This is a genomic window from Chryseobacterium viscerum (assembly GCF_025949665.1).
Taxonomy (GTDB): domain Bacteria; phylum Bacteroidota; class Bacteroidia; order Flavobacteriales; family Weeksellaceae; genus Chryseobacterium; species Chryseobacterium viscerum_A.
Genome location: NZ_JAPDFT010000001.1, coordinates 692,059 through 749,729, shown reverse-complemented (window position 1 = coordinate 749,729; position 57,671 = coordinate 692,059). Strand labels below are relative to the sequence as shown.

At 35.9% G+C, this 57,671-nt stretch carries 46 protein-coding genes and 2 tRNA genes (2 of these 48 only partly in view); 26 read left to right on the top strand and 22 right to left on the bottom strand.

Going from position 1 to position 57,671, the window contains the following annotated elements:
* Positions 1-650, bottom strand: the 5' portion of a protein-coding gene (locus OL225_RS03475) for an AAA family ATPase (RefSeq protein WP_047378533.1). It extends 355 nt beyond the left edge of the window; only the first 650 of its 1,005 coding nucleotides appear in the window; it begins with the start codon at positions 648-650; the stop codon falls past the left edge of the window.
* A gap of 288 nt (positions 651-938) precedes the next feature.
* Complete coding sequence (locus tag OL225_RS03470) at positions 939-2,246, bottom strand: hypothetical protein (protein WP_264517282.1); 1,308 nt, start codon at positions 2,244-2,246, stop codon at positions 939-941.
* A 236-nt stretch (positions 2,247-2,482) separates the two neighbouring features.
* On the opposite strand from OL225_RS03470, the gene OL225_RS03465 reads away from it, so the two are divergent.
* The 10 genes from OL225_RS03465 to OL225_RS03420 all read left to right on the top strand — a co-directional run bounded on the left by OL225_RS03465 (position 2,483) and on the right by OL225_RS03420 (position 12,579).
* Positions 2,483-3,817, top strand: a complete 1,335-nt coding sequence (locus OL225_RS03465; protein WP_264517281.1) for a peptide-N-glycosidase F-related protein — start codon at positions 2,483-2,485, stop codon at positions 3,815-3,817.
* Between the two features lie 264 nt (positions 3,818-4,081).
* Positions 4,082-4,552 carry a DinB family protein gene (locus tag OL225_RS03460; protein ID WP_264517280.1) on the top strand — a complete coding sequence of 157 codons (471 nt, stop codon included), beginning with the start codon at positions 4,082-4,084 and terminating at the stop codon, positions 4,550-4,552.
* Positions 4,553-4,611: 59 nt separating this feature from the next.
* Positions 4,612-5,004: a four helix bundle protein gene (locus OL225_RS03455; protein ID WP_047378539.1), complete on the top strand. Its 393-nt coding sequence runs from the start codon at positions 4,612-4,614 to the stop codon at positions 5,002-5,004.
* Between the two features lie 71 nt (positions 5,005-5,075).
* Entirely contained in the window at positions 5,076-5,825 is a 750-nt protein-coding gene (gene rlmB / locus OL225_RS03450; RefSeq protein WP_047378541.1) for a 23S rRNA (guanosine(2251)-2'-O)-methyltransferase RlmB, read from the top strand.
* Between the two features lie 2 nt (positions 5,826-5,827).
* Positions 5,828-6,949 (top strand): serine hydrolase domain-containing protein, encoded by a 1,122-nt coding sequence (locus OL225_RS03445; protein WP_264517279.1) that lies wholly within the window; start codon positions 5,828-5,830, stop codon positions 6,947-6,949.
* 12 nt (positions 6,950-6,961) lie between these two features.
* Positions 6,962-8,011 (top strand): DUF6263 family protein, encoded by a 1,050-nt coding sequence (locus OL225_RS03440; RefSeq protein ID WP_047378544.1) that lies wholly within the window; start codon positions 6,962-6,964, stop codon positions 8,009-8,011.
* A 64-nt stretch (positions 8,012-8,075) separates the two neighbouring features.
* A complete protein-coding gene (locus OL225_RS03435) occupies positions 8,076-8,306 on the top strand; it encodes a hypothetical protein (protein WP_264517278.1) in 231 nt (76 codons plus the stop codon).
* A 31-nt stretch (positions 8,307-8,337) separates the two neighbouring features.
* Positions 8,338-10,878, top strand: a complete 2,541-nt coding sequence (locus OL225_RS03430) for a YfhO family protein (RefSeq protein ID WP_264517277.1) — start codon at positions 8,338-8,340, stop codon at positions 10,876-10,878.
* A gap of 56 nt (positions 10,879-10,934) precedes the next feature.
* Positions 10,935-11,243, top strand: coding sequence for a GIY-YIG nuclease family protein (locus OL225_RS03425; protein WP_047378549.1), 309 nt, complete (start codon positions 10,935-10,937; stop codon positions 11,241-11,243).
* A gap of 49 nt (positions 11,244-11,292) precedes the next feature.
* Complete coding sequence (locus OL225_RS03420) at positions 11,293-12,579, top strand: glycosyl transferase family 1 (protein ID WP_264517276.1); 1,287 nt, start codon at positions 11,293-11,295, stop codon at positions 12,577-12,579.
* A 68-nt stretch (positions 12,580-12,647) separates the two neighbouring features.
* Here OL225_RS03420 and OL225_RS03415 read toward each other — a convergent pair whose 3' ends face one another.
* Positions 12,648-13,289, bottom strand: coding sequence for a hypothetical protein (locus tag OL225_RS03415; protein WP_264517275.1), 642 nt, complete (start codon positions 13,287-13,289; stop codon positions 12,648-12,650).
* Positions 13,290-13,420: 131 nt separating this feature from the next.
* On the opposite strand from OL225_RS03415, the gene OL225_RS03410 reads away from it, so the two are divergent.
* Positions 13,421-14,386, top strand: coding sequence for a YpdA family putative bacillithiol disulfide reductase (locus OL225_RS03410; RefSeq protein WP_264517274.1), 966 nt, complete (start codon positions 13,421-13,423; stop codon positions 14,384-14,386).
* Between the two features lie 94 nt (positions 14,387-14,480).
* Here OL225_RS03410 and OL225_RS03405 read toward each other — a convergent pair whose 3' ends face one another.
* A complete protein-coding gene (locus tag OL225_RS03405) occupies positions 14,481-15,662 on the bottom strand; it encodes an MFS transporter (RefSeq protein ID WP_264518683.1) in 1,182 nt (393 codons plus the stop codon).
* A 300-nt stretch (positions 15,663-15,962) separates the two neighbouring features.
* On the opposite strand from OL225_RS03405, the gene OL225_RS03400 reads away from it, so the two are divergent.
* Together OL225_RS03400 and OL225_RS03395 are read left to right on the top strand one after the other, a co-directional pair.
* Positions 15,963-16,841, top strand: a complete 879-nt coding sequence (locus tag OL225_RS03400; protein ID WP_264517273.1) for an AraC family transcriptional regulator — start codon at positions 15,963-15,965, stop codon at positions 16,839-16,841.
* A gap of 89 nt (positions 16,842-16,930) precedes the next feature.
* Entirely contained in the window at positions 16,931-18,871 is a 1,941-nt protein-coding gene (locus tag OL225_RS03395; RefSeq protein ID WP_264517272.1) for an oleate hydratase, read from the top strand.
* A gap of 138 nt (positions 18,872-19,009) precedes the next feature.
* On the opposite strand, the gene OL225_RS03390 is transcribed toward OL225_RS03395, so the two are convergent.
* Positions 19,010-20,683: a glutamine--tRNA ligase/YqeY domain fusion protein gene (locus OL225_RS03390; RefSeq protein WP_047378562.1), complete on the bottom strand. Its 1,674-nt coding sequence runs from the start codon at positions 20,681-20,683 to the stop codon at positions 19,010-19,012.
* A gap of 153 nt (positions 20,684-20,836) precedes the next feature.
* Here OL225_RS03390 and OL225_RS03385 point away from each other — a divergent pair, with 153 nt between their 5' ends.
* Both OL225_RS03385 and OL225_RS03380 read left to right on the top strand, forming a co-directional pair.
* Positions 20,837-21,967, top strand: a complete 1,131-nt coding sequence (locus OL225_RS03385; protein WP_047378565.1) for an alpha/beta hydrolase — start codon at positions 20,837-20,839, stop codon at positions 21,965-21,967.
* 429 nt (positions 21,968-22,396) lie between these two features.
* Positions 22,397-22,564 carry a bacteriocin-like protein gene (locus OL225_RS03380; RefSeq protein ID WP_156118473.1) on the top strand — a complete coding sequence of 56 codons (168 nt, stop codon included), beginning with the start codon at positions 22,397-22,399 and terminating at the stop codon, positions 22,562-22,564.
* Here the strand turns inward: OL225_RS03380 and OL225_RS03375 are convergent, their stop codons facing one another.
* On the bottom strand, positions 22,565-23,584 hold the full coding sequence (locus OL225_RS03375; protein ID WP_264517271.1) for an o-succinylbenzoate synthase: 1,020 nt from the start codon (positions 23,582-23,584) through the stop codon (positions 22,565-22,567).
* Positions 23,585-24,601 (bottom strand): class 1 fructose-bisphosphatase, encoded by a 1,017-nt coding sequence (fbp, locus tag OL225_RS03370; protein ID WP_047378567.1) that lies wholly within the window; start codon positions 24,599-24,601, stop codon positions 23,585-23,587.
* 324 nt (positions 24,602-24,925) lie between these two features.
* On the opposite strand from fbp, the gene OL225_RS03365 reads away from it, so the two are divergent.
* From OL225_RS03365 to OL225_RS03350, 4 genes are all read left to right on the top strand, one after another.
* Positions 24,926-26,164: an aspartate kinase gene (locus OL225_RS03365; protein ID WP_047378568.1), complete on the top strand. Its 1,239-nt coding sequence runs from the start codon at positions 24,926-24,928 to the stop codon at positions 26,162-26,164.
* A 22-nt stretch (positions 26,165-26,186) separates the two neighbouring features.
* Positions 26,187-28,028 (top strand): lysophospholipid acyltransferase family protein, encoded by a 1,842-nt coding sequence (locus OL225_RS03360; protein ID WP_047378569.1) that lies wholly within the window; start codon positions 26,187-26,189, stop codon positions 28,026-28,028.
* Between the two features lie 108 nt (positions 28,029-28,136).
* Positions 28,137-28,209: transfer RNA gene (locus OL225_RS03355), tRNA-Phe, on the top strand.
* 429 nt (positions 28,210-28,638) lie between these two features.
* Positions 28,639-29,988 (top strand): DUF3472 domain-containing protein, encoded by a 1,350-nt coding sequence (locus OL225_RS03350; RefSeq protein WP_264517270.1) that lies wholly within the window; start codon positions 28,639-28,641, stop codon positions 29,986-29,988.
* Positions 29,989-30,079: 91 nt separating this feature from the next.
* Here OL225_RS03350 and OL225_RS03345 read toward each other — a convergent pair whose 3' ends face one another.
* Genes OL225_RS03345 through OL225_RS03330 form a run of 4 tightly spaced genes read right to left on the bottom strand, consistent with a single transcriptional unit; the run spans position 30,080 to position 36,653 of the window.
* The gene (locus OL225_RS03345; protein WP_264517269.1) at positions 30,080-31,324 is read right to left on the bottom strand and encodes a hypothetical protein; all 1,245 of its coding nucleotides are present in this window, start codon (positions 31,322-31,324) and stop codon (positions 30,080-30,082) included.
* Between the two features lie 15 nt (positions 31,325-31,339).
* Complete coding sequence (locus OL225_RS03340) at positions 31,340-35,572, bottom strand: hypothetical protein (RefSeq protein ID WP_264517268.1); 4,233 nt, start codon at positions 35,570-35,572, stop codon at positions 31,340-31,342.
* 18 nt (positions 35,573-35,590) lie between these two features.
* Positions 35,591-36,385 carry a hypothetical protein gene (locus tag OL225_RS03335; RefSeq protein WP_047378573.1) on the bottom strand — a complete coding sequence of 265 codons (795 nt, stop codon included), beginning with the start codon at positions 36,383-36,385 and terminating at the stop codon, positions 35,591-35,593.
* Positions 36,386-36,410: 25 nt separating this feature from the next.
* Complete coding sequence (locus tag OL225_RS03330) at positions 36,411-36,653, bottom strand: hypothetical protein (RefSeq protein ID WP_264517267.1); 243 nt, start codon at positions 36,651-36,653, stop codon at positions 36,411-36,413.
* Positions 36,654-36,741: 88 nt separating this feature from the next.
* On the opposite strand from OL225_RS03330, the gene OL225_RS03325 reads away from it, so the two are divergent.
* Positions 36,742-36,921, top strand: a complete 180-nt coding sequence (locus OL225_RS03325) for a hypothetical protein (protein WP_047378575.1) — start codon at positions 36,742-36,744, stop codon at positions 36,919-36,921.
* 482 nt (positions 36,922-37,403) lie between these two features.
* Here the strand turns inward: OL225_RS03325 and OL225_RS03320 are convergent, their stop codons facing one another.
* The 3 genes from OL225_RS03320 to tssD form a co-directional block, all read right to left on the bottom strand.
* Complete coding sequence (locus tag OL225_RS03320; protein WP_047378577.1) at positions 37,404-38,747, bottom strand: hypothetical protein; 1,344 nt, start codon at positions 38,745-38,747, stop codon at positions 37,404-37,406.
* Position 38,748: 1 nt separating this feature from the next.
* On the bottom strand, positions 38,749-40,629 hold the full coding sequence (locus OL225_RS03315) for a type VI secretion system Vgr family protein (protein WP_047378578.1): 1,881 nt from the start codon (positions 40,627-40,629) through the stop codon (positions 38,749-38,751).
* Between the two features lie 126 nt (positions 40,630-40,755).
* Positions 40,756-41,160 (bottom strand): type VI secretion system tube protein TssD, encoded by a 405-nt coding sequence (tssD, locus tag OL225_RS03310; RefSeq protein WP_047378579.1) that lies wholly within the window; start codon positions 41,158-41,160, stop codon positions 40,756-40,758.
* A 542-nt stretch (positions 41,161-41,702) separates the two neighbouring features.
* Between tssD and OL225_RS03305 the strand changes: the two genes are divergently transcribed.
* Positions 41,703-41,775: transfer RNA gene (locus OL225_RS03305), tRNA-Phe, on the top strand.
* Positions 41,776-42,069: 294 nt separating this feature from the next.
* On the opposite strand, the gene OL225_RS03300 is transcribed toward OL225_RS03305, so the two are convergent.
* The 7 genes from OL225_RS03300 to OL225_RS03270 all read right to left on the bottom strand — a co-directional run bounded on the left by OL225_RS03300 (position 42,070) and on the right by OL225_RS03270 (position 53,618).
* The gene (locus tag OL225_RS03300) at positions 42,070-42,831 is read right to left on the bottom strand and encodes a LytR/AlgR family response regulator transcription factor (protein WP_264517266.1); all 762 of its coding nucleotides are present in this window, start codon (positions 42,829-42,831) and stop codon (positions 42,070-42,072) included.
* Positions 42,832-42,910: 79 nt separating this feature from the next.
* Positions 42,911-44,230 (bottom strand): RagB/SusD family nutrient uptake outer membrane protein, encoded by a 1,320-nt coding sequence (locus OL225_RS03295; RefSeq protein ID WP_264517265.1) that lies wholly within the window; start codon positions 44,228-44,230, stop codon positions 42,911-42,913.
* 11 nt (positions 44,231-44,241) lie between these two features.
* Positions 44,242-47,574 (bottom strand): SusC/RagA family TonB-linked outer membrane protein, encoded by a 3,333-nt coding sequence (locus OL225_RS03290; RefSeq protein WP_264517264.1) that lies wholly within the window; start codon positions 47,572-47,574, stop codon positions 44,242-44,244.
* 6 nt (positions 47,575-47,580) lie between these two features.
* Positions 47,581-50,154: a zinc-dependent metalloprotease gene (locus OL225_RS03285; protein WP_264517263.1), complete on the bottom strand. Its 2,574-nt coding sequence runs from the start codon at positions 50,152-50,154 to the stop codon at positions 47,581-47,583.
* Between the two features lie 130 nt (positions 50,155-50,284).
* On the bottom strand, positions 50,285-51,868 hold the full coding sequence (locus OL225_RS03280; RefSeq protein ID WP_264517262.1) for a histidine kinase: 1,584 nt from the start codon (positions 51,866-51,868) through the stop codon (positions 50,285-50,287).
* Between the two features lie 217 nt (positions 51,869-52,085).
* A complete protein-coding gene (locus OL225_RS03275) occupies positions 52,086-52,652 on the bottom strand; it encodes a cysteine hydrolase family protein (protein WP_264517261.1) in 567 nt (188 codons plus the stop codon).
* A 21-nt stretch (positions 52,653-52,673) separates the two neighbouring features.
* Positions 52,674-53,618, bottom strand: coding sequence for an alpha/beta hydrolase (locus tag OL225_RS03270; protein ID WP_264517260.1), 945 nt, complete (start codon positions 53,616-53,618; stop codon positions 52,674-52,676).
* A gap of 142 nt (positions 53,619-53,760) precedes the next feature.
* Here OL225_RS03270 and OL225_RS03265 point away from each other — a divergent pair, with 142 nt between their 5' ends.
* The 4 genes from OL225_RS03265 (at position 53,761) to OL225_RS03250 (ending at position 56,336) form a co-directional block, all read left to right on the top strand.
* Positions 53,761-54,120 carry a winged helix-turn-helix transcriptional regulator gene (locus OL225_RS03265; protein WP_047379494.1) on the top strand — a complete coding sequence of 120 codons (360 nt, stop codon included), beginning with the start codon at positions 53,761-53,763 and terminating at the stop codon, positions 54,118-54,120.
* A gap of 182 nt (positions 54,121-54,302) precedes the next feature.
* The gene (locus OL225_RS03260; RefSeq protein WP_264517259.1) at positions 54,303-55,478 is read left to right on the top strand and encodes a thioredoxin family protein; all 1,176 of its coding nucleotides are present in this window, start codon (positions 54,303-54,305) and stop codon (positions 55,476-55,478) included.
* 14 nt (positions 55,479-55,492) lie between these two features.
* Entirely contained in the window at positions 55,493-56,125 is a 633-nt protein-coding gene (locus OL225_RS03255) for a DUF3575 domain-containing protein (protein ID WP_264517258.1), read from the top strand.
* A gap of 4 nt (positions 56,126-56,129) precedes the next feature.
* Positions 56,130-56,336: a hypothetical protein gene (locus OL225_RS03250; protein ID WP_264517257.1), complete on the top strand. Its 207-nt coding sequence runs from the start codon at positions 56,130-56,132 to the stop codon at positions 56,334-56,336.
* Here OL225_RS03250 and OL225_RS03245 read toward each other — a convergent pair whose 3' ends face one another.
* Positions 56,337-57,533, bottom strand: a complete 1,197-nt coding sequence (locus OL225_RS03245) for a DUF1343 domain-containing protein (RefSeq protein ID WP_264517256.1) — start codon at positions 57,531-57,533, stop codon at positions 56,337-56,339. It lies immediately after the preceding gene.
* Between the two features lie 4 nt (positions 57,534-57,537).
* On the opposite strand from OL225_RS03245, the gene OL225_RS03240 reads away from it, so the two are divergent.
* Positions 57,538-57,671, top strand: partial view of an ABC transporter permease gene (locus tag OL225_RS03240; RefSeq protein WP_047378595.1) — the start only. 1,096 nt of this gene lie beyond the right edge of the window; the window shows 134 of its 1,230 coding nt (coding positions 1-134); it begins with the start codon at positions 57,538-57,540; the stop codon falls past the right edge of the window.

Below are 57,671 nucleotides of genomic sequence, written 5' to 3'. Positions count from 1 at the left end.
AGGGAAATCACAGGTTTCACAGCCGGCTGATGCGAAGTTGAAACCATTCTCATTACCTGTCTTTCATCTTCAAAAGAAGGATAATCTATGGTACATTTCAACATAAAACGGTCACTCTGTGCTTCAGGCAGCAAATAGGTACCTTCCTGATCAATCGGGTTTTGGGTTGCCAATACAAGGAACGGCTTTGGAAGCTTCATCGTTTCATCACCAATTGTCACCTGTTTTTCCTGCATGACCTCCAAAAGAGCCGACTGTACTTTTGCCGGCGCACGGTTGATCTCATCCGCCAATACGAAATTCGCGAATACAGGACCCTTTTTTATAGAAAAATCATTGTCTTTGATATTATAAATCATAGTTCCTACTACATCTGCAGGAAGCAAATCCGGAGTAAACTGAATCCTTGAAAACTCACCATGAACAGCATCTGCCAACGTTTTTATGGCAAGGGTTTTGGCCAATCCCGGTACTCCTTCAAGAAGAACGTGACCATTTCCCAAAAGCCCAACCAAAAGACGGTCTACCATGTAATCCTGTCCAATAATAACTTTGTTGATTTCCTGTCTCAGAAGAGAAAATAAGTAATTTTTTTCTTTTACTTTTTCCGTCAATTGGCGGATATCTTCAGCTTGATATATCTCTGACATAGCTTGATTTAAAATAAGTGGTAAATTTCTGATAAATACTTGCATTAATCAACACAATAAATGCCATTTTTGAGTTAAAGTTTGTTAAATATTCCGGGATTACCGTGATATTTAAGGCTATAATGCTGAATTTTCTGTCTATAAACAAATCCATATATCCTAGTTATTTTCATAGATTTACCAGGCCTTTTTTGTCATTATTCATATAAAAAAGTGCTGCAAAATTACTTTCACAACACTTTTGATTTATCATCTCAATTTTTGTTCAAAATCTAAGTATCAAACACTTTAAAGTTTGGTTACTGTGATCGTAAATGTATTTTCAGGAGCATCTGTTGTATCATCATAAGCTCCAACATTTATAAAATAATCAGTCCCTGATACAGTAGTAATTGTAAGGGTTTCTGCGGTACCACCTCCACCGTTATCTACTGTACCTGTACATGCCAGATTGCTGCAGCTTCCGCTATACACTCCAATTTGAGGGTCAAAACTGCTTCCGGAAGGCATTGCTACTTTAATCGTATACTGACTTCCATCTCCAACCAGCTTGAACCATGTTCCATCATTCATTCCCGTATCACCATTACTGGTACATACACTTATATTTCCTGAATTATTAGTGGCAGACACAGCATCATCCTGAGTATAGCTGTAAGGAAATACGGATGCAATCAAAGCTCCCGAGCATGCATCATTAGCGGGTACTGCAGGAACCGTTTTAAAAACAAATTCTGAACATCCGGAGGATTCAACATTAGCAGAAACAGCCGTTATCTTCAAATAGTAAGTTGTTCCTGTAGCAAGAGCTGCCGAAGGTGAAAAGGCTGTTCCGGATACCACCTGCTGATTAACAATATTAGCACTTCCCGGACTTGTCCCTATTGAAACTTTATAAGAATCTGCTCCCGAAACAGGAAACCAGGTGATGTTAGGAGACAAGGAAACATTTTGAGTGTTATTGGCAGGATACATAATAAAAGGACAGGCAGGACCAGCACTTGACGTGAGCCCTGAAATAGTGACTGCTGATTTATAATCTGCTCTTATTCCACCCGGAGGAGCAGAAATATCTACTACATTACGATCTCCTTTATAGTAGAGAGTTGAATTGGGAATATGAGTATAGACATGGAAAGCTTCATCGAAATTATTAATATCGACATTCGGAGAATTTTCTTTTGCAGCAATAATCAGATTATCAATATTATTATAAGCAAAAGGCGTCGTGAAAATCACCTGAACTTTATTATTATTCTTAACTACAGTTCCTGTAAATACCTGTGTTAGTTGTGAAGCAGGAATCCAGTCTGTACCAGAAGAAAATGATGTTTTCGATGTATGACCAAGGTAAACAGTCCAGTTTGAAGATTCTGTAATAGTTGACGATGGATCTACATAAAATGTAAGACCTGTAATATTACCTGCAGCATTGGCATTTATTTCCTGTTTAGGATAGATCTGCTGCACATAGGAATAAGAGAAAAAACTACTTACAGGTGCTGTCCCTACATTCGGAGCTCCAATATTGATATTGATCTGAGCATCCACTCCCACCACTACAAAAAACAAAATTAAAAGTAAAATTCTTTTCATTATTAATAACATTAATCTCAATTGCCATGCTAATTTAATAATAAATACTATGAATACAACAATAAAAAAATATTTTAAATCATATGATTTAATACAAATAAATTAATTAAACAAAAACATATTTAAAAATTAAAAAAAGTCAATATTTATCAATAAAACATCACTAATCATAAAAACAAAAGAAATTAAAAGTAATTTTAATACTTAATTAATATATTTACACTAAACATCAATCTATGTATAAAAGGCTATTTTTTTCAGGTATTTTTATAGCAAATCTGGCTTTATCACAAACAACGATGACCAATGTGATTTCAGATGCTGTTTATTACGATGGTTATGCAGCTACGGTATCCAACCCCGTTCCAAGCGGCCTGACCAGATTAAATAATGCCAGATATACAAGAAAACTTACAGATGCCGAACTAGACTCTTTCAAAGCCAAGATAGCTATGCGGGTAACAATAGCTGCATTGTGTGATAATTATGACCGCCTGGGAGAAGTCTTTTTAGCGATGGTTCCTAAAAATCAGTCTACTTACACCATTAACGATACGAATGTCAGAAGAATTGAGATAGGAAGGTATATTACCCCGTTCATGAATAAAAATAAAACCCCTTCAGAAGTTCCATATACTTATGATGTCAGTAATCTTTACAGTGTTTTTCATGATACAGCATTACGTAACGCCTATGATCTCTATGTGGAACTTGATGTTTTCGGGGTTCCTTATGCTGCTCAAACCCAGGTTTCAGGCTGCTCAAATAGAATTGATGTTTTTTCAGGAACTCTTACTTTTTTCTCAACGGATACAGGAGCAACCCCTACAGATACCAACAGTCTCGTACCTATATTAAGCTATAATAAACTCAACAACTATAACGGTACCGATGTTACCGGAGAAACTGTTAGAATTGTAACTTTTAATCTGCCTGATCCTGTTACTAATGCCCGATTTTTTGTAATATCTACCCCTCATGGTGCTAACAGTGGTGGTGAAGAATATATCAGAAGACAAAACTACACCTATGTAGACGACGTACAGGTACTCACTTATACTCCGGGAGGGATTTCATGTGAACCGTACCGGGTATATAACACCCAGGGAAACGGAATCTATGGATCTACTCCTAAAACTTTTGCAGACTGGACTTCATGGAATAACTGGTGTCCCGGAAATGCAGTTCCTATCAGAGAATTTACACTTCCTAGCTTAGCTGCAGGCAATCACATTCTGAAACATACAATCCCAACAGCTGTTTTCAACCAGCAACAGGGAGATGTCATGCTATCAGTTTACATGCAGGGTAAAAGCAATGCAGCCTTAAATGTAAAAGATATCAGAACAGTAGATGTAAACATATATCCTAATCCCACTTCTGACTTTGTACACATAAGATCAAAAACAGATGTAACCTCAATAAGCCTCTTCAACGCAGAAGGAAGGAAACTTACAGAAACTTATAAAGAAAATAAGATAAATCTTTCATCATACAGTACAGGAATTTATTTTTTAAATATTGTTCTAAAAGACGGAACCACATTTAAACATAAAATCATCAAAAAATAAAACTGCCTGTAAAATCATATCATAAACAGAACCATTAAAGCCTTCCTGAATCTTTTCACTGGAAGGCTTTATGCTGATATACACCTTGTACGTTTTGTAAAATTAGACTAAAAAACACCATGATTAAGATAAAAATCTTTAGAAAAATAACCTAAATCTATCCTTTTTCTGAATAGTTAAAAAATTTTAACTTCAATCCTTTACTCAAAAAAATTGTCATTTCCAGTTTATTAAACTATTTTTGGTGATTAAAAATTTTGCAAAATGAATTATCATTTTCAAGCGCACAGACAGGTAAGAAAGAACCTTTTAGACCTCCTTCAGAATACATCTCATGAAGATCTGATTCTGATTCCGGATGGTTTCAACAATAATATTTACTGGAATATTGCTCATACTGTTGCTACACAACAGCTTTTGCATTATTACCTAAGCGGAAATCCTTTCCGTATTGATAAGTATTGGATTGAAACATACAAGAAAGGAACTTTACCGAATTTGAATGTTCAGAAATCAGAAGTGGAAGATTTAGAATTTTTACTTACAGAAACTTCAAAGATTTTAATGAAGGATTATGACAGTGATTTTTTCTCAGACTACACTCCTTACACAACAAGTTTCGGGATGGATCTGAAAAGCATCCAGGATGCTATTATCTTCAACAATATGCATGAAAGCCTTCACTATGGATATGTGATGGCACAGAAAAGAGCAATTTTAGGAGAGAAGTATTAGATTTAAGGTTTAAGGTTTAAGGTTTAAGGTTTAAGGTTTAAGGTTTAAGGTTTAAAGTTATGGGAACTATTAATAGATTTGAGGATTTAGAGATATGGAAGTTATCCCGACAACTTTGTAATGAAATCTATGACATCATAGCATCTACCAACCTTAAGAATAACTTTAAACTCTGTAATCAAATTGATGGATCTTCAGGCTCAGTAATGGATAATATTGCTGAAGGATTTGAAAGAAACGGTAATAGAGAATTTATACAATTCCTTTCTATTGCGAAAGCGTCCTGTGGAGAAACCAGATCACAATTGTATCGGGTTTTTGATAGAAATTTTATTTCTCAGGAAAAATTTGAAACATTAATTGAGCAGACAGAAACATTAAGTAAAAAGATCAGCTCATTTATAAAATATTTAAATACAACAGATTTAAAAGGAACAAAGTACAAAAATTGAATTTCAAAACTTTAAACATTAAACTTTGAACTTTAAACTTTGAACCTTAAACATAAAATTTTAACAACTCAATGAAAGACGATTTTATTTTCGGGCTGCGTCCCGTGATTGAAGCAATTGAAGCGGGAAAAACGATTGACAAGGTCTTTGTGCAGAATGCACTTCAAGGTCCTATTTATGCTGAACTAAAAGCAATTTTAGCGAAAAATAAAATCCGTCCCAATTATGTTCCGGTTGAAAAACTGAACCGTTTTACAAGAAAAAACCACCAGGGTGTGGTCGCTTTTATTTCGGATGTACCGTTTCATAAAGTGGAGGATATTGTTCCACAGTTATTTGAACAGGGAAAAACTCCTTTTCTTTTGATTCTGGACAGACTTACTGATGTAAGAAACTTTGGAGCAATCTGCAGAACAGCAGAATGTGTGGGTGTTGATGCTATAATCATTCCGGAAAAGGGCGCTGCTCCTATTAATTCTGATGCTATAAAAACCTCTGCAGGTGCTATTTACAATATTAAAATTTGTAAAGAAAATAATCTGGCTCATGCTGTGGATTTCCTTCAGCAAAGTGGAATTTCCGTGTATGCTGCCAGTGAAAAAGCTCAGAAATTAATTTATGATGTGAACCTTACAGAGCCATGTGCTATTGTTATGGGAAATGAAGAAACCGGAATTTCTAAAGAAGTACTGCATCATGCTGACGAAAAAATAAAACTTCCTATTGAAGGAAAAACTCAATCTCTGAATGTTTCTGTAGCATGTGGAGCGATTTTGTATGAAGCGGTAAGACAGAAAATGACTGCTATACCAACTCCTTAAACATGAAAATAAAATTGCTTTTACCATTATTTTTTGCGCCATTTATTTATAATGCACAGACAAAAAATATAGCAACCGACAACTCCCTTACCACTGAACTTGACAAAATGGTTCAGAAGGAAGCTCTTTCTTATATGCAGAATCCTGCACGTGTAGGGCTTTCAATAGGTGTTTTTAAAGATGGTAAAAGTTATTTTTATAATTATGGAACAACCGAAATAGGAAAATCGGAACTTCCGACATCCAAAAGTTTGTACGAGATTGCTTCCATTACCAAGACCTTTACCGGAACACTTCTGGCTCATGCTTTGGTGGATGGTAAAATCAAAATGGATGATGATATCAGGAAATATCTGAATGGAAATTATCCTAATCTTGAATTTGAAATGCATCCGATAACAATTGGCAACCTTACCAATCATTCATCAGGATTGCCTCAGTTTTTACCGGATCAGTCTGAAACATTCAAAAAACCGATGGACTCTGTTGCAGCAGCGTTGTCTGATTTTTATAAAAACTATTCAAAAAAGAAGTTTTATGAAGATCTTCATCAGGCGAAAATTGATTTTGCACCGGGAACAGAATACAGATATTCCAATGTAGGAACACAAATGGCAGGAGATATCCTGGAAAAAGTATATCAGAAAAGCTATGAAAACCTGCTTTCAGAGTATATTACAAAACCTCTGAAAATGAACCAGACCATTATTGGTACGAATTCTGCACACCTATTGACTTGTTACAACGAAAAAGGAAAGGTAATGCCAAGAAATTTCACAACGATTTTTGCTCCGGCAGGTGGAATTATGTCCACTACAGAAGATCTGGTGAAATACATGCAGTATCATCTGGATGAGAGTAATAAGTATGTAAAAGCATCTCATACTCCTCTTGTAAAAAGTGAAGGAGATGCTATTGGATTGTATTGGAGACTGCATACCTATGAAGACGGAACGCAAACGGTTTATCATACAGGAGGGACATTTGGTTTTTCAAGTGTGCTTCAGATCTATCCGTCAAAAAATATAGGAGTCGTTGTACTGTCCAATGAGTCAGATGGAGAATCTCAGGGGAAACTGCATGATATTGCAGACAATATAGTAAGAAACAGTAGTAAAAAATAAAGTTAAAATCAAATGAAGAACATTGCAGCGCTTGCGCTTATATCATCAATAGCTCTTGTATCTTGTAAAAAAGAAACAGCAAAAATAACAAAAGTAGATCCTAAAACCGGAAAAACAGTAACCGTAGAAGTTCCTGCAGATTCTGTAGCAAAAGTTGCAGAAAACCCGGCAATCAAGGATTCAGCAGGAGTTATTACACAGACTTTTAAGCTTGAAAAAGGAAAAACATATCCTCTTACCACTTATCAGAGAGATGTAAAAACAATGACGGATCCTCAGGGAAAATCTATCACAGCAACCAGCGAATCTACAGATGAGATGAATTTTGTAGTTAATGACATTAAAGGGAATGTATATGAAATGACCCTTAATCTTGTAGCGAAAAGAAATTCTCAGTCTGCACAGGGAAAAACTGTAGTAGTAGATACCAAACTTGCTCTTCCTAAAGAAGATGATCTTAAAATGATCTGGAACGTAAACAAGGCACTTACCGGAAACAAACTTGCCATGAAAATGGATACAAAAGGTAATGTAATCTCTATCACAGGATTTGATGCTGTGTACACAAAAGTTTCCAATGCAGTAGGAACTCTTATCAAAGATGCCAATCAAAAAGCAAGTGTTGTAGCAAGCCTTAAAGAATCATTCAACGAAAAGGTATTGAAAGATCAATTCCATAAAAACCTGATGATTATTCCTAAAAAAGGAGTAAAAATTGGTGAGAAATGGTCTACTTCAGAAAATGCAGATGCAAGCGGAGCAGTAAAAGTAACCTCTAATTATGTAATGAAAAGCTTAGGAAACGGAACAGCAGAAATTGCCGTTACCGGAGGTATTCCTAAGAAGACTGAAAAGAAAGCTCAGGGACCTATTACACACAGCCTGAGCAGTGAACTGGCTCAGAACGGAACCATTAAGTTTGATGAAAGCACAGGATGGATCACCAACCAGAATATCAATGTAAAAACGACACAGATAGAAACCATTTCAGATGGAAAACAGTCTCAGTCTATGAAAAGCGTTTCCAATTCTTCGGTAATGGTAAACCCATCTGCTAAATAAAATAACTGAATTAAATGCATTCAGGGTTTAAAGTTTAAACCCTGAACTTTAAATTTTTTAAATTATGAAGTACATTCTTGAGTTAGTACTCACTGCCATTATTATTTTCTTTGTCTGGAATATTCTGAAAAGAATTTTCTTTAAGACATTTTATAGTTACCGTTTTAATAACAATAATCAAAACAACGGACAGCAGGACATACACAACTCGAATAAGAATAACAAACAGAACCTTAACTGGGATGCAGAAACTGTAGACTATGAAGAGGTGAAAGAGAGTAAGGACAAAAGGTAATCATTCCAAGAAATAAAAGATAATAACCAGCATGGCAAAAAATAAAAACTTCATTTATATTGCAGCTTCATTAGTAGTATTTATAGTTTTAGCATTTTTATATTCTACTCCTGTATTTACAGGTAAACAGCTTTTCCAGCACGATATTGTGCAATATAGAGGAGGAGCAAAAGAACTGCTCGACTATAGAGCGAATACCGGAAATGAGACCTACTGGAGTGACTCCATGTTTGGGGGAATGCCGACTTATCAGATGGGAAGCCAGTTCAAAGGTGACATCATCAAAAAAATCGACAGCAATCTGAATTTCCTGCCAAGGCCGGTTAATTATCTCTTCCTGCTGTTTGCAGGTTTTTTCCTTTTGGGAATGGTTGTAGTCAGAAACTGGAAGTATGCGCTTTTAGGGGCTACTTTCTTTGGACTTTCAACCTATTTTTATATCATTATTGCAGCCGGACATAACGGTAAAGTAAATACCATTGAATATTTTGCACCGCTGCTAGCCGGAATTTTACTCGTTTATATTAGAAAACAATACATCTGGGGGTTCATTGTTACTACCCTTTTTATGGGACTGCAGATTGCAGCCAATCACCCACAGATGACGTATTATCTGTTCCTTGCACTAGGATTCTTATTCCTGTCTGAACTCATCAGAGCCATTCAGAAAAAGACACCGATGAAGCATTTTCTTATTTCATCAGGAATTATTGCAGCATCATGTATTATCGGAGTTGGAATGAATTCACAAAGAATCATGGCCAACTCGGAATATGTAAAAGAAACAGTTCGTGGAAAGCAGATCTTAAATAATGACAGCCACACTTCAGGAAAATCCGGAATGGATAAAGAAAGTATGCTGATGTGGAGCTATGGACAACTTGAAACTTTAAACCTATTTATCCCAAGATTGATGGGTGGAGGAAGCCAGGAGCCGGAAGGAAAAGAAATGATGAATAAAGTTCAGGAACTGGTTCAGGAAAATGTAGGTTCACAGGCTGAAATGGACAGAATTTCAAAAGGTTTCAGCGGAATGACGTACTGGGGAGATCAGCCGGGAACTTCAGGACCTGCTTATCAGGGAGCCATTGTGTGTTTCCTTGCTTTATTAGGGTTTTTCTTTGCCAGAAAAAAATACCGTTACTGGATTTTAGGGGCTTCTATCTTGACTATTTTACTGGCTTGGGGAAGTAACTTTATGCCGTTATCTGATTTCTTTATTGATTATGTTCCGTTCTATAATAAATTCAGAGCACCTTCTTCAATCCTGGTGGTTGTAGAATTATTATTCCCTTTAATTGCCATTCTGGGGTTATACAGATTCTTCACAGATGAAGAACTTACTGAAGAATATAAGCAGAAAATTCTTATGTATGTTGGAGGTGGAACTTTAGGATTTTTATTGATCCTCTTGATCTTCGGAAAATCACTGCTAGGTTTTTCAACAGAAAGCGAAAAGACTTATTTTCCTCCTTTCCTGCTTGATTATCTTGTAGATGAAAGATATAAACTATTCAGAATAGACGCTATAAAAGCATTCATTTATGTAGCCATTACTGCGGCAGCATTATTCTTAACTTTAAAGAAAAAGCTTAATCAGAATATTGCTTTGGTAGTAATTGGAGTGGTAAGTTTATTTGATCTTTGGACCGTAAACAAACGTTACTTAAATGATGAAAACTATGTAGATAAAATCTTTGCTGAAAATCCTTTCCAGACAGAAAGTTCAGACCTGCTGGCTGAAAAAGTTCAGGGAAATCCGAATCTGGAATCTATTTTATCCAATGTGAACATCAACAAAACATTGGAAACTATTGCCGACAAAGACAAAACGCACTACAGAATTTACAACCAGACTTTAGGAGTAACAAGTGAGACCAATACCTCTTATTTTAAAGCTTCAATTGGTGGTTACCACGCTGTAAAACTAAGAAGATATGATGATGTTCTGAATGAATACATCAATAGTGTAGACAGTGTAAAAACTCCTAATGTATTAAACTTATTAAATGCCAAATACATGGTTTTCGGAGGACCTGAGCAGCCACAGGTTGTTCCTAATCCAAAAGCCAACGGAAATGCATGGTTTGTAAGTGATTTAAAGTTTGTAGATACTCCTAATCAGGAAATAAAATCCATCGGAACTATCGACAACAAAAAAACAGCAGTTATTGCTTCATCTGATAAATCATATTTTGACAACAAACCAGTTCAGGCAGATCCTACAGCATTTATCAATCTTACAAAATACCAGCCTAACGAACTTGAATTTAAATCTCAGTCGAAAACGCCTCAATTGGCAGTATTCTCTGAAGTATATTATCCTCACGGATGGAAAGTCCTGGTGGATGAGAAAGAAGTTCCTTATATCAAAGCAGATTACTTGCTTCGTGCAGTACATGTTCCGGCAGGAAATCACCATATCAGAATGGTTTTTGAACCTGAAGTAATAGAAAAAGGAAAATGGGTTTCTCTGCTGTCATTCGGATTATTTATTTTATTGTCCGCATTTGGGATTTTCTGGATCAACAAAAACAAGAAAAAAGAAATTGTAGCTGAACAAAAAGCTTAAAACAATTATTGCGGTATGTCATTCTGAATGAAGCATAGCGTAATGAAGAATCTCAAATGAAAACATTAGGTACTCATAATTACTATGTCTATATACTGACTAATAAAACAAAGACAGTATTGTATACAGGAGTCACCAACGATTTGAAAAACAGACTATACTGGCATAAAAATCCAGAGGCTATTGAAAAGAATTTCACCTCAAAATACAAATGTTTTTACTTAATATATTTTGAACATTTTAGTGACATTGAGACAGCAATAAATAGAGAGAAACAAATAAAAGGCTGGACCAGACAAAAGAAAGAAAACTTAATTAAAGAATTCAATCCAGATTGGAAATTTCTCAATGAAGATATAGAGTGAGATTCTTCACTACGCTTCGCTTCATTCAGAATGACATAGAAATTAAAAAATGGAACAGAAGAAAATATTGATTATCACCTATTACTGGCCTCCTGCGGGAGGTCCTGGTGTTCAAAGATGGCTGAAGTTTGCAAAATATCTGCCGGATTTCGGATGGAAACCTATCATTTATACTCCGGAAAACCCAAGTTATCCATTGCTGGATGAAACGCTGATGAAAGATATTCCTGAAAACATTGAGATGGTGAGAACCAAAATCTGGGAACCTTATCAGCTGGCAGAAAAACTGAATAAAAGCAATAAAAAGTTTAAGGCAGGACAATTTGACGTAGGAAAAAATCAAAGCTGGAAATCCAGACTTTCGATCTGGGTAAGGGGAAATTTTTTCATTCCCGATGCCAGAGTTTTTTGGGTAAAACCTTCCATTACATTTTTGGAAAAATATCTGAAGGAAAATAAAATAAATACGATTGTAACTTCGGGTCCTCCACACTCACTTCATCTGATTGGTTTAGGACTTAAAAGTACAATGCCGGATCTGAAATGGATTGCCGATTTTCGCGATCCATGGACAGAAATTTCCTATTATAAACACCTGAAACTAACCAAAAGTTCAGATAAAAAACACCGTCAGCTTGAGAGTGCTGTATTTAAAAATGCAGACATCACTTTGGCTACAAGTTATACCGATGCGGAAAACTTCAGGAAAGCAGGAGCTAATGCCATTTGTATTACGAACGGATTTGATGAAAGTGATTCTGATAAAAGTGTAACAAGGCAAATGAGCAGTGCATTTACTTTAAGTTATATCGGCGTTTTAGAGCAGCTCAGAAATCCTGAGAATCTTTGGAATGCACTTGACGAACTTGTAAAGGAAAATGCTGAATTTGCAACTGATTTTAAATTGAAATTTGTAGGAAGAATAGATGATAAAATCCTGCAGTCTATCGAAAATTCAAGTCTGAAAAATCACATCCTGAACCTTGGATATCTTGCCCACGGAAAAGCTGTGGAGGAAATGCAGAATTCAGATTTGCTTCTAATTACCAATTTCCCGAACGAATCTTCAAAAGGAATTATTCCAGGAAAAATATTTGAATATCTGGCTTCAGGAAAACAGATTCTGTCATTCGGTCCCGATAGAGCTGATGTTGCAAAAATTCTGGAAGAAACCCAGGCAGGAAAGCATTTTAATTATCAGGATACAGAAACTGTCAAGAAATTTATTCTTGAAAAATTCAACCTTTGGAAAGAAGGAAATCTTCTTGAAAACACTCAGCATATAGAGCAGTTTTCAAGAAAAAATTTAACCCGTCAGTTGACTGAAATTTTATAATATAAAGAAAGGAAGTTAGAGGCCGGAAGTTAAAAATATCCGCCTCAACTTCTAACTTCTAACTTCTTCTAAATCGTCCACTGATCATTTACCACAGCGATCAGATAATATTTCCCCTGAAATTCTTCAAATACAAAACGGAGTGTTTTCCAATCCATATCACCATACTTTTCCGTTCCTTTGATATAGTTTTCGGTAAAGTCATGTTTAGGATAAATTTCTTTTAAATTATTCAGGGAATTACCTCCGCCGATGAATTTATTCAGTGAATATTGGGATGCAGTAAAGTCTTTAGAAAAAACCCATTTACCAAGATAATCATTGATTGTTGCCTTATATGGATCTCCAGAGCCATCATGTGCTCCCCAGGTAAACAATGTTTTGGCAGGCTGATATTTCTCAAAATCTGCTTTAGAAAAATGCTTATCACCTTTGATATCCACAAAAGCATACATTGAAAAACGGATTCCTTTTTCAGGGTGGATCAAGGATGCAAAACTGGTATAATCTTTATTTTTCAGAGCTTTCAAAACTTCATCATTGGTCTGCTTCAAAACTGCTTCTTTATTGGCAATATTCCGAACGGTACCCGCACTGTCTGTTTTATTTTGTGCTATAGAATCAATCACATTGGGAACAGGTTTTCCAGCCTCTTTTTTACAGGCTACAACCATAACCAAAACAACCAATGGAATAAGTAATTTTTTCATATTTTAAATTTTGCAGTTGCTAAAAAACACCAAAACTGATGCCAACCGATAAATGATATAAAGTGATAAAGACTATGGGAGTTGATGGGTTATAGCTTCTCATTTTAAAAATTACATCGTACATTTGTTAGATGAAAATGTTGGATATTCTCATTATCGGAGCCGGGCCAATCGGTTTGAACTGTGCCCTTGAAGCTCAAAAAAATAATCTTAGCCATCTCATCATAGAAAAAGGAACCATTGTCAACTCTCTGTACAATTATCCTTTATATATGCGTTTTTTCTCCACTGCGGAAAAACTCGAGATTGATGAAATTCCATTTATTTCAACTGCTCCCAAACCAGGAAGACAGGAAGCATTAGAATATTACCAGGGAATTGCCAGACAAAAAAAGCTTAACATTAATCTGTATGAAAAAGTGCTGAATGTTTCGAAAAATAATGAAATATTTGAGATCAGTACTTCCAAAGCAAACTATCTGGCTAAAAATGTAGTGATTGCTACCGGATTCTATGATATCCCCAACCTCATGAATATTCCCGGTGAAAATCTTCCAAAGGTCAAGCATTACTATACTGAACCTTATCCTTATGCAAAACAGAAAATTGTAGTTGTAGGATCAAGTAATTCTGCGGTAGATGCGGCCCTGGAAACCTATAGAAAAGGTGCTGAAGTAACCATGATTATTCGTCATTCTGAAATTTCCAAAAGTGTAAAATACTGGGTAAAACCGGATATAGAAAACAGAATTGCAGAAGGCAGTATTAAAGCTTATTTTAATGCAGAAATGATCGAAATTAAAGACAATACCATTATTTTCAAAGATGAAAACGAAGAAATTCACGAAATCGACAATGATTTTGTTCTGGCCATGACAGGTTATCTTCCTGATTTTGATTTTCTGAGAAATTCAGGTATTGAACTCAACGGTGACTGCCTGAATCCATTTTATAACCTTGAAACTATGGAAACCAATATTCCCAACCTCTATCTTGCAGGAGTTGTATGCGGCGGAAAAGATACTCACCTCTGGTTCATTGAAAACTCAAGAATTCATGCGAATATGATCATTAGCACAATTCTTTCCAAATCTTAATTGAATTCATACATTCATATAAAAAAGCGGGTAATCCTTAGTGAATTACCCGCTTTTTCAGTTTTTGACTTATCAATCAGAGTTTTTATTTTCTCTATATTAATTCATCTTCAACTTTATTCTTATTCTTAAGCATCCATGGAATGATAAAGTAAAAACCGATAGCAATAGCAACAGCCAGTACTCCTGTTCCAATCCATAATGTGTTAAAGCCTAATTTCTCTGCAATCAGTGTTCCTATGTAAGGTGTAATGATGAATGCAATGGAAAATGACATTCCGTTCAATCCCATATAAGCACCTTTATTGTTCTCTCCTGAACGTAATGCTGTAATGGTTGACATAAAAGGAAGTGTCCATATTTCTCCCACACAAAGTAATGTCATAGACAGAACAAGGGTAACCATACTATAATCGAAAGCCAGCATTGCATAAGAAACTCCACACAGGAAAGTTCCGATAAGCATGGTAAAAGCTAACGTAAAATACTTCTCAGCAATCTGTACCAGTCCCATTTCCAGCAATACAATCAGAAAACCGCTGTATCCAAGAATATAACCGATGTTTTGCTGACTCATATGTGCGGTATCTTTATAAAATATTGTCAGCGTACTGAATAACTGGAAGAAACATATTGAAAACAACATACAGAACACGCAGTACATCAAAAATTTACCGTCCCGGTATGGAGAGCTTTCTTTTTTAATGACAATTGTTTCTTTTACCTTTTTCGCCTGTTGTTTGGCCAATCTTGCGCGGTCTTTAAAGAACCAGATATACATAAGCCCAGCCAGCAAAGCAGCCAGTGCATTACTGAAAAACAGAAATTCATAAGAAATAGCAGATAAAATACCTCCTAATGCAGGCCCGATAGAAAATCCAAGATTTACAGCCATACGGTTCAGTGAAAAAGCCCGGGTAATATTTTCTGGTTTCGCATATTTTGTAATAGCCACCGAGTTTGCCGGACGAAATGTTTCACTTACAATACTCTGAGCTAAAATAATCCCAGCCAAACCAGCTTCGGTTGTAAAAAGCGGAATTAAACAAAATAAAGGAACGCTGAGGAGTAAACTAAGACTCTGTACCCTGTATTCGCCAATTTTATCCGTAATCATTCCTCCCAGCCACGAACCAATGACGGAACCTATTCCAAAAAAGCTCAGAACAATTCCTGAATTTTCAATACTGAAATGTAAATGATTGGTCATATAAACTCCCAAAAACGGAAGTACCATAGAACCAGCCCTGTTGATGAGCATTACCAACGCCAGCATCCAACTCTCCTGCGAGAGTCCTTTGAAAGAACTCGTATATACGTTAATTAGTCTCACAATAATATTTTGGGGTGAATTTGAAAATGCAAAATTAGATAAAATTAACCCAAAAGCCCTTATTTAAACCCTTTTTTTATAAATAACATCCATAAAAACAGACTATCAGCTGTATCCTAAAAAACGTTTTTTTTACTCTATAAAACTCAAAAGCTTTTATAAAAACCGTAAATTGCAGTAACAACAATGGTTTTAGACTAAAATCACTTAAAAACACAATAAAATTTTAATCAATACGTAAGAATGGTAACCTACGAAAATTTACATGATACACTTTCCTTTTACAGTATTGACTGCCGGCAATCCTACTATATTTCCTCCGGAAAACCCATTTTCGAATTTCCCAAAGCTCCTTTCAGAATGGATTATTATGCTCTGTGCATTTGTACTGCAGGAGAAATCAACATTGAGATAGACCGCCAGAAATATAAAGTGGATGCCAACAGTTTTCTCATGGCTGCTCCTTCTACAATTGTAAAGTTTGGAAAGACCAGTAATAACTTCACAATGAAACTGCTGTTCTTCGACAAAAATTTTCTGATTAAAAATATTTCCAATCCCTTTATCATTGAAAAAATGAACCTTTTCTCCAAAGGTTCATACAGTATCGTAAAAACCACTTCAAAAAATTCTTCTTTACTCCAAAATATTTTGGATGATCTTGATAAAAAATCTAAAAAGCAGGGAAAGTTTACAGAAGAGATTATCCGTACCATTATTTTCCATCTGCTGCTGGAAACCGCTGAGATTATGGAACAGGAAAACTCTACAAATCCGGGAAAAGAAGATGGAAAAAAAGATCTTTATCTGAAATTCAGCAAACTGATCAGGGAAAATATTACCCGGGAGCGAACGGTTCAGTTTTATGCGGATCAACTGTATGTTTCCAATAAATATCTTATCGAAATCATTAAAAAAGCAAGTGGAAAAACACCTCACGAGGTTATTGACGAAGCTTTGCTGAAGGAAGCTTATGTGATGCTTGGAAATCCTGACATGACGATTTCTGAGGTTGCATTTGAACTTCAGTTTAATTCCGCATCAGCATTCGGACGTTTTTTCAAAAAACATACTGCGCTTTCTCCTTCGGAATACAGAATTAAAGAAAATATTCAGTCATGAGAATTTGGGGATAATAATTCTGAAGTTGGGGATATATATCGCTTTGTGAATAGAGGTACCTTTATACTGTTAATTAAAAACAATACAAAATGAGTACGATCAATTCAAAATTCGACAAAGTTTTAAATGCCTCTGACCAGTTTGGGAACGTAAACCACGAACCGGATTCAAGTAAAGAAGTTCAGATTAACACTCCTGAAAAAACGATGCCTTTCTCCGACCAGATCGGAAACTATCAACGTAATAAAGGTATCCCTTTGCAGTCTTACGAAAACAGCAAAATTTATATTGTAGGAAGCGGAATTGCAGGTATGTCTGCCGCTTATTATTTTATCCGTGATGGCCGTGTACCAGGCAAAAATATTATTTTCCTTGATCAATTGAATATTGAAGGCGGATCTCTGGACGGAGCAGGTAATGCAAAAGACGGTTATATCATCCGTGGAGGAAGGGAAATGGACATGACTTATGAGAATTTATGGGATATGTTCCAGGATATTCCCGCTTTGGAACTTCCTGCACCATACAGTGTACTGGATGAATACCGCCTCATCAATGACAATGACCCGAATTATTCTAAAGCAAGACTGATCCACAACCAGGGACAGATACAGGACTTCAGTAAATTCGGACTTGAGAAAAAAGATCAGCTGGCCATTGTAAAACTTCTGTTGAAGAAAAAAGAAGAACTTGATGATCTTACAATTGAAGACTATTTTGCAGAATCTTTTCTGAACAGTAACTTCTGGTTCTTCTGGCGTTCTATGTTTGCCTTTGAAAACTGGCACAGTTTACTGGAACTGAAGCTGTATATGCACAGATTCCTTCATGCTATTGACGGAATGAAAGACTTCTCATGTCTTGTTTTCCCAAAATACAACCAGTATGATACCTATGTAACCCCACTGAAAAACTTTCTGATAGAAAAAGGAGTACAGATTCAGTTCAATACTTTGGTAAAAGATCTTGACATTCATATTAACACGGAAGGAAAAACAGTAGAAGGAATCATCACTGAACAGAACGGAGAGGAAGTAAGAATACCAATCGGTAAAAATGACTACGTTATCGTGACTACCGGATCTATGACTGAAAGTACATTCTACGGAGACAACAATACCGTTCCTGAAGTTACCATAGACAACAGCAGTTCCGGACAAAGTGCCGGATGGAAACTGTGGAAAAATCTCGCAGCCAAATCTGAAGTATTTGGGAAACCTGAAAAGTTCTGCAGCCATATTGAAAAATCTTCATGGGAATCTGCAACATTAACTTGCCGCCCTTCCGCATTCACAGAGAAACTGAAAGAGCTGTGTGTGAATGATCCTTATTCAGGCAGAACTGCTACAGGAGGTATTATTACCATTACAGACTCCAATTGGGTAATGAGCTTTACCTGCAACAGACAGCCACACTTCCCTACTCAGCCGGATGATATTCTTGTAGTTTGGGTTTATGCCTTGTTAATGGATAAAGAAGGTAATTACATCAAAAAACCAATGCCTCAGTGTACCGGAAACGAGATACTGGCCGAGCTGTGCTACCACCTTGGAATGACAGATCAGCTGGATAATGTCATAGAAAACACCATTGTACGTACTGCATTCATGCCTTACATCACTTCCATGTTTATGCCAAGAGCGCAGGGAGACCGTCCGAGAGTAGTTCCTGAGGGGTGTACCAACTTAGGACTTGTAGGACAGTTTGTAGAGACCAATAATGATGTTGTATTCACGATGGAAAGTTCTGTCAGAACTGCAAGAATTGCTGTTTACAATCTACTTAACCTAAATAAACAGGTTCCGGATATCAATCCTTTACAGTATGATATCAGACATTTACTGAAAGCTACCCAGGCACTAAATGACTATAAACCTTTCCTAGGAGAAGGAATTTTAAGAAAAATATTAAAAGGAACTTATTTTGAACATATCCTGGTAAACCGTCCTGAAGAAAAAGAAGAACATGAATCTTTTCTGATGGAGCAGGTGGGCAGATTCCAGGAATGGGTCAAAGGCGTGAAGGGATAGGTGAATTTGTTGGAAAATGTAAAGCAGCGAAAACCCAACACAAGATTGCATCACTTTCGGTTCGCAATGACATCATGTATAAATAAAAATCAGGACTCCAAATGAAGTCCTGATTTTTTTATTATCTATTCCCGAAAATTATTCAGGTTTAAAAGAATCTTTCAGTGTTACTGTACGGTTAAATACCAAAGTTTCCTCTGTAGAATCCTGATCTTTTGTAAAGTATCCTATTCTCTGGAACTGAAGAGGTTCACCAACAGCTACATCTTTCAGGCTTGGCTCAGCAAAACCTTTCACAATAGCCATAGACTCAGGGTTAATGAAGTTCAGGAAATCAACATCTTTTTCAGCATCAGGCTGCTCCACAGTAAACAAATGATTATAAGTTCTCACTTCTACAGGAAGAGCATGTTTTGCAGATACCCAGTGTAAAGTTCCTTTTACTTTTCTTAAACTTTCTTCTGTTCCGCTTCCTGATCTGCTTTTCTCATCATAGGTAGCATAGATGGTAGTGATCTCACCATTTTCATCCTTCTCTACTCTTTCAGCTTTGATGATATAAGCAGATTTCAAACGAACTTCTCCACCTAATTTCAGTCTGAAGAATTTATTGTTAGCTTCTTCCTTGAAGTCTTCACGTTCAATATACAGCTCTCTTGAGAAAGGAACTTCTCTTGTTCCCGCATTTTCCTGCTCAGGATTATTTTCAGTCTCCAACCATTCTTCCTGACCTTCAGGATAGTTTTCGATCACTAATTTCACAGGATCTACAACTGCCATTACACGTTTTGCAACCTTATTAAGGTCTTCACGTACACAGAAGTCCAGCAATTGAATTTCAATAAGATTTTCTCTTTTTGCAACCCCTACTTTATCAATAAAGTTTCTGATGGAAGCTGGCGTAAATCCTTTTCTTCTCATTCCTGAAATGGTAGGCATTCTAGGGTCATCCCATCCTGTTACTACTCCTTCTGCTACCAATCTCTGCAGCTTTCTTTTAGAAGTAATCATATAGGAAACGTTCATCCTTGCAAATTCTCTCTGTTTGTTTTTAACCCTTCCTTCTTCATAAACCTGATCTAAATACCAGTTGTATAAAGGTCTGTGATTTTCAAACTCCAAAGAACAAAGTGAATGTGAAATTTGTTCGATATAATCGGATTCACCATGTGCCCAGTCGTACATCGGATAAATTTTCCATGCTGTTCCTGTTCTGTGGTGAGGTTTATTCAAAATTCTGTACATCACAGGGTCACGCATATTCATGTTCGGTGAAAGCATATCGATTTTTGCACGAAGAGACATTGAACCACTTTCAAATTCTCCGTTTTTCATCCTTTCAAATAAATCTAATGATTCTTCAACGGGACGGTTTCTGTATGGAGATTCAATTCCTGGTTCCGAAGGATTTTTTCTTTGCTCAGTAATCACTTCTGACGGCTGCTCATCTACATAAGCTTTTCCTTCTTTAATTAACTGAACTGCCCAATCGTAAAGCTGCTGGAAGTAATCGGATGCGTACAAAACTTTATCCCATTTGAAACCTAACCATTCAACATCTTTCATGATAGAATCTACGAATTCCTGCTCTTCTTTCTCAGGGTTCGTATCGTCGAAACGAAGGTTTACAGGAGCATTGTATTTTTCACCCAGGCCAAAGTTGATACAGATGGCTTTTGTGTGCCCTACATGCAAATAACCATTGGGTTCAGGGGGAAAACGGAAACGGATCTCATCTCTTTTCAGACCGTTTGCCATATCATCTTCTATAATTTGCTCAATAAAATTGAGTGATTTTTTTTCTTCTTCCATTAAAGTAGCTTTTATTTTTTAGCAAAAAAAGTTTCACAAAGTTACGGAAAAATAAGCGTTTGTAAAAGTGATAATTTAAAAGCCTTATCCTTTGTATTTCAGTAATTTTCATTAATTTCGGGAAAGCTAAAACCATTTAACCAATTATCAATCATGGCCGTTTATATCTTAAGTAACCGGAAGATCATTCGTCATAAAGGCGAAAGAGTAGATTCTTTTTCCAATGATGAATACTCAATTCCCAATTTCAGGATTGCTAAATGTGATTTTGATAACTACAAAGAGCCCACTGCTCAAGCCAAAAAGAAAAAAGACTACACCAACAGAAATATCTTAAATTATAAGTTTTTCTCCGAACCCGAAAAACAGGGCTATGAAGAAGTTTTGGATGTTCTGCTGAGTGAGAAAGGAATTAAAAAATCTCCTCTTACAGCCAATAATCTTGGTGGCACCCAAAGAATGTTCTATGAGCTGTACAAAAACATGTCTTCCACCAAAGACAGAAGCGATGTACTGATATTCATCCATGGTTATCTGTATGATTTTGATGATGAATTAAAGGCGATCCTTGATCTTAAGAAAATATTCATTGATAATCCGGCTTCTCCTGTAGAACATATCTTATTTGTAAGCTGGCCAGCCTCAGGAAGCATTATTCCGTTGAGTTATTTTGACGATAAGGCTTCCAGTATCAATTCCGGAACATCTCTGATGAGATTGTTTTATTTCTACACTCAATTTTTAAAAGATATCTTTTCCAACCGGGATCTTGCGCCCTGCAATCAAAGAATTCATATTATGGCTCATTCTTTGGGGAACAGAGTGCTTCAAAGCATGTTGTACAGTCTTAAAAGGGAGAACATACTCCGTGTTATCGACCAGGTTCTACTATTGAATGCAGATGTCAGCTATAAAGTATTTGAAGATTCCGAAGATTCATATAATAAACTGCCATTACTGGCCAACCGGATTTCCATTTACCTGAACAGACAGGACACGGTTTTGGGAATTTCTCAGTTTACAAAAAATATTCTGACACCAAGACTTGGTAAAAACGGACCAAGTGATCTTGGCCACTACAAAGACATTGTTTCTATCATTGATTGTACGTTTGTAAAAGATGATCTTCTGAACAGCTTTAAATATGAAGTGGGAAATCACTGGGGATACCTCTCCAGCTCACAGGTACAGGCTGATATTTTTCAAAATTTAAGCGGGATAGACAGGAATCTTATCACCAACCGATCCAAGGAAAACGAAAATATTTTTACAATTATTTCTTAACAAATAATTAAAATAATTCTAAAAAAATGAACTTTATGTTAAAGTTGGCTCAAGCCTGCAGTATGGCATAAAGATTGCTAATTCAAACTATAGGGAATTATAATTTTTTTATTATGGAAAATATTAAAAAACAGTTTTCTTATATATTAGACTATATTAAGAAGGCCATCTTCGTAAAAGATGTCATTTAACTGAATAACAACCTCTAAATCAACAAAGTATTCGACCCAACAACTACTCATCCTTATAAAACAGCCCGAAAAAAACAATACTTATTCCTCATAAACAAATGCAGGAATCTATTTTCATGATTAATATGTATTGAAATATTTCTTTAATATTGTTAAATATTGCCAAATAATTCCCCACTTGTTGTATAATTAAAAAAAGTTTTCGACATTTACTTATCAATCAAATAAAATTAATATCATGAAAAATCTAAAGAAAATCAAAAGAGGAGAATTAAAAACGATCAAAGGGGGAAGACCACCTCTTGGATGTAATAGTTGGAATCCTGTTGCTATGTGCTGTAGATCATGGGGTCCTGATTACTGTGGCCAGACTACATGTCCGGATTCACCTCCACCATTATGCTAATTAACTTTTCTCATTTATACTTTTGAACCATAGTAACTCATTTCTGAGTTCTAAATCGGATTCAAAATTATTAACAAATAAAGCTCCAGTGCCTAAACCTTGAGGCATTGGATTTTTTTTGGTAAATGTATATTGAGCAATGGCATTCAATCCAATATTGCTTTCCAAAGCTGAAGTTATCCACCAACCGATATTCTGATTTTCAGCAAGAGAAATCCATTCATCTGAACCGAAAAAACCTCCTACCAATGCAGGTTTCAGAATAATATACTGTGGTTTTATTTTTTCTAAAAGCTTTTTCTTTTCTTCAGGATCAATAATCCCAATCAGCTCTTCATCCAATGCTATCGGAGTAGGTGTTTTAGCGCATAATTCGGCCATATCATCCCAGTTTCCTGCTTTGATAGGCTGTTCAATAGAATGAATATGAAGGTCCGCCAGTTGCTGCAAAACAATAACTGCTTCTTCCTTACTGAATCCTCCATTTGCGTCCACACGAAGTTCCAATTGATTTTTGGAGAATTTCTCCCTTAATTTCTGTAGAATGACATATTCAGATTTCCAATCGACCCCTATTTTTAATTTAATACAATGAAATCCTTTCTCAAGCTTATCCTGAATCTGCTCTTCCATGTACCCTGCCTCTCCCATCCATATCAAACCATTAATGGTGATAGCAGATTTCTCTTCGGTAAACTCACTGGGAAAATAAAGGCTGCCACCATGCTTCAGATTCAGAATTGCCTGTTCATATCCAAACCAAATTGATGGAAATTCTTTCAGTTCTTTTTTTAAAAAAGCGGTATCCTGATTAATATTTTCACAAAGCCACTTCAGCTTTTCTTCATAATCAGACCTGTCATCAAAACTCAGACCTCTGAAAATAGCACATTCACCTATTCCTTTTCTTCCGTCTTCCGAAATAGTGAGAATAAAGGTTTCCTTATCAAGCAAAACGCCGCGAGATGTTCCACTCGGGCGTTTAAATTGTAATAAATATTGTAAATAATTTGCTTCCATTTATTTTACACTGTCGATACGCATGAATTCTTCTGCTTTCTCTACCATGTCTATACTTCCACAGAAGAACGGAATTCTCTGGTGAAGTTCTGTAGGTTCTATTTCAAGAATTCTTCTGAACCCGTCAGTTGCTTTTGCTCCTGCCTGTTCTGCAAGGAATGCCATAGGATTACATTCGTATAACAATCTTAATTTACCATTTGGAGCCTGTGAGTAAGAAGGATAGATATAAATTCCTCCTTTCAGCATGTTTCTGTGGAAATCTGCTACTAATGAACCAATATATCTTGAAGTATAAGGACGATCTCCTTCTTCCATCTGGCAGTATTTAAGGTAATTTTTTACTCCCTGAGGGAATTTGATATAGTTTCCTTCGTTGATGGAATAGATTTTACCTGTTTTCGGGAAGGTCATATTAGGATGAGAAAGATAATAAGTTCCCAATGAAGGATCCAGAGTGAATCCGTTTACTCCGTTTCCGGTAGTATAAACGATCATTGTAGATGAACCGTAAATAACATATCCAGCTGCAATCTGATTGATTCCTTTCTGTAAAAAGTCTTCCAACTGTACAGGAGTTCCAGGTTCAGTTACTCTTCTGTAAATAGAGAAAATAGTTCCTACGGAAACATTAACATCAATATTTGAGGATCCGTCTAAAGGGTCGATCAATACTACATATTTGCTTAAATGTCCGTTTTCGCCACATTTAATATCAATAAAATCATCATTTTCCTCAGACGCAATACCACAAACAACCTCTCTTTGAGACAAAGCCGTAATAAAAATTTCATTAGCAATTACATCTAATTTCTGCTGCTCTTCTCCCTGAACATTTTGGTTTCCTGCAGCTCCCGTAATATCTACAATTCCGGCTTTATTTACTTCTCTGTTTACCACTTTCGAAGCCAATCTTATTGCACTTAGAAGACGAGAAAATTCACCTGTAGAATACTGAAAATCGTCCTGCTTATCTATAAGAAATTCTCCTAAAGTCTGTAATGGTTGATTTGACATATTTTTCTTTTTACGTTTTGTCCAAATTTCGGAAAATTTATTGCATTAAGAAAATTTAATTACAAAAGAGATTATCAGCTGTATTTCAACACAATACACAAGCAATTCAGTATAACGCTAAACGGTTATTGAAAATTATGTCCCCGGATTTGTGATATCAGAGACATAAAAAATTCAAATTATTTCATTAATTGTTGATTTTAAGGAAATCTTAATTCTATCTCCCTTCCAGGCTATTTCATATCTCGTTGTAAATTTATAATTTTGACGTCCGTAAAAAACTCATGTAATTTTTTATCTAACAATTTTATTTTTAACAATTTAATGAAAATTTTCAAGTTTGGTGGAGCATCGGTAAAAGATGCCGAAAGTGTGAAAAACGTATCCATGGTTCTAAAAAGCCAGGGATTTGCCAAATGTTTGCTGGTGATTTCAGCAATGGGCAAGACGACAAACGAGTTGGAAAAAGTTGTAGAACTTTATTTCAAAAAGGAGAACTATCAAACTGAGATTGAAAAGATAAAACGAAAACACATTGAGATTGCGGAAGGTCTTTTTCCTGAAAATCATGCGGTTTTTGCAGAAATCAATCTCTTTTTCGATGATATTGATTCTTTTTTAAGAAGAAATAAATCTCCCAACTATAACTTTGTTTATGATCAGGTGGTAAGCTGCGGAGAAATGATTTCTACCAAAATCCTGAGTGAATACCTGAATGAAATCCAATTTACCAATCAATGGCTGGATGCCAGAGATTATATAAAAACGGACAATTCATACAGAGAAGGTACCGTAGACTGGGTAAGAACAGAAGAATTTATTTCCAATCTGAATCCTGAGATCTGCTACGTAACCCAGGGATTCATTGGTTCTGACGAAAACAATTTTACGGTGACGTTAGGAAGAGAAGGTTCAGACTACTCTGCTGCTATTTTTGCTTATTGCTTAAATGCTGAAGCGATGACTATCTGGAAAGATGTACCGGGAGTAATGACCGGAGATCCGAGAAAATTCAATGATGTATCTCTTCTTTCCAATATCTCTTATGAAGAAGCAATTGAGATGGCTTATTACGGAGCAAGTGTTATTCACCCGAAAACATTGCAGCCACTACAGCAAAAAAGCATTCCTTTTTATGTAAAATCTTTTGTAGATCCTACCAAAGAAGGAACAAAGGTGGGTGCTTCCGACAAAAACCAACAGGAAGAATCTTATATTTTAAAAGAAAACCAGGATCTTCTGAAGATATCTACAAGAGATTTCTCTTTTATTGCAGAAGACCATATGAGCTTAATTTTTGGATATTTATCTAAATATAAGATCAAGGTTTCCCTAATGCAGAATTCTGCTATCTCCCTGGCATTGTGCCTTGAAGATAAATTTAATCATATAGATGAGCTCAATCAGGAGCTTCAAAAAATTTTTAAAACCGAAGCAATTAAAAATGTATCTTTATTCACAGTAAGAAATGCGAAGATGGATCACATTGATAAATTTTACCATGAAAAAAATGTATTATTGGAACAAATTTCCAAGAATACTCTTCAAATGGTAACACAATAATATTAATTGCGACTAAACACACATGAGTTTAATTTCGAAAAACGATCTGATCAAAGCTTCCGGCTTAAGTAAACTTGGGTTCCTCAAGAACCCGGTAGCATCTGCTGTGATGAGCATTGCTAAAATAAACGAAGTAAATAAATTATACGACAAACTAAAAGACAAGGAAGGCAAAGACTTTTTCGACTCATTTGTGAGAGAAAGAAACCTAAGCTATGTAGCTTTTGAAGAGGATCTGGCAAAGATTCCGAAAACGGGACCGTTTATTCTGGTTTCCAACCACCCGCTGGGTGCTATTGACGGAATTCTGATGTGCAAGGTCTTATCAGAGGTTCGTCCGGATTTCAAGGTGATGGGGAATTTCCTTTTGGAGAAGATCAAACCTATGGAACCGTATGTAATCGCTGTAAATCCTTTTGAAAACAGAAAAGAAGCTTACAGCAGTTCTTCAGGTATGCGTGAAACACTCAAGCATTTGCAAAACGGAGGCTGTGTAGGTATTTTTCCTGCGGGAGAAGTTTCCAACAAAAACAATCCTTACGGAGAAATTTTAGATAAGGAATGGGAAAAAACGGCACTTAAGCTTATAAGAATGGCTAAAGTGCCGGTAGTTCCTATGTATTTCCATGCTAAGAACAGCAGACTTTTTTATCAGGTGGCTAAGCTTCATCCGAATTTACAGACCCTGATGCTTCCGGCAGAAATGATGAATGACAGGGAAAAACCTATCAGAATCAGAATCGGACGCCCTATCACTGTAAAGGCAATGGATGAAATGGAAACAATTGAGGAATTGGGAGAGTTTCTGAAACGTAAGGTGTATATGATGAAATCTTACTATGAAAAAAGAAAGTCCCTTGCTCAAAGCATCAATCTTCAGAATTTATCAGTAAAATTTCCTTTGCTGAAGGAAGAAAATATTGTTCAGAACATCATCGACGAAACTCCTGTAGAAGACATTATAAAAGATGTTGACAAACTGAGAGGAACTGACAAAATGCTGTTCAGTAACGGAAATTATGAGATATACTTTACTACTTACGAGGAAATCCCTTCCATTATGAGGGAAATCGGGCGTCAGAGAGAGCTTACTTTCCGCGCGGTAGGTGAAGGCAGTAATCTTCCTTTTGACCTTGATGAATATGATAAACATTATCACCACCTTTTCCTTTGGGACAACGGGGAGAAAAAACTGGCTGGCGCTTACAGAATGGCACTGGGTAGAGAGGTGATGAAGAAATATGGCATCAAAGGCTTTTATACAAGCTCTTTATTTGAGTTTGAGCAGGACATTCATCCTTTCTTTAAAAAGGTGATTGAAATGGGCCGTGCCTACATCTGCCAGGAATATCAGCAGAAACCACTTCCTCTTTTCCTTTTATGGAGAGGAATTGTGCATGTGTGCCTGAGAAATCCTGACCATAAATTCCTTATGGGTGGAGTGAGTATTTCCAACAAATTCTCGGAGTTCTCAAAATCGCTGATGATTGAGTTTATGCGTTCAAATTATTTTGATTCTGCAGTAGCACAATATATCACTCCAAGGAATGAATATAAGGTAAAGCTTCGTGACAGGGATAAAAACATTTTCTTTGAGGAAATGGAATCGGATCTTAATAAACTGGACAAAATCATTGATGACCTTGAACCTGAATTGAGACTTCCTGTTCTGATCAAGAAATACATCAAACAAAACGCCAAAGTAATTGCATTCAACGTAGATCCGAACTTCAATGATGCGATAGACGGATTGATGTATATCCGAATCAGTGATCTTCCAGAAAACACGATCAAACCGGTATTGGAAGAGATGAGTGAACAGATCAGAAAGGAGCAGGAAAATAATCCAGCTGATAATCAGTAAGTTTTTAACTTTATTCAAAAAAAGTACGATGAATACTTGCTTTGTATACCAAAACTTACTACTTTTGCATCACTTTAAAACAACGAAGTAATAAACAAAAACATAAATGGTTTCTTAGCTCAGTTGGTAGAGCAATGGATTGAAAATCCATGTGTCCCTGGTTCGATTCCTGGAGAAACCACTTGAAAACCTCTAATTCAGTTTAGAGGTTTTTTTGTTTTTTGTAAGCAACTCTTTCCTTTTGAATCTTCTCCTTATTTAACACAAAGAAAAATTTTCTTATCCTAAAATTTAAGGATGCAAAGAAGAGCAACTCTGTCGCTGAATAAGCTTTATGATTATTCATTTGCTTAAAAAGGATTAATGAAATTCATTCTATCTTGTTTACTATAAAAAAGACTTTGCATTAAACAACAAGTTCACCAATGTTTTGGAACTGATTCCATTTAGTTTCTTCAGGAAATATTCAAAACTAGCATATAAAGTATCATTCATTTCTAAATAATATGTTTGTTTAAAAACAAAAAAAATTAATCAAAATAATGGGAATTAATTTTTTATTTGACAGGTAAAACTTAATTTAGTAAGATAAACCTAATTACAAATACTTATGAGAGTAAAATTATTAGCCGATACTTTTCTGGGTATCCTTGCTCTGCTTGTTTTTCAATCATGTGCAGAAAATACTATGACAGCAGAAGACACTGTTGCTACAAAAAAAAATGTCTCAGCTTTAAGCAAAGCATCTTCCTTCAGTGTTCCGGTGGCCGGAAATTCTTTTTTGACGGTAAAACCTTTGGGAGCCAGTGAGGTCATCACTTCTTCCAACTTAGGTAACTGGACAAACTCGAGTACTGTTATAAGCAGTTATTTCAGGGTGGGTAATACGGGAACGTTAAACATCGGATTAAAAGCATCAGTTCCTTCGGGTACAAGTGTTGTAAAAGTAACTGTAGGCGGGACATCCAAAAATGTTACTTTAACGGGATCGGGTTACAAGGATTATACCGTTGGGGATTTTACTATTTCCTCTCCTGGTTATGTAAAAGTTGATCTTCAGGGCGTGTCAAAAACCGGTGGATATTTTGCTGATGTAAGTGATGTGACCTTCAGTGGTGCAGCTTCCGCAGGAACCAATATTTACAGTAATGATCCTTCTTACTATTATTGGGCACGCAGAGGGCCCTCCTGCCACCTTAACTACGTAATTCCAACCACCAGTAATGTGAGCTATTATTATAATGAAGTAACAGTTCCGGCAGGAGAAGATAAAATTGGTTCTTATTTTATGGCCAATGGCTTTAGTGCAGGCTATTTTGGAATGCAGGTTAATTCTGCAACAGAAAGGAGAATTTTATTCTCTGTATGGAGTCCGTTTGAAACGGATGATCCCAATAATATCCCTCCTGATCACAAAATTGTTCTCAACAGAGCAGGTACCGGGGTAACAATCGGAGAATTTGGAAATGAGGGTTCTGGCGGACAAAGCTATTATAAATACAACTGGAGTGCAGGACAAACCTATAAATTCTTATTAAAAGGTGAACCTGATGGAACCGGAAAAACAGATTTTACAGCCTGGTTTTTATCTCCAGATACTACAACATGGAAACTGATCGCCAGCTGGAAGAGACCTCAAACAAGTACTTATCTTAAAAGCTTCTACAGTTTTGTTGAAAACTTCAATCCTGAAAATGGATATCAGGGCAGAAAAGCAGAATTCAAAAATCAATGGGTAAGAACTTCAGACGGCAACTGGGCCGCTATTTCCGGAGCAAAGTTTAGTGTAGATAACACTTATAATGCAAAACAAAGAATAGATGCAATGGGAGGAACAAGCGGCAATGCTTTCTTTTTGCAAAATGGAGGATTCTTTAATACAACAGTTGCTCCCGGCTCACAGTTTTCTGTCACCGCACCCACACAGGCACCGAACATCGATTTTTCTACGCTTCCTTAAAATTATAACTTAAAAATAAAAGCCAGTTCCCGATATATTAGGAACTGGCTCTTATTTTGTTCATTGTCAAGATACCATTTATTTTTATAAACTAATCCGGAGCACCTACACTATCAAACCCTTCAGCATAGCTTATAACTTCTTTTAAATTAGATAAACTGTAGTAATTATTTCTTTGCATTTCTTCTTTTAGCTGGGACCATTTAATCTTACTTCTTGAGTCATCTTCAAAATATGCTCCTAAAATATTCCATCGGGGATCCCAACCTTCCTGATTCCTATGATTCTTTTTAAACAGAAAATCATAAGTATTGGCTAGATAAGCTACCATTTTAATCTTTTCTTTTTCAGAATAACTATTGTATTCATCTGTTTCTAATAGTTTTGAACAGAACTCCATTAACCCAAATAAATCTTTAGGATTTGAGCTTTTTTGATACGTATCAGCCAAACTCTGTAATATTCCATCCCGTACTTCTAATTCTTTATTACAATTTTTAGCGAAAATAAGTTCACCTATTTTATATTGATCTTTAGGTTGAATATATTCATTAATAAGCATTTCATTAAATTTGGGTTCCTTATCATAACCAAAATTTTTAACCAATAACTTTATAAAGTTTTTATCGTGAGTTACCAACCAAATGATATATGTTTTATTATCATTGAACAAATACATATTTCTGGCAATGATTCTCTGAACATTTACTTTTCTTTGTTCTTTTAAATTGGCAACCTCTTTCCAATGGGGAATTTCAACATCTACTTGTGAACTTGATTTTCTTGTAATTTTAGTAGACTCAATTTCATTTAGTGTGGGATATTCTTTTTGGTAATCAAGAATTTCAGGTAGATAATAAAAGTCAGTAAAAAGTCTTCTTTGTTTGTCAATGTAACCTCCTTCATAATCCACACTATTATTACTGTAAGTAACAAAGCTTCTATCACATTTATCAAAATAATTTACATACAAAAATGGATTGCCTGAATTAGAATCTATTACCCTTCCAAAAATATCTTTAATCTTACTACTAAATTCGTTATCAGACAATTCCTTAAACCCATTGGACAGCAATATTTTTTTTGCAGTTTCTGCTGATGCTTCCAGTTCTTCTATATCAAATGGTATTTTAACTAGTTCAGCTCCTGCTTCATCAATTGATTTATTTGAACCTTCCCGCAACTGTTTCTTGAGAACTTTTGGTATTATGGTATCATCATTCATACTTATTGCCTTTTGATTATTGTCAGAACTTTGTTTTTTTTCCTGGCAGCTTAAACTGCTCATTATTAATAGGGAATATATCGTTAATCTAATTTTACTTTTTATATTCATATAAATTATATTTTATTATCTGGAACTTTCTTTCGTGTTTTCAGCATTAACATCATACTTTGGAAGTTCTTTATCTTTTACAGATATTGTATATTTTTTAGGTTTAGTAATAGCAACAATCGATTTACTTTCTTTATCAACAGAACCTAATATTATTTTTTGATATCCTGCTGTTTTTTCTCCATTCCCTTGATTCCCTCCCAAATATACATATCTTGTTCTATCTAAATTTTCACCAGCAATTAATGCCACATGTGAATAATCAAAAACTATTAAAGCTCCTACAAAAGCATTACAATCCTCTCCATTTTCCCATGTACTTCCCTTCCAACCAAAGGCAGCTGCGCTTTTAGGAGTATTAATCCTTTTATAATCTTGAGTTTGATCAAAACACCAAGCCAAAAATGCACCACACCATGGATTTGTATAATCATAACCCAATCCAGCAGCAGAAGAAACATCAAAGTACTCAGTAATCTTTTCCTTTAAGGGACTATCCATTTCTCTTAATCCTTTATATTTTTCATATTCTTTCCATGCAGCTTGAAACCATGGAGCATCTCCTACCAAATTCAATCCTGTACCTTTACCACATTCTCCTACCCTAAATACAGACTTCATAGAATCACCTGCTTTAACCTCCCAATTATCCAGCTTACCCCCACGATACCAAATTTTACGATGCGGCCTTGAAGGTGTAAGTTTATTTAGAATATCAACAATTGAATCAACAACAACATCATCTGCCAATTTACCTGTATCATCAGCTTTTAAATACATAGAATCCTTATACCAATCTGCCATCCCAGTTATTGCAGCTTCCTTAGGGGTATAGTCCCTATCTACTCCATCAACAATTGTAACACCGGAGTCACCCGCTTTTTCATCTATTTTCTTTTGAATTTCTTTATAATTACCTTTTCCCGTTATTTGCAACAATCCTCTACCTCTAAAATTCCATGTATCATCAACAGATTCATTTCCAAGCCTTCCTCCATATGCTATTTCTGCAATCTTTTTTTCATTAGATTTATAACCGTTTTTGGAACTTCTACCATACTCATAAGCTTCATCATTAGGGGGACTTTGTTTCCCCAGTTCAGGGTTTGCCCTAAAGTTTTTAAAATGTTTTGGTAAATCTTCAGCGGCATAATCTAAACTTTCTCCATGAAGACCTCCTTTTAAATTAGTTCCTGCTTCTTGTAATGATTGTGCGAAAAAATGAGCTTTTCTTGCGCAAGTATTGAGTTCAAAAATATTTCTGTATTTATTTAAAGTTAATGCTAACTCTTGAAGATCCTCATCTTTTGCATTTTTATATACTTTTTTGAGTATATCAACTGTAATTTCAGCTTTACATCGTGGGCACCCATTTTCTCCCTCTCTTTTCACCTCCGCCATTTCCACAACCACAGGCATCACATCATTATCAATGGCTTCAGGTGTTTCTTTCTGTGACACTTTAAGGCAACCACCTTCATAGAAAATAAACTGTTTCCTTAATTCCAGCATTTCTTCTTTTGTAAAAGGTGTTCCGTCTTTTTTATAAGCTTTGATCCCCAGTTTTTCCATATCCTCTGTCCGAACCAGATCAGCAGGAAGCGTACTATTGATTGTAAACTGGCTTTTTTCTATTTTCCAGACTTTCTTTTTGGGATCGGCTGGGTCTTGCACTTGCCGGGAAACCTGTGCTATGTAGTAATCAAAGTTTTTTGGAGGATTTTTCCATTCTTCTTTTGCAGTGAAGGAAACCTCCAACAGGCCGTCTTTTCCTGTTTTTTCTTCGTTGTAGCTTTGTTTGCTTTCGTGGGTATAGGTTATATGATCTTTTTCATTTAATCCTTCTTTAGGAATTTCTTTCAAAACGTCAATTTTCAGAACTTCTTCAGTCATATTGACAGTATGCACCCAAAGTTTGTGGGTTTTTCCATAGAAAGTCTGCTCCCGCTGGATATCTTTACCATTTTCTGTGGAGAACATGATGGAGACAATTTTCTGCTCGGAAGTCATCACCAGTTCTTCATTGGAATCCAGAACTTCCAGATAGGTCGTAGTATTGTCTACAACTACGGGACGCGTCCCCTGAATGGTAATATTTCCGGGAAGAACAATATCTGCGGAAGAGCTTGCCTGAAGTTCTATTGTAAATACCAGACGGTAAGACGGGTTGGGATTTTCCGTTGTTTTTGGAATAGCTGCCGCCAGTTTTTTCTTATAATCATCATTGGTGGTAATAAGGAAGGAAGCTTTACCTTCATTGTTAAGTGTAACGGTTTTTTCCTCCAGCATATATTTGTCTTTCTCTTTATAGAAATTATCTCCTTCCCCTTTTACCCATACTTTTACTTTTAAAGCCTGGTTCTGAAGACCATCAATTTCAAGAAAGCCATACGTTTCTTCTCCAAAACCGGTTTCAGTACGTTTTACTCCTGTCCCATAGGCCCAAAGAGCTCTTTTTACGATTGGTTCTGAGACTTTTACTTTAACCTCAATTTTCTTCCCGTCGGTATAATCTCCAGTTAAATATGAAGAAATAGTATATTCTCCGAGATCATTGAACGTAATGGTTCCATCCCCGTTATTGGTCACTTTATCTGGAACTTCTATTTTTATAGCTTCATTTCCTGCCAGCGTAGCAATTCTTGCCGTTGCGGTATACTTTACTTTGGTTCCTTTTGGAATATTAGTAGCCGGAAGGGTGAATTTATCTATTACATTTTGAATCACCTCAAAATTAAAACAGTCTGATCCTGAAAATCCGGGCTGCTTTCCTTCTCCCAGCGGGTTGGCATAAGCTTCCAATATATATTTCCCGAAATACTGATCACTGGCCAGTTTAGCATCATTATACAGCAATTCAGCAACCTTCTTGCTGATGGTACCTGTTTTGAAAGAAGGTGAATTTTCAAATAAAGCTACTCTTCCAATTCCCTCTTTTTTAAGATACCAATATACAGAGGTTCCGGAAGGTATATAATTGACATTGAATTTGGAAGCCTGAACTTTGATTGTATCACTGAATCTTACCAGACCCGGTTCTCCTTTCACTCCCATTACCCCCAGGCTGTTTTCTATTTTAACTTCTATAGACTGCGGTTTTGGGTCTGTAGGGTCTGTAAATGCTTCTACAGTATATTTACCTTCATTTTTAAAAGTCAGAAATATACGATCACCAATACCTGTTACATCCACAAGATGCGAGGAAGAAACTCCTGAATAACTGCTATAAAGCACTGTTGTTCCTTGCTTCACAGTCCATTGAACACTATTCACGGGCATAATAAAACCTCTGTTCAATATTTTCGCCTGGTCGGCTGCACTGCTGAGTTTACGTTCAATAGATACAGGCAGAGGGATTTTAATTAGGGTTGAAGTACCCGGACTGACAATTTTCTTGACAAAATCCTGAACTACTTCCACATTAATACAGCATTTGGCATCTCCAGGTTTTTTACCATAGGCTTCGAGTCTGTACTTCCCTTCTGCAAGACTGTCAAATATTTTGCTCATAGATTGGCTGAAATTGCTTCCCAATCCTATAAATGTTTTTACTTTATCTTTGGTTCCTTCTCCTTTGAAAAGGGCCCAGATAATCTTCTTCTCATCACCTTTAAATTGGGCTTTCAAATCCAGGTTATCACCTCCAAAAGGGTTTGCAATGGGAAATAACGGTCCGTTCATCCCTTTGATATAGTAATAATTTTCGGTAAGCTTATCTGCCGGTATTGGTCTTATCATCGAAATTGATGACACAGATATGCTGGCTTCAGACGCAGCAGATGAAGGCCATTGTGGTGAAGTGTTGGCTACAGAAAACTCATCTGCTTCTTTGACTTCGATCTGGGAAACATTATTAGCCTGCCCGGTAGTTGCAAAAGCAATAGTTCCGGGAACACCATATCCCGGGCAATTTCCTGTAGATGCATCCAACAGTATTTTCATACTTTTGTTGAACTCTACGTTTTCATAATAGTCTTTATATTTAATACTGCATTTGCCTTTACATGGGTAAGTTTTACCATCTGAGCCTTTACAGTTTCCAAATCCGTTGCCACCACCGAAGCTGTCGGCTTTATCGTCAAGGTAAGTTGCTACAGGCTTATTCTGTGCAAAATATTTGTTTTTGCCCAGCTTTTTTTTCTGGCTTTTCACTTCCAATGGAACCGCGGTTCCATTAGAATTGTTGGTTACCGAGCTGCTGCAGTACGCAGTGGCTCCTTCTATAATGATGTATCCTTTATCCGCCATGTCATTTGTTCATAAAGATTAAGTCATTGTGATCGTTTCCCGGTATACTGTTTTTTCTCCATCTGACAATATAAAGTCAGCTTTCTTTTTGGAATACTGTTTTTTACGGGAGTTGTATTCCATTTCTATGCTTAATTTCACCTGATATTGTCCCGACTGATACAGGTATTTCTTTTCTAATTCTTTTTGCAGGGTTTCCGGAACTTTGATTTCGGAAGTAAAAAAGGCATTAAAGCCATAGTCCCTCTGTTCTGCTCTGATAACTCCTGAACATTCTACATCACCAATTCCTTTGATATTCCAAACGATAGATTCAGGATTTTCACCTCCGTTATCTACATAATAAGGAGCAAATAACAGCAGATTCCAGAAGGGTTCTTTCAGTTTGTTTTTATAAAAACCAGCTTCATCATCAAACGCAGCCAGATATTGATTTCTGAAGACCTCAGCATTCTGGTATTTTTCCTGAAGGCCTGCCGTTTTAAGTTTCCAGTTTTCTATATTTTTATGATGGTCTGCAGCTCTCAGAAAACTTCCTTTTTCATCCACTTTTATTTCCAGAGGATAAGAGCTCTGTTCCAGAATAAAAAGGATCTCCATAAATTTATTTTCAGAGGGAAAAGAGGAATCATCTACCTTTTCTATCAGCCAGTTTTTTGTATGATCTTCATTCTCTTTCTCCTGCAGTGTAATTCTATAAGATGAATAAAACCCTTTTGCTTCTCCAAACTGTATTTCAAGAGCATTCTCCACATGATAATCATGAGTTCCTAAAGCATATTTCTGAAAAGGTTTTACTCTCGTTTCTACCATATTGGATTTTATTATTTCCTATAATTTAAAAGTCATTCCACTCTCTATGCAGCTCGCTGATTTTATTGATCATAAAATTGATTATCCATCCTGAAACCATTCCGATAATCAGATATACCAATGTTTTCAAACTAAAAACTGAGCTGAAAACAAACCTGGCACTCAAATGATCCTCTAATGAAGCTGTATCAGCATTATCCACCATGGAATCCCATATTGAGAATACTATTCCTATAAATCCTCCTGCCGTTATTATTCTTTTCTTCATATTTTTTTGGAATAAAATGTTTTGTTAATTGTATCGCTTTTCTAAAAAGCTTTATTGGTTTTTTTCTGATCCACTCATTGTAAAAACAATGAAACTTATCAATGTATTAATTATTAAAAAAATCAAAATAACTTTCCCAAAAAGCAGCGCAATTTCTTCATTGCTTAAACAATCTGAATTGTTATCTGTATTTGATGTAAAACACCCTAAAAACAAAGCAGATAGACAAACCCCTACAACCCAAAAAGTCAAAAAAAAGGAAACATAAGATTGAACAAATATTTATTATTTGAACGGTTACCTTATTTGTCAACTTCCGATCATTAAATTCAAACATTAATAATCTGAATTGTTTATTTTTAAAATTTATTCCCAAAGTATGTTGTCTTTTAAATCAAGTTTGTTCCTACAATTCCCAAAAGTAATATTGATAAATTTTTCATACTCTAAATTTTACTGATACAAATAATATGGGACATTTTTATTCATCCAATATTACCCAATACTTAAATTGAATTCATTTCTGTTTTCTTTTAAATATCAGAATACTAATAACTGACAGAAAAATCATTATCAAAACAGAATATAACACTGTTGATAAAAATTCTCTGTCATACTTAGTACTATCAGGAATACCATCTCCATACAATTCATCATTTTTGTAAAAGGAATAGATGACATATGCCCTTATTAGAAAAACAACTCCTAGAGATATTATTATACCTATAGCTATTTTAGATTTATTATTTATTATTCCCATAAAATGCTTTTTGGATCGAAATCAGGAATTACTTTTTTATAATTACTTCGCTTAACAACTTTAACTATTATTTGAGCTTTATATTCAGTTTCTAATTTATGTATTTTATCAACTAGATTTTGCCAAGGTCGATTTGATGTGTGCTTACTATATTCATTATTATTATGAGCTGCAAATGCAGATTTTATATCTGGTTTTATATCTTCTGGTTCAACAAAAGCAAAACATCCCAATGACCCTCCAAGCCAATGGATTCCGACTTCCTCTATCTTATAACTTGTTCCTGTAGGTATTCCTGTTGTAGGAGAAGAATATTGAACTTCTACTGGCCTTTTCATTGTTCGCCCTCTGGTATAGTGTCCTCCAATATGAATATTTACATTCGTAACCTCATCTATTTTGTTTCTACTATGATTAATAGGTGTTTTATTATCCAATTTATAATTTGTATAAATTGGTTCCGCAGGTAAATTTGCTTTTCCTTCAAAAGAATGTAATTCAAAAGCATCTATTTTCATTAGTCCTTTATATTGAGATGGAACAAAACTATGAGCAACTTTATAAGTATTTTGATTACTTTCTTTAGGTTCAAAGGCTCTGTTTATCATAAAATATTTTCCATCTTTCTCATCAATTTTTTGCCATCCATCCCTGGTAACACCAAAACTCCCATGTTCTACAACTTCATTTCCCTCATAGTATTTTATTGTTACACTATAAACATTAACAATACAAGCAGGAAACTTATCTTTTAACATAGTAGTTGTAAAGTCATCTGCTACATCAAACAATCTCATTATGGAATACCCAACTGATTTATCAGTAATTTCTAATTCTATATGTTTTGTAAATACTTCTGTACTTGCATTTTTATTTGGCGTTTTAAAAAAGGCATATACACGAACTCTCATTACCTGACTATTATCAGAAACAAAAAAAGAAATCTTCTCTTCTCCAGTTACTTGCATAGCATTAGAAATATTTCCATCATCATATTGTATTGCCCATTTAAGATTTTTCACTTCTGCTTTAGTAGGAGTTCTATTATATTGGGTTACTTTATAGAAATATTTTCTTTCTTTCTCTATAACCGTTACTTCTTTTGTACATGCAAAATCTTCATAACATTTTACTTTTAAAACTCTCACTGGAAGAGTTTCTTTTTTCGCCTGATATTCATCAAATTTCTTTCCTCCCTTTTTTCCATAAAAGGTATTTTCCTGGGGAGATTTAAAATCCAGAGTCCCTTTGGAAGCATCTTTCATAATATGTTCAGCTTCCTTGTAGGACTTCCCAAAGACATTTCTTACGATATTTCCGCCTTCGCCTGCCATATTACTGCATTTTTACCTGTTTACCACTATTGATAAGCACTTCCTTGGCACTTTCTACGTTGATGGCATCTTTTGTACTGATGTAAGAGCCAGCCTCCATATTTTCTGTAATATTTTTGGCTGTAGATTTTCTGCCGGCTTCAGCCGTTTCAATAATATTGCTTGCTGTCAGATTGTAATCATCATTGGCTGTTTCCGTGATATCTTCACCGGCCATAATATTGACATTTCTCTGCGCTGAAGCAATGATATTTTTGCCTGCATTGATCTGCACATTTTCCCCGGCAGTGAAGGTTATATTTTTGGGAGCATTAACGATAATATTTCCTTTTCCATCCATTAAATAAGTATTTCCGCTTGGATCTTCTATGAAAATACTTCCTTCCTGATCATTAAAGATCACTTTATTACCACTCCTTGTCTGAATAGATTTAAGGTGATTGTTGATGCTTCCACCCAATGCCACCTGCCCATGGAACATTCCTCCCATTGCAAACGGGAAATCGGGATGATGATATTCAAAACCTACCATTACCTGATCTCCTACTTCCGGTATGGCTACAAAACCTCTGTTTTGAGTGATCACATCTGTCCCTCCTGCATCAGGGCTCATCATTCGGATAAAATGGGTTGTATCGGGATTTTTCTGCCAGTCAAATCTCACCTGTATTCTTCCCTGATTAAGCGGGTCTGTATTGGAAATAACGGTGGCAACCTGTGGTTCAGCCTTAGGTTCTATAAATTCAGGTTTTGGCATAAAGCCTGTCCCTTCAGCGATTGCTTCAAAGCTTCCTGTGTAATACCCTCGGGCATTGACTTCATGAGAAACTTCGGTAATTGTAAGTTTTGTAAAATAAGAAGTCTGACTGGTATCCGGCTTCCGCATTTCGATATCTGCAAGACAACCCGGATATAAAAACGGAACGGTTGTATTTCCTGAAACAGTAAATACTTCTACGGCAGCGCTTCCGGCAGCACTTTTCTGAGAATCACTCACATCCACAAACATATTGGCATTGATAGGTGCCGGAGAAAGTGAACGGGTTTTAAAAATATTATTATTCAGTTCATAAGCTTTGGAAGGTATTTCACCTAAATGTCTTATGTTATTTTCAGAACCTTCCATTTTAGTATGGCTGCTGCTATTATAACCAAAAAACTGAGGGTTGGTATGTACAGCATTCAGCTCCACCTGAACATCTGTTGCATTGCTTCCGTATACAAGCCGGATTGGTTTTTCTGAAGGAGGAAGTTTTCCGAAATGAAGTACTTCGCCATCATAATAAAACTGTTCTCCATATGCTTCTGCAGTTCTTGCGAGATAATTGTAATGGGTTTCGTTATATTGTGCACTATAATTGATATAGCTTTTATTCTGGGTATCTACTCTGAAATCAAATTTCTCTGATCCCAGTGCTTCTTTACATATTTTGTTGGCAATGATTCCTGTATTGACAGCCTGATCTCCTCCAAAACTCTGGGTATGGGGAGCGGCATCCATCAAAATGGTAGGGCTTTGACCTCTCAGTACAATATTTCCCAAACTCATTTTTTCCTGGCTGAATGCGGCTTTGGTGATAACTCCTACAAAAGTTCTTTCAGGACTCTCACTTTCATAGTCTTTATATTTGAAGACAATAGTAATCCTCTTTCCCAAAAACTGGCGTGCCTGTTCCAGAGTATGGTTTTGAGCTTCTCCAAGAGAATCATGGGCCAAAATAAGTTCAAAATTGTGATGTCTTCTGGCACTTTGCTGTAAACGGAAATGCTTGAAGTGTTTGATAATTTTGCCTTCAATCACAATATCCAGCTTTACCACACGGTTGATTCCGGGAATATGATTCTCAGAAATCTTATCGGAATTCGAGATATTTTTATTCATAGTGATTAGGTGTTTTTTCAGAACTTTATTTTGAATAAACAATCGTTCTATAAGGTTAAAAAAGGCAGAACAGCAACCCTTGAACCGGGTGTACTATTCTGCCTGATATTTAAATTCTGAATAGGCTTAAGAAGGCCATGCTCCGAAGTAAGAAGAATTCCCCAGGTCTATCTGTTCTGCACTTACTATAAAACTGATGTACATACTGTTCTCATCTACAGCATCAAAATCTACCTCATGCTGTATTACATAACCGTTGTTCCACTTCAGTGTTGTTAAAGTTCCTTCTTCATGAGATTTATTGAAAGTGATCTCTCCTACAGTAGGCTTGTACTTTCCGTTCAATAAACTTTCCAGAATGTCTGATTTTTCAGTAGCTTCTACTGTGATTTTGATAAGAGCATTGGAAGGATCTGATGCTACACGTCCTGAAACGTCTGTAGATCTTGATACACTGTAATTAAGTTTTAATAACTTTTGTCCTTCACCGTTGTTGAATTTTAAAATTCCTCTTGAATTTCTTTCTGCCATGATTTGTAAATTTTAATGGTTAAATATTTTTATGATTTTGTTTTTCTATATCACCAAATATAGATGTAATTACAAAACGTAAATGAAATTTATGATTAAATTTAAAAAAGTGTAGTAATTCTACGACTAACACTTGTTAGGTTCATTAAGCACTACTAATCAAGTGTTTGAAAGTTATTTCTGTTACAAATCACATTATTTTACTACTTGTTTAAGGTCTTTCAAAACAGTAAAATAATTTTCGGAATTTATCCGATAAAATAATTTTTCGCCCGTAAACAGAGTGCGACAGTAGTTTCGGGATAAAAAATGAATTCAGTACTGAAAATACAATTATAGAAAGCGTTTAAAAAATAATATTCTTAAAAAAATTAAAAAAAATAAAATCTACCAAATTACTGATGAACAAAGCATTGAAACTAAAAACAAGCAATATCAGAAGGTTTCTTCAAAAAAATAAAACAAAATACTTGCGTGGTATTATAAAATGTTATACTTTTGCATCACTTTAAAACAACGAAGTAATAAACAAAAACATAAATGGTTTCTTAGCTCAGTTGGTAGAGCAATGGATTGAAAATCCATGTGTCCCTGGTTCGATTCCTGGAGAAACCACTTAAAACCTCTAATTTATTTTAGAGGTTTTTTTGTTTCTGTATTTTCTGGAACTAATGCGAGAAAAGATCAAATATTTATGAAAATATGATTTAATTTAACGCGAAGATTTAATATCTAGGGTAAAATTTTGAGGGTGCAAAGGTGTAATCAACTTCATTGATTCTTTTTGAGCGTGAGCACAATCATAGAGCTTCATCAGCAACGTTGTCTCTTTCTTAGCATGCTTAGAAATATGATGATTAAATGATAAACTTTGCGTTTATATAATGATGTAGATTTAAATAAGTATAATCAGCTATTCAGCCAGTTTAAACATTCTGCAATCTGCATTTTACTGATAAAAATCTCAGCATTCACCTCGGGCTCCGGAGAAAGCTTAAGTTCTACTTTCTGACTGGAATGTTTGATAATTTCAGTAACAGCTTCCTTATTAATGATAAACTTACGGTTTATTTTAAAGAAAATTTCAGGATTCAGCTTCTGGATAATATCTTTAATGGTATCATCATAAATATAAGTCTGATGATCTTTTGTAGTAAGGAAAAGGTATTTCCCGGATGCAAAAAAATAAGCCGTGTTATGCTCATCTATTGATTTGAGTTTATTCCCTTCCCTTACCATAAAACGTTTCATCACCTCACCTTCTGCCTGCCTTAATGAGGAAATTGATTTGAGCACCGGTTCAGGATCAAAATTGTTTCTTATGGAGATAAATTTCTGTAAAGCTTTATGTAAATCCTCTTCTTCAAAAGGCTTCAGAAGGTAATCAATCGTGAAATGTCTGAAGACTCTCATGGCATATTCGTCAAACGCGGTAATGAAAATAATCGGAGTGAAAAGTTCCACCTGTTCAAAGATTTCCAGGCTCATCCCGTCACCAAGGTGGATATCCATAAAAATAAGATCTGCAGAATCTTTCTCAAAAAAATCAATTGCCTGTTTTTTGGAACGAAGAATAACAGTCTCTGTAACAGGGACAATGCTTTGTGTATCTAAAAGGTTTTTCAGATAATTCACAGCCAGCAGTTCATCTTCTATAATGGCAATTTTCATAACGGTGCAAAAGTACAAAAAAACCGCTAAAACAATTAAGTTCAAGCGGTTTCATCTGTATTGAATTTGATATGAAGTTTTATAAATTAGGGTTATTCTTCTTCGCACTCATTGGATATTCAATGGTATATCGCGGATCATTCTGCTGAAGAATATACTCTTTGCCATTGATTGTATGGCTTATCTTTTTCTGATTTGCTCTTCTTAGATCGAACCATCTTTGTCCTTCCAAAGCAAATTCTCTGAATCTTTCATCCAGAATAAAGCTCATAAATGCTGCAGAATCCATTGAGTTTACTGCATTCTGAACTGAAGTATATCCGTCCGGAGTATATCTGTTCTTCATTACTTTAAGAAGTGTTTCTTTAGCTTCAGCCAGCTTATTCAACTTTAACAATGCTTCAGATTTTATAAAGTACTGCTCTGCCGTTCTGAAAGACACTTTGAATTCTAAGCTTCCTCCTTTAATAACTTTATACTTACTTCCATTTTTTTCAAAATACATGCCAAACCTTTTATCTGTAGTACTATTGTATGAAGAAATAAGTTCAGGAGACACGAAAGATAAGTTCTTTATAGAATTATCCCATGGGTTATCCAAAGCCATAATTGATTCCGGGGAAGCATAATGATTAGGCACCGTATTTACCGTATTTAAATTACTTAAATCTCCTTTTACTGTCAGTACCTGATTTGCATAATTCAACGCATTATTCCAATCTCCTTCATACAAAGCTGTTCTTGCCTCGAAAGCCAGCAATGCTGTTTTTGAAAATCTGTAATTAGCTCCTAATGCCTGCGTTTGTTCTACCATCAGACCTTCTGCTTTTTTAATATCTGCATGAATCTGATCATACACCTCCTGTACTGAAGATGGCTTCAATACCTCCTCAAGATCAATTTCAAGATTGATGGGAACTCCTCTGTCCGCAGAAGCTGTAGCATTGTTATAAGGTTTTCCATATAAATTCACCAAATCAAAATACAGGTAAGCACGCAAAGCATAGGCTTCTGCTAAAATCTGATTCTTCTCTGGAGAATCCTTCATCGTTTTGCTTCCTTCATTAATAATCTGGTTCACGTAGAAATTAACGGAATAGAATCTTACCCAAGGAAATTCTGCAGATGTGGGATCATTATTCGAATCTTTCCACATTGCCATTTCTCGATAAGAAACAAAATCTACTCCATTGTCATCAATATTCAACTCATCGGTACGAAATGCTACCAGAGATTTGTGAACGGGATATTTTGAATAGGCTGATGTAAGTACTTGTCGGTAATCTTCGGTGGTAACAGGAATAACTTTGCCTTCAGGCTGAATATCTAAAAACCTGTCACATCCAATATTGGTTAAGCAGATTGCTGCAAGGGCTATAATTGTTGTAATTTTTCTCATTTTTTCAAGTTTTAAAAAGAAACATTAAATCCTACGGTCACCGACTTGGTGATTGGTTGTGCATAAATATTACCATATGTCTCCGGATCAAAGTATCCGTTATATCCGTTACTGAATACAAACAGGTTACGTCCTTCAACACTCAGTCTCAGACTGGAAATCCCCATAGGGTTTGTAAATTCTTTAGGCAGTGTATACCCTAAACGAATACTACTGATTCTTATGTAGCTGATTTCTTTTGCCCATACATCCAGTAAGCTGTATGCATTGGAACTGTTTCCTGCAAACCATTTATTGGCCATCCATCCGCCCGGATTAGCATCCATATCAGGGCTTGTGATTCCCGGAAGTGAACCTCCTGCTTCATAGATATCTCTAGTATAATTTCTTCCTCTATCCAGATCCATACCTCTGTAAGAAGGTGTTCTCATTACCGTCTGCTTCAGATTGAATGTTGCAGAGATGGTAAGATCGAAATCATGTACCTTAAAGGTGTTGATAATACCTCCGGTAAATTTCGGATCTCTGTCTCCTACATAGGTAAACAGGCTTCTCAGCTCAGCACTTGAAAGCTTTGTATCTACAAGCTGCCCTGGAAGGAAATCAGCATACACATCATATAATTTAAAGAATTCTGCAGCTGAAATCTTCTGATCTCCTTTCCAGAACAATGGGTTTCCATGTTCATCCATTCCTGCCGTTTTTAAAGCAAAAACAGCATTCACAGGAAGACCTTCTCTGGAAGGAAGGAAAGCGTTGTCACGAGGCTGCTCACTCAATACCCTACTCTTATTATGCGCAAAGTTGATGGTGGTAGTCCATTTAAAATTATCGTGATTGATGTTTCTGGTAGACAATGCCAGTTCAAAACCTTTGTTAGTCAAACTTCCCCAGTTCATCATCGTATACTCGAATCCGGTTTCAAGAGGGGTTTCTTTCATACTGATCATATCTGTACCTTTTCTGCTGTAGACATCAGCGGTAAGGCTAACACGGTTATTGAATAATCCTAAATCAAGACCAACGTTAGTATTGGTAGTTTTTTCCCATCTCAGTTTATCATTCGGAGGGCTTATTACTGTAATAACTCCTTCTTTTACTCCTGGAAGAATTGTTGCATCATTATATTCTCCAATAAAGAATGGTGAAGTATTTCTGTCGATATTTCCTTGAAGACCATAAGATGCTCTCAATCTAAGGTTAGATACTGCGGAAATATTTTTCATAAAGTTCTCCTTCGTTACCAGCCATGATCCTGAAATTGCCCATATTGGAAGGTATTTATACTTTTTATTTACCCCAAAAAGGTTGGTTCCGTCATATCTCACACTTCCGAAGAAGGTATATTTCTGATCGTAAGTATAAGACGCCGTAGCAAACATGGAAGCATAAGCATTCTCTACAGGTGGGTTTTCACGATACGTTTCATATTTTTTATCTGTTGCGAAATCTGAATTCGGGAAAACAATTGCCGTACCTCTTCTTGAAGTCGGGTCATACCCAAAAGCTCTGGTAACGGTAGTATTATCTTCTGTTTTACGGATTTCTGTTCCTGCCATCAAATCAATTTCGTGTTTTGAATTGATTTTCGTACTGTACGCTGCCTGTAATTTCCAGTTGTATTGGAAGAAATCATTATCCCAGTTTTGTTTTACAGCTCCTGCAGGCAGGAAGTAATTGAATTTACCATCTTTATAGTAACGGGTACCTTGTCTCATTTTTCTGGTGAAATAGGTGTTCTCCCCTGCAAATTTCTCCGTTTTATTAGCATCATACTGGATACCTAGCTGAGAGGTAAATCTTAAACTTTTTGAAGCTTTGTATTCTAAGTCTAAAATTGCTTTCAGAGAGTTGTTTTTCAGCGTATAGCTGGTATTTTCTCTTTCTTCAAGGAAATTGAAAGGAACATATAAATCTTCAAAACCGTCTATATCTTTATCATAATTATAGCTTCCATCTGCATTGAAAGGCTTCATGTAAGGATTGGCATTTCTTGAATAATTAACAGGGTTTATTGAAGCATCAGCATCTGTTACAAAAGATGTACGTTCACTTTGTGTTCCGAAAATAGAGATTCCTGCATTTAACTTATCGCTTAATTTATAATTGTTTTTTAAAGTCAGGTTATAACGTTTAAAACCTGTACCGATAGTTGTTCCTTCTTCATCATAATATCCCAGGGAGAAATAGTAATCTGCACGGTCACTTCCGCCAGAAACGCTTAATCCATATTGTTTGTTGATGGCATTTCTGTACAACAGTTTTCCCCAGTCTGTATTGTTGCTTCTTAGGCCATTGATTTGTTGGCGTGTGAATGAATTCAGTGCATCAAAACCACCGTTTCTGAAAGCATCAAGCTGATTGTTTTGGGTTAAAATTCTCATCACCTCTCCTTTATCTGCGCGGTAAGTAAGATCAGCACGCTTTGCAAGCATCAATTCCAGATCTACTTTTTCAGAAGCATTCAAAAGATTCAGTTTGCCAAAATCAGGACGGGATGTCACGAAAGTATCTGCCGAAAAGTTCAGTTTTAAACTTCCTTTCTTTCCTTTTTTTGTGGTAATGGAAATTACCCCGTTTGCTGCTCTTGCTCCATAAATGGCTGTTGCAGCAGCATCTTTAAGGATGGTAATATCTTCAATATCATTAGGATTCAAACCTGCAATAGAGAAGTTTTGAAGCTGGTCAATATTGTCTTTATCGGTAAAGTTCGGAACATCATTTCCTTCTAACGGAAGACCGTCAATTACCCATAACGGATCCTGAGGACCGGAAAGAGAGGCTGTACCTCTGATTCTGATCTTCGCCGGACTACCAGGAGCACCGGTTTCGGGAGTTACTGCCACACCAGCAATCTGCCCTGCCAGCATCTGATCTACACTGGCAACACCAGCCTGGCTGATGTTGTCCATTTTTACTGTAGAAACCGCTGAGGTCTGCTTACGCTTTTCAATTTTCTGGTAACCGGTGATGATTACTTCCTGGATTTTATTTTTATCTGAAACTTCAGAAGTTAGTCTTATTGTATAGTTAGTCTGTCCTTCATTAAGCTGAATGACTCTGGATTCATAACCTGGGTAACTTACCAATACAGTTTTTGTATCAGCAGGGATTTCTAATATAAAATTCCCGTCCTTATCGGTCACTGTACCTACTGATACACTTTCGATAATTCCTTCTAGTTCTGTTTTTGTAGAGACCGACTGTGTCTCGATTTTTATAGATGCACCGGTAATCACATGAGAGGTATTTCCATCTTCTATTTTCCCGGTGATGGTTTTCTTTTGCTGGGCCATTGCTATATTAGCAGCCAAAAGAGGTAAAAGTATTAGAGTTTTTTTCATTGCCGTTTATTTGTTTAAAGCCTCTTGTATACGAATAATTAAATCTGTGTAATGTGCTCTGGAAGCATCATCGCCTCTGTACCTTGTTCTGTTCAGTAAGTCCAGAACCTTCTGAAGTTCTGCCCTTTTGTAAGTGGTAACTTCAGATACTCTCTTCATAGATGAATAATTGATATTCCTCAAACCGTGATCCTCTTCATGGAAATTACAGATGGTTGGGATATTCAGAGTATCATCTGCTTTCAATCCTTTCACTGCTGTTTTTTCAAATAATTTATTCACTGAAACAATCAGGGCATCCACATAATTTTTCTGAGTCATTTTCTCAAGCATCGTAAGGCTTCCTTTTTTACTGAAAATAGGAGTTCTTACCTGATCAAATAATTTTTCAACGGTATAGATCTCTTCTTTAGAACCAGACATCTGATGCTTCAGCTCATTTTCAAGCAATCTCAACAGTCTGTCATCCATAAACAGAGAATAGATATTCGCATACTGCATTCCTCTTGCCATGGTATATGGTGTCTGCTCAAATGGCCCCATTGGTGAATCTTTAACCGGATACGTTCTTTCTGTAATCGGATTAAAGAATAACCACTCCGGAAGGTTGATCGCGTTTTTAACCAGATAATCAACTGCTCTTCTCTGAATTTCTTCAGGAACTGCTTCGTAAGCTTTCTTCTTGTTGCCAAAAACAGTGTTGTTCAGGTAAATTCCTCCCACATTCGCCATCACATGACCTGTGTACAGGTCCCATTGTCCGATAGCTCCCATATAAAGTTTTCCCGCATCCGTATACTCTTTACCGTCTTCATAAGTCCACTTTAAAAGATTGTTGACAACCACTTTAAGGTTTTTCATCCCATATTCGCTGGCTTTCATGGCATCATCTCCCAAATCTTCAGACTGAGAACGAGGATCGATAGTTTCCAGGTAGCTCTGCTGCTCGCCATAGAAATACATCGGATCGTCCTGATGCTTTTCAATTAAATTTCTCAGCGCTTTTTTCTCAACAAATTCATCCGGATACCAACGGTAACCCCAGTCTATGGCATATTTATCGTAAAGACCAATTTTCGGAGTGATGGCTGTAACACCATCTTCCGGCTGAGCAACGTAATTGTAACGTGCATAATCCATAATGGAAGGTGCTGTACCACCCATTTTGTCTGTAAATTCTTTGGAACGAAGTGACTCTACAGGGAATGCAAAGGATGCTCCCATATTGTGCTTCAATCCGAAAGTATGCCCTACTTCATGCGATGAAACAAAACGGATGGCTTCACCCATATGTTCATCACTGAATTTATTTCCTCTTGCTTTCGGGTCTATAGGTCCTGTCTGAATTCTCATCCAGTCATGAAGAGAAGTCATTACATTATGCCACCAGATGATATCTGCTTCGATAATTTCACCACTTCTCGGGTCTACTACTGATGGTCCCATTGCATTTGACTTTGGCGAAGCGGCGTAAGTAATCACAGAATATCTTACATCATCAATATCAAAATCTTCATCTTTTTCGTCCGGCATTTTCGCAATCACTGCATTTTTGAATCCTGCCTGCTCAAACGCCGCCTGCCAGTCATGTACTCCGGCAATGATTTTCTCACGCCATTGTTTTGGTGTTGCCGGGTCTATATAATAAACAATCGGTTTCTTAGGCTCTACCAGCTCACCTCTTAAGTATTTTTCTTTATCTTCATCTTTGGGTTCAAGATTCCATTTGGTAATGAAAAACTTTTCATCCATTTTCTGCTGGTTATCATTAAACGACCAGTGCTTTTCGGAGAAAAATCCTACTCTTGAATCTGCTACTCTTGGTTTCATCGGTATTTTAGAAAGCAGAACCAGATTGGTAGTAACTCCTAATGTTACCGGAAGATCTACCCCGCCTTCATTTACAGAAGTAGACAACTGAGACTTCACCACAAGGTTCTTAGGGAATGTCTTCACTCCTTCTATATAAGAAAGGCTTGATTTCACAGATCCTCCTAATCCTACATTCGCCAAAACATCGTTAAAGCTCTTTTGATTTCCATCAAAAACTTTGTTCACTTTAATAGCTACCGCCGTAGAATCATTATTTTGTGCTTCAATATCAAAAACTTCAATGACGGATTCTGAAAAGTTGTCTTTCACAGATTTTGTAATCGCATCATTTTTTGGCGATGACACCTTGGGAACCACCGTTTTTACCCATACTTTTTTAGCTACACGATCCCGGTGAAAAGAGATGACCTTATTTTCATAATTCATTCCCTTATTCAAACCTGCTTCATTCACCTGCATTGGCACCTGAGATAGCTTGTTGACAACCAAAAACTGACGTCCCATCAAGCTGTCTGGAATTTCAAAATAAATATCCGTCTTTAACTGAATAGTATTAAAAAGTCCCTTTTTATAGGTTCCTTTTTTGATCAGGTCTTCAATTTTTTTTGTTTTTTTTGACGAGGATGTCTCTGTCTTATCTGTTTTTTCTTTGTTGACCTTTACCGTATCTTTATCTTTTTTTTGTGCTATTGCCATTGGTGAAGCCATAGCAAGACCGAGATACAGAGCAAGTCTGTAATTCTTCATTAAAATAGTCCGATTCATTCCAAATAGTAAATATCTTAGTTTCAGTAAGCAAAGCTATAGGTATCGCGAATCATATATATAATATTAGGGAGTGAATGGTGATTTTTCGGGAGTGAATGGATTTTTATTTTCACTTCAATAAAGGCAAAAAACATACGAAATATTCACCATCTACAGAAATATGAAGAAGATTATTTTTAAAATACTCATAAATTTGATTCAAATAATCAATTCCGAATTTCTCACCCTGCACTGGTTCACTTTTTGGCTGCCAGGTATTCTTTACAGTGATACCCTCCTCATCCACAATAATGATAATTTCCAGAGGCTGATCTATCGTTGCAATATTATGTTTGGTGGCATTTTCCGTTACAATCTGAAGGGATAAATACGGAATTCTTTTTTCCAGACTTTCCGGAGCATTAATAATCAGTTCAAACTTCATCTCTTCATCAAACCTGCTTTTCAGAAGTTCCATATACTGCTGTATAAATTTGATTTCCTGCGAAACCGGAACAATATTATCTTTAGGGGGAATTATAAGATACCTGTAAATCTTAGAGAGGTTCATGGTAAACTTCTGGGCATTTTCTTTATTGATCCCGATCAGCATATAAAGAGAGTTCAGTGAATTGAAAAGAAAATGAGGATTGATATTGTTTTTAAGCTGCTGAAGCTGGTTAATTACTTCTGCTTTATGCATCTTTTCGTTCTCTATTAACAATAAATTCTTTTCAGACTGTATTTTTTCTTTTTCCTGATAAGCAAGATTGGTTGCTCTCTGGAATAAGATAAAGACCGTTACAATAAGAAACAGAGCTGCCAGAAAAATATAAACGGTATAAGTTTTTATTTTGTCAATATTTTCATCGATGATAAAATTCACGTGATTTACGACTGTATATCCGTCAAAATTGTCTGTTTTTAATGGTTTTATGAAGCGTGTTACCTCAACACCAAGATATTCTGAGACCGCCGTTCCTTTGGTGTATCCGGCTTCAGTTCTGCTGGACAGTGTATCTTTCGCCTTAATATCTGTAAACTCGAAAATATTCTTTCCGATATATTTTTTCTCCGGATGAGTAATACAAATTCCTTCTTTTGTAAAGACGTACGCGTAAGTATTGGAACTTTTGTCTACATTAATAAAGTACCGATGGAGATCATCCAGGCTTACGGTAGAACCATAATACAGTTTGTTTTTATCAGGCAGCACCAGAGAATCATAACTCACCCAATACATACTGTCTTTTTTGGTAATCAAAAGATCCCTGAAATGTCCGGAACCGCTGTTTTTTAAACTAATAAAATTCTCTTTATGTTCTGTCTGTCTGAAAATACCAGATAAAGGATTATTACTTTCTGTTTTTCCTGAAGCTGTATTTTCGTAATAATACCAGCTGTAAGGCAGCAGATTTCTTTTTTTGTTTAAATCATTTAAAACCAAAGAATAATCTTTATAATTCTTCAGTCCGTCTTTCTGAATCAGTGCACGAAGCAGGTATTGATAATCTTCAATATTTCTGAACTCATGCTCTATAGATTCATATTTGCGGAAGAAGGTTTTCTTTGCAAAATCATCAGTGTTTTTACGGCTGTCTTCTGTGATCAAAAGACTCAAAACGGCAAATGCTGCCACTGCAATAAGGCAGGCAGATAATGCGGTGATGTAAATGTATTTTGGGGATAAGGCGTGTTTAAAATTAATGCTCAAGTTTCTCTGAATTGTTGTTCTCCTACATATAAATTATTCGTTTGCAAAGATATAACAAAGATTCCAGTACCATAAAGTGAATTATTTTTATCTTTAAAACCGCCAGTGGGCACGCTTATTTTTTTAACAAAAACATGTATTTTAAGCTATTTATTTCAAAAACATAAAAAAACTACCAAAAAATGGTAGTTTCAATATATTCAGATTATAATTTTTCCTACAGCTTTCTTAATAGTTCTTCAGTATTCATGATGGTGGCAAATTCTTCACTCAGATTGGCTAACGCCATGAGATGAACCAGTTCCGCTTCATATTTTTCTCCATGTATTCCCACTCTGTCAAAAGCCGCCGTAGCATCAGAAATCACATAGGTTTCATATCCAAAATTTCCTGCCATTCTTGCTGTAGTGGAAACACAATGATTGGTCGTAATTCCCAGAATCACCAGAGTATCTATTTTCTGAATATCTAATTTTTCTTTCAGATCCGTTCCTATAAAAGCACTGTTTACGTTTTTTGTAATAACACATTCGTCATCTTGGGGTAAAACATGATCATTAAATCCGAATCCAGGATCAGATTCATGCAGTTTCGATGTAAGATTGGTTGAGTTGTGCCTGATATGAAATACCGGCAAATTCAGGTTCCTCCATGTTTCCAGTATTTTTCCACTTAATTTTTCTGCTTCTTTGTTATTTCGGTTTCCTCCCCAATAGTTTTCATCAAGAAATCCTTTTTGAATATCAATAAGAAGCAATGCAGGTCTTTTATCCCGTAATTTCATCTGTTTTTATTTTATACATTATTATTGAAAAAGTCTGTTCATAAGAAACTTATTATATTCATCTTTCATAGGAGAATCAAAGAGGTCGAATACATGCAGCGCACCGGAAATTACCCATAATTCGGTTTTCACTCCTGCTTTATATAAGAGCTGGGCATATTCTACATCTTCATCTCTTAAAGGATCCAGCTCACAGGCAACAATGGTAGTTTGTGGCAACCCGGAAAAATTATTATAGTTGGTAAGATCTGAATATTGAAGGCTTTTATCTTTATTTTCTTCGCCCAGAAAATGCAGCCACGCTGTCTTTGCGTAATTTTTATTCCATAGTGGAATATCTGTAAACTCTTCCATTGAAGGAGTATTCAGTCTATTGTGAATGACAGGATATAGTAAGAACTGATGTTTTATATTTTTAATATTGTGATCTGCTGCCATTTGAGTTACAGCCGCCGCCAGATGCCCGCCTGCACTTGCTCCAAAAACGGTTATACCATCAGAATTAATCCCCAGCTCTGAGAAACCATGTCTTATGATCCATTGTAAAGCATCAAAACCATCTAAAACAGGTATAGGAAACCGATATTGGGGAGCCAGCCTGTAATCAACAGAAATAATGGTTGCCTTAAGTTTATCTGCTATCTCAAACATCTGGTCATCCACCTGCTCCGGCAACCCGAAAACATATCCTCCTCCATGAAAGTAAAGGAGAACCCTGTCGCGGTTAAAACCTTCAGGCTGATAAACGTGAAGTCTGATCCCGTATCTATCTTCTGAGCTTGGTATAAAAATATCTTGCACAGCAATATGATCCGGTTTTTTAAAAGGATGAGCTTTCGTAAATTCTTTTCTTTCCTGTTGAATAATTTCCGGAGCATTCAAAAATAAATCTTCATCAATTTCCAACGAATAAGGGACATTTTCAATGCTATTTTTCAAATCAATGTTAATTCTATTAAAGTTCATAATATCTTAAATATTTTATACTAAACAAGCGATAAAACCATTTTCCAACAGAATATTTCCTGTTTTTATTTGTAAATTTACCTATCAACATTATGCTTTCCAAGTGTACAAATGATTGTCTGGAACGAACAAAAATGTAAGTATGAGTATTAAAGAATCATCCACCAATAATGAAAATAAGAAAACACTGGAGTACAGCTGTTCTGAAATATATGCCGTGAATCTGATCAGTGGCCGCTGGATTCTTTCCATTTGTTATCATCTTAAACATGGGAAACTGAGATTTTTTGAACTGAAGGATAGAATCCACAATATTTCTGAAAGAATGCTTACCCTTCAGCTAAAAAAAATGGAACAGGAGGAACTTATCGCCAAAAAAGTATATGCAGAGGTACCCATAAAAGTAGAATACGAGCTTACAGAAATTGGTAAAAAACTGATTCCGGTTCTGGATCAACTTGAAGTATGGGGTAATGAGCATAAAAAAGTGAAGAAAAAATAAGCTAAACTCTCACTACTTTTTTAAAGAAAAAATCGAAAGAACAACTCTTATTTTATACACAAACCGAAAGGCAAGAAAGCAGGTATAAGTCTTAAAGTTAGTTAATATCGTTGTTCAGACTACAGATTCAGCATGCTATATTTTTAAAATTAATTATCTTCGCCTACAAATCTTATTTGAAAATGAAGAAGATCATCTCCGGGATATCTATTTTTTGTACCATCGCTATCTCAGCTCAGGAAACGATCCAGTTTCAGGAACTCCCGTTCAAAGATATTATTGCCAAAGCCAAGAAGGAAAAGAAATTGGTTTTTATTGATGCCTATGCATCATGGTGTGGCCCATGTAAAATGATGGAGAAAAATGTCTTCACCCAGAAAACGGTCAGCGATTATTACAATACCAACTTCATCAATGCAAGGTTTGACATGGAAAAAGGAGAAGGAAGAGATATTGCTTCAAAATTCGGAGTACGTTCTTATCCTACTTATCTTTTCCTGAACGGTGAAGGAGAGCTTGTTTCCAGAAATACCGGCTATATGGAGGAGAGCATGTTTGTGGCTATGGCCCAGGATATCAATTCGCCAGGAAACAAAAAAGGTTCTCTGAAAGACCGTTTTGCCAGCGGTGAAAAAGACCCGGAATTCCTGATCAACATCATGAAGCTTAACGCTAACTCAGATTATGAATTCGCAAAAAAAGCTTCCGAAAGATATTTCCAGAATAAAAAGAAAACCGAAGAGCTTACAAAAGATGAAATTGGTTTTCTTCTCTATTTTGTAAAATCATCAGAAGATACCAATTATACTATTTTTGCATCCAGAAAAGCAGAAATCGTTAAATTTCTTCCTGAAGAAACTTACACCGAATTTGATGCTCAACTGAAATTAGGAAAAATAGTAGAACAGTCTATTGATGATAAAAATAAAAAGATCAATGATGACTATTTTTTAAAAACAGCTGAACCATTGGTAGGAAAAGAAGCTGCGCTTAAAAAACTGAATCAGACAAAACTCAGCTATTATGAACAGAACAGTAATTTTCCTGAATACGAAAAAGCTGCTTTAGACTATTACAAAGATTCTGACTCATTTGACCCTAATGAACTTTTAAGAGCTGCATGGATATTTGCAGATCATGTGAAAACACCTTCCTCATTAAAGAAAGCTACAGAATGGGCAGAAAAGTCTGTCATGAGAAGCGAAACTTCAGAAAACACTTATATTCTTGCCAAACTCTATAATCTTACAGGAAATAAAGAAATGGCAAAAAACTATGCTGAAATGTCCAAAAATATTGCAGTTCAGGGCAATAAAGATTCACAATTAGCAGATGAATTATTAAAGCAAATAAAATAAACATTACATACCGGATGAAATATAAATTATTAGCAGCAGGCATTTTAGCTTTCCTGTCAGCAAGCACAGTAAGTGCTCAGGAACAGGAAAAAGGAGGACAGGAGAAAAGTTTATACATAAAAGGAAATGCTTTATTTGCCCCGATAGGAATTTTAAACCTTGGAATAGAAAAACAGCTGAGTTCAAGATATACGCTTCAGGGTGATGTTTTCATTTCACCATGGAAATCTTTTTCAGGGCACAAACTACAGTTTTACTCTGTATCTGCAGAAGGAAGATATTACTTCGATGAAGCTTTCAAACATTGGTATGTGGGGGCTAACGTTTCTGTTGCCGCTTATAATGCATCAAAATGGACCTACTGGAATGATAATACCTCCGAAAACTGGAACGGAGAAATCCTGGTCAATTCTAATCTTTATCAGAAAGGGGTTTCTGTGATGCTGGGTGTTACAGCAGGATATCAATTCCAGCTATCTGAGCGATGGAATCTTGATATTTATGGAACAATAGGAACCTCACAGGGATTTTATAAAGGGTATGACAAATCTACCGGGAGACGTTATGATTCTGCAAAAAATTTCAACAAAAGTGGTGAAATCATTCCGTACAGAGGAGGGGTAATGATTTCTTACAAATTAAAATAATACAATGAAGCCATTCGGAAGAAACCATATCATCATTTCAGTGATCACTTTTGTGATTCTTTTTTTAATGAACTATATCGGGAACGATCTTCCTGATAAATTACAGAGGGCATTAATGACTGCTTTTGCAGGAGTTGTTGGATTAACAGTAGGGCTCTTTATATTAAATAAGGGCAGAAATGATAAAAGTCCGCCCCAAAATTTTGATTAATTAATCTTCATATACTACATACCGGGTTCTGATCTTTTCAAAACTATCCAGATCTTTTTTCCAGGAATCTTTAATTTCCTGAATTGATTTTCCGGCAATAATCTGTTTTCTGAAATCATCAGTTCCGGACAGGGTATCAAACCAAAGATTTTTCAGGAAGAAATCCTGTTGGGGATTGTTATAATTCTGATAAGCTTTGATAACCCATTCAAGGTTAAGCTCTCTTAAATCTTTAGGATATTCTGAGAGGTTTTCACCATAGCATAATTTCCCGTTCAGAAATGGATCTTTAGCACCATAACTTGGCTTTGGTGTAAACTGATAAGGGAGTTTTTCCGTCCATGGAGAACCATAAATCTGGAAAGGTAGATCTGTTCCTCTTCCTACGGAAACCTGAGTTCCTTCAAAAAAGCACAGACTTGGATATAAATTGATGGCTTTATCATTGGGTAAATTCGGAGAAGGTTTATCAAGCATTGGATAGCGTTGTTTTTTATGATAATTCTTCATCTGAATAAGCGTGTATTTAGCCTGAACCCCATCTTTCAGCCATTTTTCACCATTCACCATCTTTCCATACTCTCCTATCGTAAGTCCGTATACTACAGGAACTTCATGCATTCCTACAAAACTGGTCCATTTTTTTCTCAATACAGGTCCATCTGTATATCCGTCGTGTGGATTAGGACGGTCCAACACCATTATCTCAACATTATTTTCAGCACCTGCCTCCATCAGATAAGACAGAGTAGAAATATAGGTATAGAATCTCACCCCAACATCCTGGATATCAAAAATAACAATATCAATTCCGGCCAACTGTTCCGGTTTTGGTTTTTTATTATTGCCATACAGGGAAACAATCGGTATTCCTGTTTTTATATCTACCCCATTTTTCACTTTTGCACCCGCATCCGCATCTCCTCTGAAACCATGTTCAGGAGCAAAAATAGATTTGATCTTTATTCCGTTTTTTACCAGAAAATCTACCAAATGAGTTTTGTCACTCATCAAACCTGTCTGGTTGGTTACCACTCCTATCGTTTTACCTTTTAAGAGCGGTAAATACATTTCAGGCTGGTCTGCCCCGGTTTTAAAATCCGATTGAACTTGAGTCTGAGAATAATATTGATTGAATACTCCTAAAAAAATTAGGCAAATCAGAAGTAAATTTTTAATTTTGAAATCTAAATTCATAAGCTTGAAATTTCCTTTATATTTCTCTAGAAAAATAGCATTTTCCAAAGATAACAAAAATAACCTTTCAAGGGTTATCATCTTCATTGGCAGGCTTTCCGTAGCATTGGGGATTATTGTTTCCTTAATTACTGTAGC

Excerpts from the sequence above, each read along its gene's own strand:
- OL225_RS03470 (WP_264517282.1), bottom strand. The coding sequence starts at position 2,246 with ATGAAAAGAATTTTACTTTTAATTTTGTTTTTTGTAGTGGTGGGAGTG.
- OL225_RS03465 (WP_264517281.1), top strand. The coding sequence starts at position 2,483 with ATGTATAAAAGGCTATTTTTTTCAGGTATTTTTATAGCAAATCTGGCT.
- OL225_RS03460 (WP_264517280.1), top strand. The coding sequence starts at position 4,082 with ATGAATTATCATTTTCAAGCGCACAGACAGGTAAGAAAGAACCTTTTA.
- OL225_RS03455 (WP_047378539.1), top strand. The coding sequence starts at position 4,612 with ATGGGAACTATTAATAGATTTGAGGATTTAGAGATATGGAAGTTATCC.
- rlmB (WP_047378541.1), top strand. The coding sequence starts at position 5,076 with ATGAAAGACGATTTTATTTTCGGGCTGCGTCCCGTGATTGAAGCAATT.
- OL225_RS03445 (WP_264517279.1), top strand. The coding sequence starts at position 5,828 with ATGAAAATAAAATTGCTTTTACCATTATTTTTTGCGCCATTTATTTAT.
- OL225_RS03440 (WP_047378544.1), top strand. The coding sequence starts at position 6,962 with ATGAAGAACATTGCAGCGCTTGCGCTTATATCATCAATAGCTCTTGTA.
- OL225_RS03435 (WP_264517278.1), top strand. The coding sequence starts at position 8,076 with ATGAAGTACATTCTTGAGTTAGTACTCACTGCCATTATTATTTTCTTT.
- OL225_RS03430 (WP_264517277.1), top strand. The coding sequence starts at position 8,338 with ATGGCAAAAAATAAAAACTTCATTTATATTGCAGCTTCATTAGTAGTA.
- OL225_RS03425 (WP_047378549.1), top strand. The coding sequence starts at position 10,935 with ATGAAAACATTAGGTACTCATAATTACTATGTCTATATACTGACTAAT.
- OL225_RS03420 (WP_264517276.1), top strand. The coding sequence starts at position 11,293 with ATGGAACAGAAGAAAATATTGATTATCACCTATTACTGGCCTCCTGCG.
- OL225_RS03415 (WP_264517275.1), bottom strand. The coding sequence starts at position 13,289 with ATGAAAAAATTACTTATTCCATTGGTTGTTTTGGTTATGGTTGTAGCC.
- OL225_RS03410 (WP_264517274.1), top strand. The coding sequence starts at position 13,421 with ATGAAAATGTTGGATATTCTCATTATCGGAGCCGGGCCAATCGGTTTG.
- OL225_RS03405 (WP_264518683.1), bottom strand. The coding sequence starts at position 15,662 with ATGCTGGCGTTGGTAATGCTCATCAACAGGGCTGGTTCTATGGTACTT.
- OL225_RS03400 (WP_264517273.1), top strand. The coding sequence starts at position 15,963 with ATGGTAACCTACGAAAATTTACATGATACACTTTCCTTTTACAGTATT.
- OL225_RS03395 (WP_264517272.1), top strand. The coding sequence starts at position 16,931 with ATGAGTACGATCAATTCAAAATTCGACAAAGTTTTAAATGCCTCTGAC.
- OL225_RS03390 (WP_047378562.1), bottom strand. The coding sequence starts at position 20,683 with ATGGAAGAAGAAAAAAAATCACTCAATTTTATTGAGCAAATTATAGAA.
- OL225_RS03385 (WP_047378565.1), top strand. The coding sequence starts at position 20,837 with ATGGCCGTTTATATCTTAAGTAACCGGAAGATCATTCGTCATAAAGGC.
- OL225_RS03380 (WP_156118473.1), top strand. The coding sequence starts at position 22,397 with ATGAAAAATCTAAAGAAAATCAAAAGAGGAGAATTAAAAACGATCAAA.
- OL225_RS03375 (WP_264517271.1), bottom strand. The coding sequence starts at position 23,584 with ATGGAAGCAAATTATTTACAATATTTATTACAATTTAAACGCCCGAGT.
- fbp (WP_047378567.1), bottom strand. The coding sequence starts at position 24,601 with ATGTCAAATCAACCATTACAGACTTTAGGAGAATTTCTTATAGATAAG.
- OL225_RS03365 (WP_047378568.1), top strand. The coding sequence starts at position 24,926 with ATGAAAATTTTCAAGTTTGGTGGAGCATCGGTAAAAGATGCCGAAAGT.
- OL225_RS03360 (WP_047378569.1), top strand. The coding sequence starts at position 26,187 with ATGAGTTTAATTTCGAAAAACGATCTGATCAAAGCTTCCGGCTTAAGT.
- OL225_RS03350 (WP_264517270.1), top strand. The coding sequence starts at position 28,639 with ATGAGAGTAAAATTATTAGCCGATACTTTTCTGGGTATCCTTGCTCTG.
- OL225_RS03345 (WP_264517269.1), bottom strand. The coding sequence starts at position 31,324 with ATGAATATAAAAAGTAAAATTAGATTAACGATATATTCCCTATTAATA.
- OL225_RS03340 (WP_264517268.1), bottom strand. The coding sequence starts at position 35,572 with ATGGCGGATAAAGGATACATCATTATAGAAGGAGCCACTGCGTACTGC.
- OL225_RS03335 (WP_047378573.1), bottom strand. The coding sequence starts at position 36,385 with ATGGTAGAAACGAGAGTAAAACCTTTTCAGAAATATGCTTTAGGAACT.
- OL225_RS03330 (WP_264517267.1), bottom strand. The coding sequence starts at position 36,653 with ATGAAGAAAAGAATAATAACGGCAGGAGGATTTATAGGAATAGTATTC.
- OL225_RS03325 (WP_047378575.1), top strand. The coding sequence starts at position 36,742 with ATGAAACTTATCAATGTATTAATTATTAAAAAAATCAAAATAACTTTC.
- OL225_RS03320 (WP_047378577.1), bottom strand. The coding sequence starts at position 38,747 with ATGGCAGGCGAAGGCGGAAATATCGTAAGAAATGTCTTTGGGAAGTCC.
- OL225_RS03315 (WP_047378578.1), bottom strand. The coding sequence starts at position 40,629 with ATGAATAAAAATATCTCGAATTCCGATAAGATTTCTGAGAATCATATT.
- tssD (WP_047378579.1), bottom strand. The coding sequence starts at position 41,160 with ATGGCAGAAAGAAATTCAAGAGGAATTTTAAAATTCAACAACGGTGAA.
- OL225_RS03300 (WP_264517266.1), bottom strand. The coding sequence starts at position 42,831 with ATGAAAATTGCCATTATAGAAGATGAACTGCTGGCTGTGAATTATCTG.
- OL225_RS03295 (WP_264517265.1), bottom strand. The coding sequence starts at position 44,230 with ATGAGAAAAATTACAACAATTATAGCCCTTGCAGCAATCTGCTTAACC.
- OL225_RS03290 (WP_264517264.1), bottom strand. The coding sequence starts at position 47,574 with ATGAAAAAAACTCTAATACTTTTACCTCTTTTGGCTGCTAATATAGCA.
- OL225_RS03285 (WP_264517263.1), bottom strand. The coding sequence starts at position 50,154 with ATGAAGAATTACAGACTTGCTCTGTATCTCGGTCTTGCTATGGCTTCA.
- OL225_RS03275 (WP_264517261.1), bottom strand. The coding sequence starts at position 52,652 with ATGAAATTACGGGATAAAAGACCTGCATTGCTTCTTATTGATATTCAA.
- OL225_RS03270 (WP_264517260.1), bottom strand. The coding sequence starts at position 53,618 with ATGAACTTTAATAGAATTAACATTGATTTGAAAAATAGCATTGAAAAT.
- OL225_RS03265 (WP_047379494.1), top strand. The coding sequence starts at position 53,761 with ATGAGTATTAAAGAATCATCCACCAATAATGAAAATAAGAAAACACTG.
- OL225_RS03260 (WP_264517259.1), top strand. The coding sequence starts at position 54,303 with ATGAAGAAGATCATCTCCGGGATATCTATTTTTTGTACCATCGCTATC.
- OL225_RS03255 (WP_264517258.1), top strand. The coding sequence starts at position 55,493 with ATGAAATATAAATTATTAGCAGCAGGCATTTTAGCTTTCCTGTCAGCA.
- OL225_RS03250 (WP_264517257.1), top strand. The coding sequence starts at position 56,130 with ATGAAGCCATTCGGAAGAAACCATATCATCATTTCAGTGATCACTTTT.
- OL225_RS03245 (WP_264517256.1), bottom strand. The coding sequence starts at position 57,533 with ATGAATTTAGATTTCAAAATTAAAAATTTACTTCTGATTTGCCTAATT.